This is a genomic window from Mesorhizobium sp. 1B3 (genome assembly GCF_050958605.1).
Classification (GTDB): Bacteria; Pseudomonadota; Alphaproteobacteria; order Rhizobiales; family Rhizobiaceae.
Genome location: NZ_JBJHDO010000016.1, coordinates 56,029 through 112,969 on the forward strand (window position 1 = coordinate 56,029; position 56,941 = coordinate 112,969).

At 61.7% G+C, this 56,941-nt stretch carries 51 protein-coding genes and 2 tRNA genes (2 of these 53 running past the window's edge); 27 read left to right on the forward strand and 26 right to left on the reverse strand.

Annotated elements, in window-relative coordinates:
• Positions 1 to 1,830, forward strand: partial view of a methyl-accepting chemotaxis protein gene (locus ACCO56_RS29585; RefSeq protein ID WP_433644530.1) — the 3' portion only. It extends 102 nt beyond the left edge of the window; 1,830 of the gene's 1,932 nt are visible here — the last part of the coding sequence; its start codon lies off the left edge, out of view; it ends in the stop codon at positions 1,828 to 1,830.
• Here the strand turns inward: ACCO56_RS29585 and ACCO56_RS29590 are convergent.
• The 4 genes from ACCO56_RS29590 to obgE form a co-directional block, all read right to left on the reverse strand.
• A complete protein-coding gene (locus ACCO56_RS29590; protein WP_433644593.1) occupies positions 1,797 to 2,444 on the reverse strand; it encodes a nicotinate-nucleotide adenylyltransferase in 648 nt (215 codons plus the stop codon). The two genes, ACCO56_RS29585 and ACCO56_RS29590, sit on opposite strands and share 34 nt — an antisense overlap.
• Before the next feature lie 256 nt (positions 2,445 to 2,700).
• The gene (locus ACCO56_RS29595; protein WP_433644531.1) at positions 2,701 to 3,987 is read right to left on the reverse strand and encodes a glutamate-5-semialdehyde dehydrogenase; all 1,287 of its coding nucleotides are present in this window, start codon (positions 3,985 to 3,987) and stop codon (positions 2,701 to 2,703) included.
• Positions 3,988 to 3,992: 5 nt separating this feature from the next.
• Positions 3,993 to 5,129 carry a glutamate 5-kinase gene (gene proB, locus ACCO56_RS29600; RefSeq protein ID WP_433644532.1) on the reverse strand — a complete coding sequence of 379 codons (1,137 nt, stop codon included), beginning with the start codon at positions 5,127 to 5,129 and terminating at the stop codon, positions 3,993 to 3,995.
• Positions 5,130 to 5,368: 239 nt separating this feature from the next.
• A complete protein-coding gene (gene obgE / locus ACCO56_RS29605; protein WP_433644533.1) occupies positions 5,369 to 6,403 on the reverse strand; it encodes a GTPase ObgE in 1,035 nt (344 codons plus the stop codon).
• 122 nt (positions 6,404 to 6,525) lie between these two features.
• On the opposite strand from obgE, the gene ACCO56_RS29610 reads away from it, so the two are divergent.
• Complete coding sequence (locus ACCO56_RS29610) at positions 6,526 to 7,377, forward strand: endonuclease/exonuclease/phosphatase family protein (RefSeq protein WP_433644534.1); 852 nt, start codon at positions 6,526 to 6,528, stop codon at positions 7,375 to 7,377.
• A 184-nt stretch (positions 7,378 to 7,561) separates the two neighbouring features.
• Here the strand turns inward: ACCO56_RS29610 and ACCO56_RS29615 are convergent, their stop codons facing one another.
• The 4 genes from ACCO56_RS29615 to rplU form a co-directional block, all read right to left on the reverse strand.
• Positions 7,562 to 8,155 (reverse strand): GNAT family N-acetyltransferase, encoded by a 594-nt coding sequence (locus ACCO56_RS29615; RefSeq protein ID WP_433644535.1) that lies wholly within the window; start codon positions 8,153 to 8,155, stop codon positions 7,562 to 7,564.
• Between the two features lie 81 nt (positions 8,156 to 8,236).
• A complete protein-coding gene (locus ACCO56_RS29620) occupies positions 8,237 to 8,782 on the reverse strand; it encodes a GNAT family N-acetyltransferase (RefSeq protein ID WP_433644536.1) in 546 nt (181 codons plus the stop codon).
• A gap of 118 nt (positions 8,783 to 8,900) precedes the next feature.
• On the reverse strand, positions 8,901 to 9,170 hold the full coding sequence (rpmA, locus tag ACCO56_RS29625; RefSeq protein WP_433644537.1) for a 50S ribosomal protein L27: 270 nt from the start codon (positions 9,168 to 9,170) through the stop codon (positions 8,901 to 8,903).
• A 22-nt stretch (positions 9,171 to 9,192) separates the two neighbouring features.
• Positions 9,193 to 9,645 (reverse strand): 50S ribosomal protein L21, encoded by a 453-nt coding sequence (gene rplU / locus ACCO56_RS29630; RefSeq protein WP_433644538.1) that lies wholly within the window; start codon positions 9,643 to 9,645, stop codon positions 9,193 to 9,195.
• A gap of 293 nt (positions 9,646 to 9,938) precedes the next feature.
• On the opposite strand from rplU, the gene ACCO56_RS29635 reads away from it, so the two are divergent.
• Positions 9,939 to 10,028, forward strand: a tRNA-Ser gene (locus ACCO56_RS29635).
• A 124-nt stretch (positions 10,029 to 10,152) separates the two neighbouring features.
• On the opposite strand, the gene ACCO56_RS29640 is transcribed toward ACCO56_RS29635, so the two are convergent.
• Together ACCO56_RS29640 and ACCO56_RS29645 are read right to left on the reverse strand one after the other, a co-directional pair.
• A complete protein-coding gene (locus ACCO56_RS29640; RefSeq protein ID WP_433644539.1) occupies positions 10,153 to 11,004 on the reverse strand; it encodes a haloacid dehalogenase-like hydrolase in 852 nt (283 codons plus the stop codon).
• Between the two features lie 241 nt (positions 11,005 to 11,245).
• A complete protein-coding gene (locus ACCO56_RS29645; RefSeq protein WP_433644594.1) occupies positions 11,246 to 12,361 on the reverse strand; it encodes a PD-(D/E)XK nuclease family protein in 1,116 nt (371 codons plus the stop codon).
• Positions 12,362 to 12,647: 286 nt separating this feature from the next.
• Here ACCO56_RS29645 and ACCO56_RS29650 point away from each other — a divergent pair, with 286 nt between their 5' ends.
• The gene (locus ACCO56_RS29650) at positions 12,648 to 13,640 is read left to right on the forward strand and encodes a site-specific integrase (protein WP_433644540.1); all 993 of its coding nucleotides are present in this window, start codon (positions 12,648 to 12,650) and stop codon (positions 13,638 to 13,640) included.
• A gap of 548 nt (positions 13,641 to 14,188) precedes the next feature.
• Positions 14,189 to 15,223, forward strand: a complete 1,035-nt coding sequence (locus tag ACCO56_RS29655; protein WP_433644541.1) for a hypothetical protein — start codon at positions 14,189 to 14,191, stop codon at positions 15,221 to 15,223.
• Positions 15,224 to 15,512: 289 nt separating this feature from the next.
• Here ACCO56_RS29655 and ACCO56_RS29660 read toward each other — a convergent pair whose 3' ends face one another.
• Positions 15,513 to 16,094, reverse strand: coding sequence for a recombinase family protein (locus ACCO56_RS29660; protein ID WP_433644542.1), 582 nt, complete (start codon positions 16,092 to 16,094; stop codon positions 15,513 to 15,515).
• Between the two features lie 234 nt (positions 16,095 to 16,328).
• Between ACCO56_RS29660 and ACCO56_RS29665 the strand changes: the two genes are divergently transcribed.
• Complete coding sequence (locus ACCO56_RS29665; RefSeq protein ID WP_433644544.1) at positions 16,329 to 16,766, forward strand: hypothetical protein; 438 nt, start codon at positions 16,329 to 16,331, stop codon at positions 16,764 to 16,766.
• 23 nt (positions 16,767 to 16,789) lie between these two features.
• Here ACCO56_RS29665 and ACCO56_RS29670 read toward each other — a convergent pair whose 3' ends face one another.
• From ACCO56_RS29670 to ACCO56_RS29680, 3 genes are all read right to left on the reverse strand, one after another.
• Positions 16,790 to 17,278, reverse strand: a complete 489-nt coding sequence (locus tag ACCO56_RS29670; protein ID WP_433644545.1) for a hypothetical protein — start codon at positions 17,276 to 17,278, stop codon at positions 16,790 to 16,792.
• A 181-nt stretch (positions 17,279 to 17,459) separates the two neighbouring features.
• Positions 17,460 to 20,114 (reverse strand): DEAD/DEAH box helicase, encoded by a 2,655-nt coding sequence (locus ACCO56_RS29675; RefSeq protein WP_433644546.1) that lies wholly within the window; start codon positions 20,112 to 20,114, stop codon positions 17,460 to 17,462.
• Position 20,115: 1 nt separating this feature from the next.
• The gene (locus ACCO56_RS29680) at positions 20,116 to 21,657 is read right to left on the reverse strand and encodes a site-specific DNA-methyltransferase (protein ID WP_433644595.1); all 1,542 of its coding nucleotides are present in this window, start codon (positions 21,655 to 21,657) and stop codon (positions 20,116 to 20,118) included.
• Positions 21,658 to 22,030: 373 nt separating this feature from the next.
• On the opposite strand from ACCO56_RS29680, the gene ACCO56_RS29685 reads away from it, so the two are divergent.
• The 3 genes from ACCO56_RS29685 (at position 22,031) to ACCO56_RS29695 (ending at position 24,031) form a co-directional block, all read left to right on the forward strand.
• On the forward strand, positions 22,031 to 22,990 hold the full coding sequence (locus ACCO56_RS29685; protein WP_433644547.1) for a DUF5655 domain-containing protein: 960 nt from the start codon (positions 22,031 to 22,033) through the stop codon (positions 22,988 to 22,990).
• Complete coding sequence (locus ACCO56_RS29690) at positions 22,987 to 23,811, forward strand: DUF429 domain-containing protein (RefSeq protein WP_433644596.1); 825 nt, start codon at positions 22,987 to 22,989, stop codon at positions 23,809 to 23,811. Before ACCO56_RS29685 ends, ACCO56_RS29690 begins: the two co-directional genes overlap by 4 nt.
• A 131-nt stretch (positions 23,812 to 23,942) precedes the next feature.
• Positions 23,943 to 24,031: transfer RNA gene (locus ACCO56_RS29695), tRNA-Ser, on the forward strand.
• Between the two features lie 17 nt (positions 24,032 to 24,048).
• On the opposite strand, the gene ACCO56_RS29700 is transcribed toward ACCO56_RS29695, so the two are convergent.
• A complete protein-coding gene (locus ACCO56_RS29700) occupies positions 24,049 to 24,966 on the reverse strand; it encodes a hypothetical protein (protein ID WP_433644548.1) in 918 nt (305 codons plus the stop codon).
• A 418-nt stretch (positions 24,967 to 25,384) separates the two neighbouring features.
• Here ACCO56_RS29700 and ACCO56_RS29705 point away from each other — a divergent pair, with 418 nt between their 5' ends.
• Positions 25,385 to 25,900 carry a hypothetical protein gene (locus ACCO56_RS29705; protein WP_433644549.1) on the forward strand — a complete coding sequence of 172 codons (516 nt, stop codon included), beginning with the start codon at positions 25,385 to 25,387 and terminating at the stop codon, positions 25,898 to 25,900.
• A 66-nt stretch (positions 25,901 to 25,966) separates the two neighbouring features.
• Here ACCO56_RS29705 and ACCO56_RS29710 read toward each other — a convergent pair whose 3' ends face one another.
• The 3 genes from ACCO56_RS29710 to ACCO56_RS29720 form a co-directional block, all read right to left on the reverse strand.
• A complete protein-coding gene (locus ACCO56_RS29710; RefSeq protein WP_433644550.1) occupies positions 25,967 to 26,323 on the reverse strand; it encodes a hypothetical protein in 357 nt (118 codons plus the stop codon).
• A 299-nt stretch (positions 26,324 to 26,622) separates the two neighbouring features.
• Positions 26,623 to 27,219, reverse strand: a complete 597-nt coding sequence (locus ACCO56_RS29715; protein ID WP_433644551.1) for an IMPACT family protein — start codon at positions 27,217 to 27,219, stop codon at positions 26,623 to 26,625.
• A 134-nt stretch (positions 27,220 to 27,353) separates the two neighbouring features.
• Positions 27,354 to 27,806 carry a winged helix-turn-helix transcriptional regulator gene (locus ACCO56_RS29720; protein ID WP_433644552.1) on the reverse strand — a complete coding sequence of 151 codons (453 nt, stop codon included), beginning with the start codon at positions 27,804 to 27,806 and terminating at the stop codon, positions 27,354 to 27,356.
• A 112-nt stretch (positions 27,807 to 27,918) separates the two neighbouring features.
• On the opposite strand from ACCO56_RS29720, the gene ACCO56_RS29725 reads away from it, so the two are divergent.
• From ACCO56_RS29725 to ACCO56_RS29735, 3 genes are all read left to right on the forward strand, one after another.
• Entirely contained in the window at positions 27,919 to 29,271 is a 1,353-nt protein-coding gene (locus ACCO56_RS29725) for an MFS transporter (RefSeq protein WP_433644553.1), read from the forward strand.
• A gap of 732 nt (positions 29,272 to 30,003) precedes the next feature.
• Complete coding sequence (locus ACCO56_RS29730; protein WP_433644554.1) at positions 30,004 to 31,101, forward strand: NADH:flavin oxidoreductase/NADH oxidase; 1,098 nt, start codon at positions 30,004 to 30,006, stop codon at positions 31,099 to 31,101.
• Between the two features lie 90 nt (positions 31,102 to 31,191).
• Complete coding sequence (locus ACCO56_RS29735; RefSeq protein ID WP_433644555.1) at positions 31,192 to 33,546, forward strand: penicillin acylase family protein; 2,355 nt, start codon at positions 31,192 to 31,194, stop codon at positions 33,544 to 33,546.
• Positions 33,547 to 33,950: 404 nt separating this feature from the next.
• Here the strand turns inward: ACCO56_RS29735 and ACCO56_RS29740 are convergent, their stop codons facing one another.
• The gene (locus tag ACCO56_RS29740) at positions 33,951 to 34,724 is read right to left on the reverse strand and encodes an IclR family transcriptional regulator (RefSeq protein ID WP_433644556.1); all 774 of its coding nucleotides are present in this window, start codon (positions 34,722 to 34,724) and stop codon (positions 33,951 to 33,953) included.
• Between the two features lie 259 nt (positions 34,725 to 34,983).
• Between ACCO56_RS29740 and ACCO56_RS29745 the strand changes: the two genes are divergently transcribed.
• From ACCO56_RS29745 to ACCO56_RS29775, 7 genes are all read left to right on the forward strand, one after another.
• Positions 34,984 to 35,964: an ABC transporter permease gene (locus ACCO56_RS29745; protein WP_433644557.1), complete on the forward strand. Its 981-nt coding sequence runs from the start codon at positions 34,984 to 34,986 to the stop codon at positions 35,962 to 35,964.
• On the forward strand, positions 35,961 to 36,803 hold the full coding sequence (locus tag ACCO56_RS29750) for an ABC transporter permease (protein WP_433644558.1): 843 nt from the start codon (positions 35,961 to 35,963) through the stop codon (positions 36,801 to 36,803). Before ACCO56_RS29745 ends, ACCO56_RS29750 begins: the two co-directional genes overlap by 4 nt.
• Entirely contained in the window at positions 36,800 to 38,431 is a 1,632-nt protein-coding gene (locus ACCO56_RS29755; RefSeq protein WP_433644559.1) for an ABC transporter ATP-binding protein, read from the forward strand. The genes ACCO56_RS29750 and ACCO56_RS29755 overlap by 4 nt, the downstream gene beginning before the upstream one ends.
• A 30-nt stretch (positions 38,432 to 38,461) precedes the next feature.
• On the forward strand, positions 38,462 to 40,057 hold the full coding sequence (locus ACCO56_RS29760) for an ABC transporter substrate-binding protein (RefSeq protein WP_433644560.1): 1,596 nt from the start codon (positions 38,462 to 38,464) through the stop codon (positions 40,055 to 40,057).
• Between the two features lie 65 nt (positions 40,058 to 40,122).
• Positions 40,123 to 40,932 carry a polysaccharide deacetylase family protein gene (locus ACCO56_RS29765; RefSeq protein ID WP_433644561.1) on the forward strand — a complete coding sequence of 270 codons (810 nt, stop codon included), beginning with the start codon at positions 40,123 to 40,125 and terminating at the stop codon, positions 40,930 to 40,932.
• A gap of 6 nt (positions 40,933 to 40,938) precedes the next feature.
• Positions 40,939 to 41,691: an SDR family NAD(P)-dependent oxidoreductase gene (locus tag ACCO56_RS29770; RefSeq protein WP_433644562.1), complete on the forward strand. Its 753-nt coding sequence runs from the start codon at positions 40,939 to 40,941 to the stop codon at positions 41,689 to 41,691.
• Complete coding sequence (locus tag ACCO56_RS29775; protein WP_433644563.1) at positions 41,688 to 42,431, forward strand: SDR family NAD(P)-dependent oxidoreductase; 744 nt, start codon at positions 41,688 to 41,690, stop codon at positions 42,429 to 42,431. Before ACCO56_RS29770 ends, ACCO56_RS29775 begins: the two co-directional genes overlap by 4 nt.
• Positions 42,432 to 42,437: 6 nt before the next feature.
• Here ACCO56_RS29775 and ACCO56_RS29780 read toward each other — a convergent pair whose 3' ends face one another.
• The 3 genes from ACCO56_RS29780 to ACCO56_RS29790 are packed head-to-tail and all read right to left on the reverse strand — an operon-like array spanning position 42,438 to position 44,505.
• Entirely contained in the window at positions 42,438 to 42,737 is a 300-nt protein-coding gene (locus tag ACCO56_RS29780) for an AzlD family protein (protein ID WP_433644565.1), read from the reverse strand.
• The gene (locus ACCO56_RS29785) at positions 42,734 to 43,495 is read right to left on the reverse strand and encodes an AzlC family ABC transporter permease (RefSeq protein ID WP_433644567.1); all 762 of its coding nucleotides are present in this window, start codon (positions 43,493 to 43,495) and stop codon (positions 42,734 to 42,736) included. The genes ACCO56_RS29780 and ACCO56_RS29785 overlap by 4 nt, the downstream gene beginning before the upstream one ends.
• A 41-nt stretch (positions 43,496 to 43,536) precedes the next feature.
• Positions 43,537 to 44,505 carry an AraC family transcriptional regulator gene (locus ACCO56_RS29790; RefSeq protein WP_433644568.1) on the reverse strand — a complete coding sequence of 323 codons (969 nt, stop codon included), beginning with the start codon at positions 44,503 to 44,505 and terminating at the stop codon, positions 43,537 to 43,539.
• Between the two features lie 171 nt (positions 44,506 to 44,676).
• Between ACCO56_RS29790 and ACCO56_RS29795 the strand changes: the two genes are divergently transcribed.
• Entirely contained in the window at positions 44,677 to 44,907 is a 231-nt protein-coding gene (locus ACCO56_RS29795) for a hypothetical protein (RefSeq protein WP_433644569.1), read from the forward strand.
• A 28-nt stretch (positions 44,908 to 44,935) separates the two neighbouring features.
• On the opposite strand, the gene ACCO56_RS29800 is transcribed toward ACCO56_RS29795, so the two are convergent.
• The gene (locus ACCO56_RS29800; RefSeq protein WP_433644570.1) at positions 44,936 to 45,694 is read right to left on the reverse strand and encodes an SDR family oxidoreductase; all 759 of its coding nucleotides are present in this window, start codon (positions 45,692 to 45,694) and stop codon (positions 44,936 to 44,938) included.
• A 246-nt stretch (positions 45,695 to 45,940) separates the two neighbouring features.
• Between ACCO56_RS29800 and ACCO56_RS29805 the strand changes: the two genes are divergently transcribed.
• Entirely contained in the window at positions 45,941 to 47,176 is a 1,236-nt protein-coding gene (locus tag ACCO56_RS29805; protein ID WP_433644571.1) for an amidohydrolase/deacetylase family metallohydrolase, read from the forward strand.
• Positions 47,177 to 47,234: 58 nt separating this feature from the next.
• Here ACCO56_RS29805 and ACCO56_RS29810 read toward each other — a convergent pair whose 3' ends face one another.
• Both ACCO56_RS29810 and ACCO56_RS29815 read right to left on the reverse strand, forming a co-directional pair.
• Positions 47,235 to 48,881: a urocanate hydratase gene (locus tag ACCO56_RS29810; RefSeq protein ID WP_433644572.1), complete on the reverse strand. Its 1,647-nt coding sequence runs from the start codon at positions 48,879 to 48,881 to the stop codon at positions 47,235 to 47,237.
• Positions 48,874 to 50,202 (reverse strand): amidohydrolase family protein, encoded by a 1,329-nt coding sequence (locus tag ACCO56_RS29815; RefSeq protein WP_433644574.1) that lies wholly within the window; start codon positions 50,200 to 50,202, stop codon positions 48,874 to 48,876. The genes ACCO56_RS29810 and ACCO56_RS29815 overlap by 8 nt, the downstream gene beginning before the upstream one ends.
• 114 nt (positions 50,203 to 50,316) lie before the next feature.
• Between ACCO56_RS29815 and ACCO56_RS29820 the strand changes: the two genes are divergently transcribed.
• The 5 genes from ACCO56_RS29820 (at position 50,317) to ACCO56_RS29840 (ending at position 55,386) form a co-directional block, all read left to right on the forward strand.
• Entirely contained in the window at positions 50,317 to 51,015 is a 699-nt protein-coding gene (locus tag ACCO56_RS29820; RefSeq protein WP_433644575.1) for an IclR family transcriptional regulator, read from the forward strand.
• Positions 51,003 to 51,944 (forward strand): arginase family protein, encoded by a 942-nt coding sequence (locus tag ACCO56_RS29825; RefSeq protein ID WP_433644576.1) that lies wholly within the window; start codon positions 51,003 to 51,005, stop codon positions 51,942 to 51,944. The genes ACCO56_RS29820 and ACCO56_RS29825 overlap by 13 nt, the downstream gene beginning before the upstream one ends.
• A gap of 13 nt (positions 51,945 to 51,957) precedes the next feature.
• Complete coding sequence (locus ACCO56_RS29830; protein WP_433644577.1) at positions 51,958 to 52,254, forward strand: Dabb family protein; 297 nt, start codon at positions 51,958 to 51,960, stop codon at positions 52,252 to 52,254.
• 80 nt (positions 52,255 to 52,334) lie between these two features.
• Positions 52,335 to 53,660: a YjiH family protein gene (locus ACCO56_RS29835; RefSeq protein ID WP_433644578.1), complete on the forward strand. Its 1,326-nt coding sequence runs from the start codon at positions 52,335 to 52,337 to the stop codon at positions 53,658 to 53,660.
• 67 nt (positions 53,661 to 53,727) lie between these two features.
• Complete coding sequence (locus ACCO56_RS29840; protein ID WP_433644579.1) at positions 53,728 to 55,386, forward strand: HAL/PAL/TAL family ammonia-lyase; 1,659 nt, start codon at positions 53,728 to 53,730, stop codon at positions 55,384 to 55,386.
• A gap of 154 nt (positions 55,387 to 55,540) precedes the next feature.
• Here the strand turns inward: ACCO56_RS29840 and ACCO56_RS29845 are convergent, their stop codons facing one another.
• Positions 55,541 to 56,941: the 3' portion of an NAD(P)-binding domain-containing protein gene (locus ACCO56_RS29845; protein ID WP_433644580.1), read on the reverse strand. The gene runs 366 nt beyond the window's last position; the window shows 1,401 of its 1,767 coding nt (coding positions 367-1,767); the start codon falls outside the window, past its right edge; it ends in the stop codon at positions 55,541 to 55,543.

Below are 56,941 nucleotides of genomic sequence, written 5' to 3' on the forward strand. Positions count from 1 at the left end.
ACGCGGATCGGCGACGCCCAACGCGACGCAGAGAAATCAGAGCGCGTGACCCTCGTAGCCTTGCAGGCGCGCATGGCGATCACCCGGGTCGAGAACTCCTTCCGGGGCTGGTTGCTTTCGAACAACGACTACTATCTCGGCCGAATCGACAAGCATGAAGGAACCCTCAGGCAAAGCCTGGCGGAGCTAAAAGAGCTCGAGGCCGACAATCCGACAGCAGTCGAGCTGATTGACCAGGCCGAGAAGGCGGCCACCATATGGCGCAAGGACGTGGTTGAGGAGGGCAAGAAGCTGGCCTCCGACCCGCTCACCAAGCCCTATGCGCTCGCAATGGTCGCTCCCGACGGGACAGCCGACAGGTTGATCGCGCCGATCGAAGACGCGCTTGAAAGCCTGATTGCCGACGAGGCAAAGAAAAGCCAGGCGCTGACGGCCGCCCTCCAAGGGAATATAGGCGAAGCGAGGGCAGCCCTCGTCACCGGTCTCGGCATCGCCATGCTCATTTCGGTCGCGCTCGGCTTCATGCTGACGCGGATGATCGCCAAGCCGATCGACAGGCTGACCGCCGCCATGGGCCGCCTTGCTTCGGGCGACAACGAAACGGAAATCCCTGCGATCGGCCGGCGTGACGAGATCGGCCAGATGGCCGCAGCCGTGCAGGTTTTCAAGGAAGCCCAGATCGCAAAGGTACGGCTCGAGGCGGAGGCCGTCGATTCGCGTACCGCCACCGAAGCCGAACGCGCGCGGACGCAGGCCGAGAAGGAGCGTGAGGCCGCAGAGGACCGTATCGCCGTGGCCGCGATCGCTACAGGTCTGGCCCGCCTTGCCGAAGGCGATCTGACCTATCGCATCGCGGAAGACTTTCCGCCCAAGGCTGAACAGCTCAAGACCGACTTCAACAGGGCTATGGTCGAATTGCAGGCGGCGATGACGACGATCCATGGCTCCGTCGGCGCGATCGGCACGGGAACGGGAGAGATCACCCAGGCCGCGGACGACCTGTCACGCCGTACCGAGCAACAGGCCGCGAGCCTGGAGCAGACCGCCGCCGCGCTCACCGAAGTGTCGGAAACGGTTCGCCAGACTGCCGACGGTGCTCGCCAGGCGGCGCGCGTTACGGGAGAAGCCCGCGCAGGTGCGGAAAAATCCAGCGAGGTCGTGCGCGAGGCCATTACCGCCATGGCCGAAATCGAGAGGTCGTCCGAGCAGATTTCCCAGATCATCGGCGTCATCGACGAGATCGCCTTCCAAACCAACCTTCTGGCGCTCAATGCAGGCGTCGAGGCGGCGCGCGCCGGCGAAGCCGGCAAGGGTTTCGCCGTGGTAGCCTCGGAGGTGCGTGCCCTCGCCCAGCGGTCGGCAGAAGCCGCAAAGGAGATCAAGTCATTGATTTCGATGTCGACCCAGCAGGTCGAACAGGGCGTCGACCTCGTCGGCCAGACCGGCTCGGTGCTGGAACAGATCGCCTCGCAGGTGACGGAAATGAGCACGCTGGTCGGCGAAATCGCAGCGTCGGCCCAGGAGCAATCGACAGCGCTCGGCGAGGTCACGGTCGCGATCAACCAGATGGATCAGGTGACCCAGCAGAACGCCGCGATGGTCGAACAGAGCACGGCGGCCAGCCATTCGCTGGCCGGCGAGGCAGACCAGCTCGCCAGGCTGGTAGCGAAGTTCAGGCTAGGCATCGAAGCCGCGCCGGCAGCTTCCCGCCCGCTTGCCCGGCCGCAGCAAGCTCAAAGGACCGTCACCGCGCTCAAGACCATGCCGACAGGGTACGGGTCGGCCGCACTCGCCGCTCAGTCCGCTCCCGACGATTGGGAAGAGTTCTGAGACGAGCCTGAAACTTTCGAGGCGGCCCGGTCGGCCGCCTCGTTTCTTATGGCGGTGGATGACAGCGACGATCGCGGGCCGTGGATGAATGTCCAGGCCGGCGCGGCCATGCGGGCGAGCCGCGGCGCGTCGGTCTCGTCACGTCGCGCATGATCGAAGGTCTTGGCCACCACGGAAGACAGGAATGACAGTGTCGAGCCCGGGCGATCAATGACGGCGATCGGGAAGGTCATGACGATCTCGCGCCAGCGCTGCCACAGATGGAAATCGCGCAGGCTGTCCGCCCCCATGATCCAGACGAAATCGACCCCGGGGTTGCGCGCCTTGACCAGCGCCAGCGTGTCGGCCGTATAGCGGACATGGTGCGCCGCCTCGAAGGCGGTGACCTTGATGCGCGGATCCCTGGCGATCGCCTGCGAAAGCCGGATGCGCTCGGCGAGCGGGATGAGTTCCCTGCCGCTCTTCAGCGGATTGCCGGGCGTCACCATCCACCACAACTGGTCGAGCCGAAGGCGCCGAAGCGCGATCTCGGCCACAAGCGAGTGGCCGGCATGCGGAGGGTTGAAGGACCCGCCGAAGAGACCGACCGCAAGGCCGCGCGGCGCATGCGGCATCTTCAGATACCGCTGCTCGACACCTGGGAAGACCGATGCGCCGTCGCTCAAGGCAGGTCTGCCCCCTCACCCGGCCTCCGCTTCGCTCGGCCGACCTCTCCCCCAGGGGAGAGGGAGTTTTGGCTCGTCATCGCCAAGCTGGAAGTTAAGACAAGGCGCGAACGTTGCAGACCCCCTCTCCCCTGGGGGAGAGGTCGGCCGAGCGAAGCGGAGTCCGGGTGAGGGGGGCTCACGCTGGATGTGCTATCCAAGAAGCTCACGGCCTTGTCTGACCCGAGCCGCGGACGCGATATTTGAAAGAGGTGAGCTGCTCGACCCCGACGGGCCCGCGCGCATGCATCTTGCCGGTCGCGATGCCGATCTCCGCCCCCATGCCGAATTCGCCGCCATCGGCGAATTGCGTGGAAGCGTTGTGCAGCAGGATCGCTGAATCGATTTCGTTGAAGAAACGCTCGGCCGCGCCCGCATCCTCGGCCACGATCGCCTCGGTATGGTGCGAGGAATGCGTCTCGATATGGTCGATCGCCTCGCCAACGCCATCCACCAGCTTCACCGAGATGATGGCGTCGAGATATTCCGTGGTCCAATCGGCCTCGTCTGCCGGCTTTGCCGCCGGGAACAGGTCCCTTACCTCCTCGGTGCCGCGGATCTCGCAGCCCGCCTTGGCGAGCGCCTCGAGAATGGACACCAGATGGGTGCCGGCGACAGCGCGATCCACCAGCAGCGTCTCGGCCGCGCCGCATATGCCGGTCCGACGCATCTTGGCGTTGAGGGCGATCGGCACGGCCATGTCGAGCTTGGCGGAGCCGTCAATATAGAGATGACAGATGCCTTCGAGGTGGGCGAAGACCGGCACGCGCGCTTCGTCCTGGACCCGGGCTACGAGGCTCTTGCCGCCACGCGGCACGATCACGTCGATGTTGCCGCCGAGCCCTTTCAGCATCTCACCAACCGCTGCGCGGTCGGTGACCGGCACGAGCTGGATCGCCTCTTCGGGCAGTCCTGCCGCCTTCAATCCCGCGACGAGGCAGGCGTGGATGGCCGTCGAGGAATTGAGCGAATCCGAGCCGCCGCGCAGGATGACGGCGTTGCCCGCCTTCAGGCAGAGCGCGCCGGCGTCGGCCGTCACGTTGGGGCGGCTTTCATAGATGACGCCGATGACGCCGAGCGGCGTGCGGACACGCTCGATATGAAGGCCGTTCGGCCGGTCCCAGGCCGCGATGACCGCCCCCACGGGGTCTTCAAGCGCCGCGATGGCGCGCACCCCCTCGGCGATGTCCCGGATGCGGGCCGGCGTCAGCTTCAGCCTGTCCATGACGGCGGCGCTCAGGCCCGCCTCTTCGCCATTCCTCATGTCGATCGCGTTGGCCGCCAGGATTGCCGCTTCCTCGCGCAGAATGGCATCAGCCATGGCGAGCAAGGCGGCGTTCTTGATTTCCTCCGATGCGGTGGCGAGCGGTCGCGCCGCTTCCCGCGCCTTGCGACCGATATCGGCCATCAGGAGAACCGTGTCGCTGCCCGACCTTTCATGCCGCTTCAGCATGCCTGTCACTCCACCCTCACCGGCGCGGCCTGGCGGCTCACCACGAGATCGTCGCGATGGACCATGGCCGAACGCGCCTCGTAGCCGAGCACGCTTTCGATCTCGGCCGTCTTCAGCCCGGCAATCCTTACGGCATCCGTGCTGTCATACGCAACCAACCCGCGCGCGATCTCGCGGCCTTCGGGACCGATGATCGCAACCGTGTCGCCGCGCGAGAAACTGCCGCTGACCAGCGTCACGCCAGCCGGCAGCAGCGACTTGCCGGAAAGCAGCGCATCCACCGCGCCGGCATCGACCGAGAGCCGGCCGGCCGGCTCGAGCTGGCCGGCGATCCAGCTCTTGTAACCTTTCACCGGATTGGCGCTCGGTCGGAAGAAGGTGGCGCGCTCGCCGCGATCGATGGCCGAAAGCGGATTCGGCCGGTTGCCGAGCGTGATGATCATGGCAGTCCCCGCGGCGGTCGCGATCTTGCCGGCGTCGAGCTTGGTGCGCATGCCGCCGCGCGAGAGTTCCGACGCCGCCCCGCCCGCCATGGCCTCGATCTCCGGCGTGATGCGGTCGACCACCGGCAGGAATTTCGCTTGGCTGTCGAGTGCCGGCGGCGCCGTATAGAGCCCGTCTATGTCGGATAGCAGCACGAGGAGATCGGCACCCATCATGGTGGCGACGCGCGCGGCGAGCCGGTCATTGTCGCCGTAGCGGATTTCGGTCGTGGCGACGGTGTCGTTCTCGTTGATGACAGGAACCGCCTTCATCTTGAGCAGAGTCGAGATCGTCGCGCGGGCGTTGAGATAACGTCGCCGCTCCTCCGTGTCGCCGAGCGTCACCAGGACCTGGCCGGAGGTCAGGCCTTTGCGGCCGAGCTCTTCCGACCATGCGCCGGCAAGCGCGATCTGCCCGACGGCCGCCGCCGCCTGGCTCTCTTCCAATTTGAGCGCACGCTTGCCGAGGCCGAGGATCGTGCGGCCGAGCGCGATGGCGCCGGAGGAGACGACCAGCACGTCCGATCCTCCTGCGGCGAGCGCGGCGACATCCTCCACCAGCGAGGCCAGCCAATCGCGCTTCAGGCCGGAGGTACGGTCGACCAGCAAGGCGGAGCCGATCTTCACCGTGATGCGACGGTATTGCTTGAGAGACGTCATTGGCGCGTTCCGCGTGCATGGCCTACGGGAACCGGAAATGTTCCGGCCTCTCGACACCCCCCTCTGCCCTGCCGGGCATCTCCCCCACAAGGGGGGAGATCGGCTGTCGTTTGCGATGGCGCCCTTCCTGCGACGCCGGCGATTGGCGAAAGCGGACCTGAAGGCCAATCTCCCCCCTTGTGGGGGAGATGCCCGGCAGGGCAGAGGGGGGTGTCGTGAAGCACAGCCATCGAGCTCGCCTACACCTGCCACCGCTCATCCGGTTCAACCGGCTGCTCCGCCTCGCGGGCATCGTGGATCTCCGCGGCGAGCGCGCGCAGCGCCGCCTCGACGCCTTCGCCGGTGACGGCCGATAGCAGGACCGGCGCCTGGCCGGCCGCCCGTTTCAGCGAAGCGGCTCTTTTCTTACGCGCATCGGCATCGAGCGTATCGACCTGGCTGAGCGCGACAATCTCCGGTTTTTCCGCCAGACCGTGGCCATAGGCCTCGAGCTCGCCACGTATGATCTTGTACGCCTTCCCAGGGTTTTCCTCCTGTGCGGAGACGAGATGGAGCAGGACGCGGGTGCGCTCGACATGGCCGAGGAAACGGTCGCCTATGCCCACGCCCTGATGCGCGCCCTCGATCAGACCGGGAATGTCGGCGAGCACGAATTCGCGGGCATCGATGCGGGCGACGCCGAGGCCGGGATGAAGCGTGGTGAAGGGATAGTCGGCGATCTTCGGCTTGGCGGCCGTCACCGCGGCGAGGAAGGTCGACTTGCCGGCATTGGGCAGGCCGACGAGGCCGGCGTCGGCGATCAGCTTGAGGCGCAGCCAGATGGTGCGCTCTTCGCCGGGAAGACCCGGATTGGCCCGTCGCGGCGCCTGGTTCGTCGATGTCTTGAAATGCTGGTTGCCGAAGCCGCCATTGCCGCCTGCTGCGAGACGGAAGCGCTGGCCCACCTCCGTCAGGTCGCAGATCAGCGTCTCGTTGTCTTCCTCGTAGATCTGGGTGCCGACCGGCACCTTCAGCGTGACGTCGGCACCCTTGGCGCCGGTCCTGTTGCGGCCCATGCCGTGCACGCCGGTCTTCGCCCGGAAATGCTGCTGGTAGCGATAGTCGATCAGCGTGTTGAGCCCGTCGACGGCTTCGGCCCAGACATCGCCCCCGCGACCGCCGTCGCCGCCGTCCGGCCCGCCGAACTCGATGAACTTCTCACGGCGAAACGACACCGAACCGGCGCCTCCGTCGCCGGAGCGGATATAGACTTTGGCCTGGTCGAGAAACTTCATCGTCTTGCGGTCTTTCTGGAACGGACTTCCTCTAGCATTTTCCGATTCGCATTGAACAGGTTCGGTGATCGTGGTTTGAGCCGATATCTGCGCGGACCAACTGCCGGGGAGGAGAGGTTTCCATGCGTCTGGTAAGCTATAATATCCAGTACGGCATAGGCCGCGACGGCAAATTCGACATGGCGCGCATCGCGGACTCCGTTCGAGAAGCCGACATCATCGCGCTGCAGGAAGTGACGCGCGGCCTCGATCGGAACGGCGGAGCCGATCTCGTGGCATTGCTCACCGACCTCCTGCCTATGCACTTTCCGGTCTTCGCCGCTGGCCTCGATGTCGATGCGGGCTCCGAGATAACCGGTGGGCGCGTGGTCACACGCCGCCTCCAGTTCGGCAACATGATTCTCAGCCGCTGGCCGATCCTTGCCACACGCAACCTTCTGCTACCGCGCACGCGCAGTTTCGATCGCGGCAATCTGCAGCGTTCGGCGCTCGAAGCCCTGATCGTCACGCCGCTCGGACCGCTTCGCATCTACAGCATTCATCTCGACCATCTCCATCATGAGGAGCGCCTGCGCCAGATCCGCCACCTGAAGGAGCGGATCCTCGCCTATCCGCTTGAAGGCGGCGCCATCACCGGGGCCGTCGAATACGGCTCCCCCGAGCCCCCGCATCCGGAGGATTTCGTGTTGCTCGGCGACTTCAACATGACGCCGGATTCACCCGAATACGAGCTCATGGCCGGCGGCATCGACTATGCCGAGGGCCGCCTGACCGTCGCCCACCATCCCGTCGACGCGTCCCGGATCGACGACGGCGAGACGGTGAGCTGGATCGACACCGAGCGCCCGGAAAGGCGCAGCCGCCTCGACTATTGCTTCGTCTCGGCCGGCCTTGCTTCACGCGTCCACAAGTCCTGGATCGACAGCGACGCCGCCGGTTCGGATCATATGCCGGTGTGGGTGGAGATGGAGTAGCGCCCCCTCACTGTCCTGCCGGACATCTCTCCCCGACGGGGAGAGAGAGGCCGGCCGCTCGATTTCCGCGAAAAACAAGCATTGGCGATTGGCGAAAGCGGTAGTCGAGAGCGACCTTCTCCCCGCCGGGGAGAAGTGGCCGGCAGGCCGATGAGGGGCATTTTCGCCGACTGTATCATCGGCATCACAACCTTCCCCAACTCCTCAAACTCACCCACGTCTTCCTGTCCAGCCTATAGCGTTCGACCGGCACCTGCCCCGCCACCAGCGAATTCAGCATGCCCTGTCCGGCATATTGGAAGCCGCATTTGTGGATCACCCGGCGCGAGGCTGGATTGATGACGCGGCAGGAGACATGCAACTCGCCAATGTTCGTGGCACGGAAGGCAAGGTCCACCAGGGCGTGCGCGGCCTCGGTCGCATAGCCCCGGTTCCAGTAGGGTTCGCCGACCCAGTAGCCGACCTCGAGCCCGCGATCGGTGCTGTTGAGCCCGGCGCAGCCGACGAAGGCGCCGGTCTCGGCAAGCGTGAGTGCATAGGAGCATCCGGCCCGACGCTTCTCCGCCGCCATGGCGATGAAGGCGCGCGCCTCCGCCTCGCCATAGGGATGCGGCATGCGCGACAACATTTCCGCGACCCGTCGGTTGTTGGCGAGCACGGCCAGGTCCGGAATGTCCTGCTCGTGCGGTGGCCGCATCACGAGCCGCTCGGTGACGAGCACCGGACAGTCTAGCGCCGTACTTTCGTCCTCGAAGTCGTCTTCCGTTTCCCTGATCATCGCAATCTCCTCGTGTTGCGTGTCTGGAGCAAACAATCCCGCTGCATCGGAACGTGGTGGGCCGATGCAGCGGCGTGAGATTCAAGCGGCATGGGCCGCGGGGAGCGCGGACTCCACCCCTTCGAAGGCTGCCCTGGTAAGCCGCGTCTTGATATGGCCGACCATCTCGTTGCGCGGCATCGACCAGATCGTTCCACCGCCACAGATTTCGAAACCGAGCTTCTGCTGGACGCGCTGCGAGACCGGATTGTCGGCGAAGACCGACGAGCGGATGGTCGTTATGCCCCGCGTCGCGAAGGCATGGGCAATCAGCGCCCGGGCGGCTTCCGTCATGAAGCCTCGGCCGTGCCAGGGTTCGGCGAGCCAATAGCCGAGCTCGGGCTCCGGCCCTTCACCTTCGATCGAGACGACACCGATCAGCCGCTCGCGATGGACGGTGTAGACCATCGCGTCGGGGTCGTCGCGCAGGCTGACGATCCAGTCTTCGGCGTCGGTCTGGACATAAGGGAAAGGCACGCGGGCGAGCATGCGCGCCACGGCCCAATTCGAGAGCCACAGTGCGATGTCTTCGGCATCGAGCGTGATGGGCTGCCGCAATGTCAGCCGCCGCGTGACCAGAATATGCATTGCCGTTCCTCCGAACGAGAAAAAGGGGAGATGGTCACCCATCTCCCCTGTTCCTTTTCCGGATTCTGCCCGGACACCGGTCCCCGAGATGGGTGCCGGTGTTGTGGTGCGGTACCGGCTACTCCGCTGCTTCCGTAATCGGGTTTACCGTTACGTAGGTTCGGCCGTTGGCTTTCTTGCGAAATGCCACCGCGCCGGCTTCGAGTGCAAAAAGGGTATGGTCTTTGCCCATGCCGACATTGGTGCCGGGGTGCCACTTGGTGCCGCGTTGACGTACGAGGATGTTGCCGGCGAGAACCTTCTCGCCGCCGAACTTCTTCACGCCAAGACGCTTGGATTCCGAATCGCGACCGTTGCGCGACGAACCGCCAGCTTTCTTATGTGCCATCGGTGTACTCCTTCAGGCCTTCTTACTCTGATTCCGCCGGGGCTGCAGCCTTTTTCGGCGCTGCCTTCTTGGCGGGCTTCTTCTCGGCGTCCGGAGCGGTCTCCGTCTTGGCCTCGGAAGCGGCTTCCGTCTTCGCCGCGGCAGCCTTGCTCGGCTTCGCACCACCGGTCAGGATCTCGGAGATCCGGATGGTGGTGAGCAGCTGGCGATGGCCGCGGGTACGGCGCGAATTCTGGCGGCGGCGCTTCTTGAACGCCAGAACCGTCGGCGCCTTGCCCTGCTCGACGACCTCGGCGGTGACGACGGCGCCGGCCACGAAGGGCGCGCCGATCTCTGCCTTGTCGCCTTCGCCGACGGCGAGAACTTCCGCGAATTCCACGATGTCACCGGCATTGCCGGCGACCTTCTCGACCTTCAGGAGGTCGTTGGCGGCGACGCGATACTGCTTCCCGCCCGTTTTGATGACTGCGAACATTTCTTGCCTTTCGCTGTTCGGTCGGCCTTGATGATCCGCCGGGAGCGGACCGGACCGTCTTTTTGTCAGTCGGTTTCGGTTATCCGGACCGATTCTTGGTCAAAGAACAAGTTCCGGGATCAAAGAACAACCGGCGCAGGGAGAGACCCCACGCCGGATGCTGGAGGTCCCTAACGCAGCCCTGCCCTCAAGTCAAGGCAAAGGCGGTGAAAAAGGCGGTCGAAGCCCCTTGCGGCGCGACCGCCCACCCGTTATCTAGTGCGCCGCGCCGGCAACGGCGAACCACGCCCCGCGGAGAGGTGGCAGAGTGGTTGAATGCACCGCACTCGAAATGCGGCATACTCGCAAGGGTATCGGGGGTTCGAATCCCCCCCTCTCCGCCAGCGATCTTTCGTTGCTCGGCAAGGCTCCGGTGCGTTTTTATGATCGTGACCAATCCAAATGGATGCTAGGGCTTCCAGTCGGGGTCGTTATCGGGGCCACACTGTCGGCACGTGAATACCCAAATCAGCCAGCTTTGACTGCCTCGGGCCGATAACCGACCTCACGTGCGATCCGACCCAGGACACCTCGAACGGTAACATCGAGTTGTTCGCCTTCAGAATAGTCTGCCGGAACGACATAATTTGCCCGGTCTTCAGCGATGAGACGCCCGATCTTATTCTGGGTTGCCTCCTTCTGCCACTCGCTCGGATCGAACACAGCAATCGCACAGCCTCCCTGGTGGCGCACCATCTTCATCGACGGTATGTCCGTGTCCCCATCCCCGATGAAAATCATTCTCTCAAATGGGATCGCACGTTCCGCCATTGGGACCCACTGATTTATGGCCGCGTTATCCCAGGCGTTGTCGATGCCCTTGTTAATAGGGAAGAGAAACTGGGTCTTGTTTGTGTAATTCACCGCGACAGACGGCCACACCGCCTTTCCAAACTCATCGTAGGCGAAACCTGAGGCAAAGACCCTCGTGAATTCGCTCCGGATTGAGCATCCGTCAATCATCTCACGCAACCCGGATGAAACGACGTAGTGTTCGAGTTGAATCTTTCGCTCTTTTGCGAACCGATTCATACGATCGAACCAGTGTGACACACCATTAAACAATGGCAGTCCCGCTCCATGAAAGCGAAGCCGCTCTCGCGTGACAGGATCACGCGACTTGTTGATCATCATCTGCATGTAGACGAGAATTTCGTCTGCGTCCTGACTGCGGGTTTCAGATTTTACTTCGTTCCAAAAATCTACTGGATTATCGTATCCAATCTCCGGAAGATAAGAGTGCTGCTGCATCGACCCAGGTGAAAGTGTCCCATCGAAGTCGTAAACAATAGCAGCTTTTGTAATTGCGTTGACGTTCATGGCCATCCCCCAATCAGACGCCCGCCCCAGGGGCAATCCCTGGGTTCTTTCCGATCAGTTTCTATACATTGATACATTGTTGGAGAAGCGAAAGAGCATTGCATTGGCAGCGGTTACCATCCACAAAGCATGCAACATGATCGTGCCGGGATAATCCTTGTCTCCCCTCCGAGGGCATCCTACACGAGACCATCCACATACATTCGGAGTCTCATATGTTCGCGAGCCTAGTTGGGCTGCGCTAGCCGATGATCTCTGCGGCGGTTAAGGAGCCGAGCACAGGATCAAAGTGATCAAAAATTTTCCAAGCAAAGAGCTGGAGTGATTTTGTCACAATCTCGATTGATGTCTCTACGTCGGTGTCATCATCGATCTGATCGCCAAGCATCTCCGACTTAGCCAAGCACATCCAGTCTCTCCCGACGCGCTGGTTGGGCCGGTGCAGTCTCTTCTTCTCCAGCAAGGAGACGTATCTTGCCCGGTTTTCTTCCTCACCAGGTCCGAGGTAGAGATAGGCGTTAATCTTTGAGCGTTCCCGCTTCAGTTCCAAGAGGATGAATCGTTTCGAGTCCGTCCAGTCGGCCTGCCTGAAGCCAGGCAGGTTGTCCCATTTCGCGTATGCAAAGCGCAGGATGGTCCCCTTGTCAGCGTCTGGAAGCACCTGAAGGTCGGGACCACAAAGGGATTTCGCAAGTTCGACCTTGCGATCCTTTAGTGCGTCGAAAAGATTGCCGATCGCGTCGGGCCTTCTATCGGCGAGGAAGTCGAGGGCTTCTCTGTGTCGCGACCATAGCTTTCGCGCAATTTCTTCGAGGCGTTCGTCTTCCAAGTGGTGTCTCCTCAGCATCCTCAGATATGCCCTCAGGCTTTCGCTAGCGGCGCTAGTGACTGCGGTCTCTGCGATCGGTTCGAATTCGTTAACAAGGTCACGGATTCTGAGGGGCTGCCAGTGATCAGGGTCCAGTGGCGGTTCGTCATGTTTAGTGAGAAAAACATTCAGGTGCTTCCATCCATCGGCGGTTTGCCACTCGCTTTCTACGATCCTCCGATATCTTTGAAGTTGGTCGGTGCCTTGTGTCGAATCGATCTTTAATTCGACCGGGATAACGATCTTCTCCGAGCGTAGGACAATCAGGAGATCGATGTTGCGCCATTCGCGTCGAACGTCAGCTTGCTCGATATCCATCAGGTGAACGTCAAGAGGCCTCAGGGGATTACCGCCGCCTCCTGGGTGCAAGGTGTTTCGAGAGATTGCCAGGAGAAGTGCTCGAAGCACGTCGCTATGAAACCCATGCGGACGGCTAGGATTCAAGAGGTAAGCAAGGAAGTTGCCATGCCGGACCTCGGAACGGACCATGCCAAGGGCTTCGAACGGGCAGAACTGGTCGAACTCCCCCTCGAGCGCGAGGAAATCGTTGTCCTCAACAACCAGTCTCTCGAGGTTCTGTTCTAGATGAGATGATTCAGCGCGCAAGTGATCCTCGGTTCTGCAAGCCTTGTAGGCGCGGTAGCGCCACCGGTTCAGAGACTTGCGCTGATTCGGTATATATGCCTAGTGCCTTCAACTTCGGCTTGCCGGGATAATCCTTGGCACCCTCCAGGGGGCATCCTACGCGTGATCTTCACTATCGATTGGAGACCGCATGGCAACGATCCGGAAGCTCAGAGGACGATGGCAGGCGCAAGTCCGTCGGCGTGGCATGAAGCCACGCGCCAAGAGCTTTGACAGCAAACTCGAAGCCGAGAAGTGGGCGCGCGATCTAGAGGCCCAGGTCGATCGCTTCGGCTCAGCTCCGGACACAAAGATTCTGGAGAGCACTACCCTCGGCGACCTGCTAGAACGTTATCAACGCGAAGTGTCGCCGACAAAGCGTGGCGCTGTCCAAGAAGTTCAACGGATTGACGTGCTCCGCCGTCATGAGCTTGCTTACCGGACGATGATCGGGTTGAGCCAGCAGGACATTGCGTCGTTCCGGGATGAGCGCCTCCGGTTGGTAGCTCCATCTACCGCCGTGCGTGAGCTTGCGATTCTTAGCCACGTCGTTGAGGTCTCGATCCGAGACTGGGGACTACCGCTCGCGAAGAACGTCGTGAAGCTCGTTCGTCGCCCGATCATTCAGAACGAGCGTAGCCGACGTCTGACCGGTGACGAGGAACAGCGCCTTCTTGACGGTTGTGACAGCGGCAAGATCCCTTATTTTCGGACACTGCTGATCGTCGCAATCGAGACCGGGATGCGCCGAGGGGAGATTCTGGGGCTGAGGTGGTCGGATATCTCGCACAATCGCCGCGTGGTCAGCTTGACGATGACCAAAAACGGAACCAATCGCGACGTGCCACTGTCTCAACGCGCCTTCGGCGCGCTTATGGACTGGAGGGCTCGCGCAGACGTAGATCAATCTACTATCTTTCCAATGACTGCCGGTGGGTTGGAGCAAGCGTGGTATCGTCTTCTCAAGCGCGTCGACATTAACGGACTGCGCTTTCATGATCTGCGCCACGAAGGCGTCAGCCGTCTATTCGAGCGGGGTTTGAACGTGATCGAGGTCAGCAGCATCAGCGGACACAAGGAGATGCGGACGCTGCGCCGATACACCCACCTTAGTGCTGACGATCTCGTCGCTCGCCTGGGATAGATTGATCTACACAAATGTTCAGCCTAGCGATCCTATAGCTCTTGGTCGTTTAGCAAAGTCCTAGAAGCGACCCTGTCATCGAAGGGGATGCTTCGGGTCGCCACCGACGCTCCGGCATCGTAGCCACCGCTCCCGGCATCCGATACTTTCCATTCTGCAAACTTCTGCGGTTACTCGACGCAGAAACCGAGCCGGCAAGGGCGCATCATGACGATGGCTAATACGTGCACTTCTTATCCAAGATAAGAAGATCCTTGTCGCTATCTTTCCCGTAAGTTGACACGAATGAGCGGATTTTCATGTTTTCGGCGAGAAACACGGCTTTATCATATCTCACGGACGAAAACTATTTGGTATCGTGTGAGATCGCTTCATTCGTTCTGTTCGGCTCTGAAGAAATCCCTGCTCGCCACCCGTCGAAATTATCTTTGAAAATTGTCCAGCAAGCCTCCGCGATTTCGCTATATCATTATGAGTAACGGCCCAGCGCCTTACACCCCTACAATTCATCCCGAATAACGCGCCTTTCCCGCACGAAGGATTTAGCTATGTCTGAAACTCCCAAATCGCCAGAACATCGCAGGATCGATACGCTTATCGAAACGGTTCAGCAGCATCCGACCGATTTCCTAAAGGACGAGCGGCGTCTGACGGCCGTGAAGTGGTTCGAATATCGCTTTTTGTCTCCGAGGGCAGCAAACAGGCTTTTCATGCGAACCTATCAGGAGACCTTTCGTCGGAAGTTCGCCCAGGAAGTCGACCACGAACGCGCGTCCACGGTCAATGGTGTTAGCGCCATGGCGGTAAAAAGGGATGCTCGACAAAGAAGTCAACTGGCTGCGGCCCGTCAGCGCGCGGACAGGTTGGGGATCAGTTATCCTTGCTATATTGAAGCCGCATTTGACTTCGCTTTGCGGCGAGGAGACAAGCGAAAATTCCTCCCCCTCCCGAGCGAACTGCATGGCAATCCGAGGGCAGCTCCATTGTTTGCGCAGTATGTTAAGCAGCGGTGGCAGGAGCAGGTTTCGAATGGTCTCGTTCGCGTCGAGCATCCTGCCTATCTGATCGAAAACTATCGAGGGATGGCAGCTCAGGACGACTTCAGACGCTTCATTCTCGACCATGTGGAGCAGGCCAGCATACCCCTTCATCGCGCTATCCTGAAGTTCACATATGAAAGGAAGCAAATCCCGGCCGAGCTGTTCAAGTCCATTGTGCCGCAAGAGCGTTTCGAGCAAGCACTGGCGATCGTGGCTAGCGATTTGCAACACCAGCCAATTGATGATGCCTCGGAGCCGCGCTCTCCGACGCGGCTCTGGCCGACATGCTTCGGCATGCACTACACGCATGAGCCGTCATCGGCTGAGTGCTCCGCCTGCCCGCAGGTCCTTGGTTGCAAGAAAGTTGGCGATCTGGTCCTGAGAAAAGCCGCCGCGCAAGCTGGAGTGCCTGACCCTGCTGGAGATTATAAACGGAGAATGGATCGGGAGCGGCAGCAACGGTGCCGGAACCGGAAGCGGGAGGAAAAGGACGCTGCCCGTTTCAGTACGCGCCCCAACACTTCAACTTCTCTTCATCCCTAACCGGAGGAATTGAGAAAGAGAACCGGAGGTGTCACGCTACCAAGTATTCTTATATCTCTTAATATGAGGAATTATTAAGAGAATTGGCAGCGTGACACCCCAGCCTAAGAAACGCTCCGGCTCGTAAAAGGCTTGTCTCTGCGCCGAAGGAACATAACTCGTCTACAGGCATCGCAGGTTTGCGCGCGTCTACCGCTCGACGCTTATTAGGACTCCCTGGCGCGCGTTAGTGCTGGGACGCACAATTCCTCATCTGACGCGTCGGAGCCAGCCAGTGAGCCTCTGTGTGTCACCTAGCGGCCTCCTGGCCGGCGACGTCGACCTTGAGAACGCGGAGTAGAGTGCGAGGATGGATACCGTGCTTCTCGGCGATCGTCTCGACTGATGCAGAGCCGTTTGCAAGAGCCAGACGAGCTTCCCGGCGCTGCTCCCCTGTCAAAGCTGGTCGTCTTCCGATCTGCCTCCCACGAGCACGAGCAGCAGCCATTCCGGCGCGGGTTCGTTCGCTGATTAGTGATCGCTCAAATTCTGCCATGGCCGCCAGAAGATGGAACAGCAGGCGCCCGCCAGATGACGACGTGTCGATCGCTTCACTCAGAGATCGAAACTCGATTCGACGCTCTCCTAGCTCGGAGATCAGCTTGATGAGATCCACCAGGGAGCGGCCTAACCGGTCGAGCCGCCACACCACGAACGTGTCGCCTGGCCGGAGCTCATCGAGCACGGCAGCCAGTCCAGGGCGCTCGAAGTTCGCGCCAGATATTCCTTCATCGGTGTAGATTCTTACGCATCCCGCTGCTCGCAATGCTATCTGCTGTAAATCCAGATTTTGATCGGTTGTGGAAACGCGGGCGTATCCGACTTGTCTCATGCGCAGTTATCCGGTCTGTAAGAAATTCACTGGCGTTTTCAATGAGATAATACCCGTTCCCACCTTGACGAAAAGGAACCTTTTTGTGCAGCCTGGCTTTCCTGTTGGCCACTGAATGCCATGCCAGAGAAATCAACTGGTTCCGTCTCCGGCGGATCAGCAGCAGGTCAATAGGGCAAGGGTTCCCTTTCGTGCGGATGAAATGGGTCGAAGCACGCCGGAGGGGTGATGTGCATGCGGGTTAACGACAACCTTCTCTTCTCGGGCGTTTTCAAAGGCGCTTTGGCCTCGCTACGCTACGTCGCCCTAGGCTCGGCGCTGCTCGGCAGCGCGCCAGCCTTCGCAGGTGGCCTGGACACTGCCTACAGCAACGCGATGATGCCCTATGTGGTTCTCAAGCGGGGGACAATAGAGTGTGGCAAGCCAGCGGGGGAACACATCGCTTACAAGGCTCGAATGCTCGGCATTCTCGGTCGGATCCCTAATGTTGACCGGGTTGGTGCAGACCGGGAAATCGAACGTGCGTTCGAGCGGGAAACGTTGGGCTCTAGCAACCCGACCTGCTCGGATGCGCTTTTGGAGCGATACCAGTATACGCTGGAGAACAGCGCAGAAATGGCGCTTCAGTATCTCGCGGAAGAGGTTCAGAGCCGGCAGCGCAATAATTGGTAGACCTATCTACAGGTGGCCGAGAGTTACACGGAGGAATTGGCCGTTAGCCACTTCTCAAGAGCGGCTATCACGGAAAGACGAAGTCCGTAGCCTTTCGAGAGGGCAAGGCCGAGTGATGGATCCAGCTTTGTAAATCCCATCTCGTCCATAATCTCTCCCGCGCTAATACCGCGTTTGGCCTTGATGTGATTGATACGGGCTACCGTTGCCGGGAGAAGATAGCGACCCGTAGATATAGATGTGGCTGTTGCCCCAGCGCTCGACGAGCCTGTCGGCAGGACCCCTGTCGTGGTCAACCAGGCCAAGAAATCCTTTCGCTCTGAGTTGGTAGACTTGCTCCAGGCGTTCTTGAGCTCCTGCAGCCGTGTCCTGGGTTTCTTCAGGCCCGAAGCCTTTGTCGCTTCAGTGACTGTCCGGTATTTCCCGTCTACCAGATCAGCGTAGATCGTCGGATAATCCCGTATAAGTCGCTCCTCATAATACGCGTTGCCGCGCTTCTGCTTCTTCGTCATTTCGATGTCCGGTCAAGCACTATCGCCCCAATCGACCAGTGGAGACTCGCCGGTGCGTTTGGCATGTCGGACGCTAGATGCAATGTCAGAACATGCGGCGTCAGCCGGTGAGCATGCTTGAGTGAATGGTGCGATCCTGATGGGTCGCAATGCCCTTGTGTCTTCTCTGAATTGGAAGAGCTTACCCTATCGTCTTATCGATCAAGCTAAAGTTCCGGTTCGTCGGCATGCAGAATAAGCAATGGCCGCCGCTGGCCTCGGCCCAAACCGAGCCGATCTGTCGCTTGACAGCCTCGCTTTCGTAAAGGTGCGCGCCCTTGTATTCGACCACAAGGATGCGCCCGTCCGTCAACATTGCGACAAAGTCGGGATAGAACTTATCGTGCGGGAGTTGGAGCCAGAAGGACGACTTTTTCCGATCGATGTTCCTGATCCAGTAGCGAACCTTATCGTGTCGGTCGAGGTGCAGCGCGCAATCGAACTCTTCTCCGCTGCTTCCCAGGTCGCCGACGAGCCGGGTGTAGTGTTTGATGAACTTAGTCGCTCCGGCGTAGGGCTGGTTGGGAGCGTAAGTCTGTTCGTCAAAGATAATGGAAAGGTCGGAGCTGACTGCGAAGTCTGCGGCATTCGCAGCGAAAAGGGCGTTGTATTGTTCGACCTCGCGCTGGCCCCGCAGTTCGTTGATCATAGCGGCCATAGCTTTCCGCAGGTCATATTTATAGCGAGCAAGAACCTGAAGCTCGATACCGGATGCCATTAGAACTTCAATCGCCCGTGTGATGAATACAATGGCGCTAGGCTTGGTGATATCGGGGTGGGCGATCCCCAAATCGATCCAGTGCGCAAGGCGCGCAAGGCTCCAAGTCGGCTCCTGAATTACGCCAGCAAGATCTCCCTGAACCTTCTTGGCGAAGGCAATTTCGATCTTGCCTTTGTCGCCAACGTCGATCTGACCGGTCTGGCTGTTGTCGGCTACGCGGAAACGCGTGGCTATGGGCGATGGGGCACACTGGTCAAGTCGCCACGGCAGGTCAAGGAAATGCTCCTGCGAGAAGAGTTGAAGCTCCCCTTGCTTCCGAAAGCCCAGCATGGGCACTACAAAGGGCGGCTTGTCATCCTCCTCGGCGGCGGAAGTCTGAAAGTTGTTTGTTTTGGCATACAGACGATCGATGGCTTTCCCGACTTTGGGCACCGCTGCAAGGGCCAGGTGGAGCAGGTTGCGATTCTCCCGCGTCATGGGACCGGTGTAAGTCAACATACTGCTCTCGGAATCGAAAGTGATTCGCGATTTCACGGACGCCGGCAGGCGCGCAAGTGCCGCTGCGACTACCGGTGCAGCGTCCTCAGGCAGCGGGTCGGATTTGTAGGGCGCGCTAGCGTCGGCCTCGGCAAATCCAAGGTTCTGCTGCGGCGCGATAATTTGCGCCGCTTCCATCGCATTGAATCCTGCGCCCTCAACGAGTCCGTCGCGCAACTGCTGCGCCGTGGTATCGAAACTGCGCGAGACGATAAAAGCGTAAGACTGGTTCAGCGCATCGCGCCGCTTGCGTTTCGCGCGCGGCATCCGCAGGACGCGGCCAAGAATCTGCTCAACTGCGACAGGTGAGACCTGATCCGCGACCGAGCAAAGCACATATGCGAAGGGACAATCCCAGCCCTCTTTCAGCTTCGACACTGTGATGATGTAGCGGACGGGGCACTTATCGCTGCGGATGTCGCCGATCGCGTCGAGGTCTTTGCGCGGTCCGGTGTGGACCGCGATTTGCTCCTTGGGGATACGCTGATCATCCACAAGGTATGTTTCGATCTTTTCCCAAGTGTGGCGCGTGGGATCATCCTTCGACGCACTTTGCGCCTGAAACAGGATAATGGGACGGATGTATTCGCCTGTTTCGGCCTGTTCCGCCTTCGCGGCCTCTTCCAGCGCCTTCTGACAATCCAGCGCCGCGCCGATGGTCTTGACCCAATCGGCATCGGTAGTCAGTCGGATCGGCATTTTGATCATCTCCTCGGCCTTCAACTCGGCGGCAGAGACGGAATAGAGGATGTTCGATGCATGCTTCTCGCGAGCCGGATCATGTTCCGTCTGCGGGGTGGCAGTCAGTTCTAGGATCAAGGACGGATTGAAGCGCGCCAAGGTTCGGAAGGACAGTTCCGTGCGACCGTTGTGGGCTTCGTCCACGATCACCATGGGGCGATGAAGCTTTAGTAGGTTCGCCAGCGAATAGACTGGACGGGAGCCGCCCTCCACGAGGTCAAGCGGAATAATCTGGTCCTGGGTCAGGTTGGCAAAGTGATCCATCAGAACGCCGGCGTCCTCGTAGACTTTTAAGCCTTCGGGGTTTTCCTTACCGCTGTCATCCTCGCGGCGGAAGGATTGTATGGTCGAAACGATCACCACAGCTCCGCCGGTCGCGTCTGCCTTGGACATGGCAAGCGCCTCAGCTTTCGTCATCACCGTGAAGTTGCGGTTGAAAGCCTGAAGCAAAGCCGCGCGATAGGGATGGGTCTCATCTCTCAATGCCGCTACGGTCTGCTCGAAGATCGGGGTTGAAGGGACAAGCCACAATACTGTCGGGTTCGTGGTTTGTAGAAAGTCCCTTGCGGCGATGCCGATGGAGTGAGCCGCGATCAGCGTCTTGCCGCCGCCGGTCGGAACTCTAAGGCAGATGTAGGGCGTGCCCTCTGCAACCGTTGGCGCGTTGCGAAAGGGCAAGTTAGTGGCCTTGTAGAAGGCAATGCTCGCGCCCATCGCGGCCGTGTCCCTGAGGAAGGTGGAAAAGCGGTCAAGCGCTAGCCGCTGATACTCTTTCAGATCGAAGTTGTTCGCAGTCATATCAAACCCCCGCGATCTGGTAGGGGATCTGCTTGAACACGACGCCTTCGGCTTTCAGGCGGTCGGCACTTACTGTCGTGCCTTCGGCATATACGACGCGGTTGCCTTCAAAGCCTTCTGGCGGCGGTGGCAAGGCAGTCAGCGCATCGGGCGTCAACACATTGCCAAGCGCCTCGCGTGGCATGCCCTCTTGCCCTGCCGCAAACAGCAGATAGACGGCCTTCTCCCGGTTCTTGCCGAGGTAGGGGTTCCCTTCTGTTGTCTTCGACGGCAATGGCGTCCCAGTTTCCACAAAGAAAACATGGGCAGCCAGATCGGGAAAAGACACGGCCCCGTCAATGTCGCCGAACTCGTTGAAGAGCGGAACGCCAAGGCGGCAGTAGCGGAAACCACCGCCGAGTCCGTCGACTGGTTTCGTCGGATCTCCGCCCTTCCCATACCCTGTAATGACACGGCGGAGACGTTCGGCCGTCGTCTCCACTGACGTCTTCTTGTCCATTTCAATGAGGATAAAATTGCGCTTTCTGCCGTCATGCCGGTTCATCTGCATGATAGCTTGGCCCGTTGTTCCAGAGCCAGCGAAAGAATCCAAAATTATATCGTCCGACTTGCTAACATAGGAAAGCAAGTGACTTACAAATTCCACAGATTTGGGATTCTTGAAGATGTCACGCCTTCCAAAAATAGATTCAAGATCATTCGATCCTTTTCGGGAATCAATGTTAAAGACGCTTCGGAAGGGGAAGCCAACTTCTTTTAGATAAGCTTTTAACTCTGGAATCTTGCTTTCATCTTTGCCAAAGATGATCCTATCCTCTGCAAGCAGTTCCTTCATTCGATCTTCGGGAAAGCGCCAACCCCAAAGTGGTTTTGCACAATTCTTCTTAGTTCGTGGATGCTCGATTTCGTATTGATATCCGTTTTTCCCAGGGTTCTCTAGATTTCTTCGGGCGACATATACTCCGCGCTCATCGACAAGTTTATACCGAGCAAGGTCTCCAAGAGACTTAGAATTTTTCTTTACAAACTTCGAAAATTCACGCGCTCTTTCTGCAACACTATCATGTTCAGCTTCTATTTTCGCGAACACATCAAGCATTAGTTCTTTTGTTTCGTTCTCCGGCCCGGTCCATTGTTTTGGCAATTTCTCTTTGTTCTTGGAGTAGATTACAACATACTCATGCTCGTTCGCGAGTTGGGTTGGATTATTGTCTGTTGCGTTTTTCCAGATAGCCGTTCCAACATGATTGCGTCTACCGAATAGCTCCGCCAAAAGAAGATGAAGAGTTGATTGCTCGTTGTCGTCGCAACTAACGAAGATAAGTCCATCTTCCTTCAAGAAGTCCCGAAGTAGCCTTATGCGTGGATACATCATACATACCCACTTGTCGTGGCGACATAGGTCTTCGCTTTCTTTTCCAACCGCCCGCCCAAGCCATTCCGCTATTTCGGGTGAGTCAACTCTATCACTGTATGACCAATCCGACTTACCGGTATTATAGGGAGGGTCGATATAATATGCACTTAACCTGTCCAGCGTAATAGGGAAGTAGCGCTTTCAAAGCTTCCAGATTGTCGCCCTGAACCAGAAGATTTCCCGCGTCAGTATCTCCCGCAGACAACGCAGCATCGCAATGAACCAACCGATAGGGCACTTCCTTGTGGTGGTGTTCGACCGCCTCTTTCCCGATCCAGTTCAACGATGGCATGTGCAATCCTTCTGTCGGACAAAATCACGTTGTTCTTAATAGGTGATTCTTCGCTATCGCGACGTAGCTACTAGGGATGCTGCAGAGAAGTCCACAATCGCGAGATGGCGGTGCAAAAATTCGAAAGGACACGCCGGCCACTAGCCTGGACAAGTGGGTGCAGGCAGCTAGAAGTTGCGAAGATCTAATTGATGCATGAGGTGCGACGTGAGCGACATCAAGCTGTTTCATTTCGGCGAAGGAGGCGTTGCGGAATTGCCGGGATCTGCCGTCCAGGTGGAGAAGTCGCTCCAAGGCATGTTTGAGGCGAACCTGGAGGCTCTGCTTGGGGTGCGATTTCTAGCCAGCGAACATTCAACCGGACCTGTCCACGGCGGCCGAATCGATACGCTAGGTCTGGATGAGGATAATTCGCCCATCATCATCGAATACAAGCGTTCGGTGAACGAGAACGTGATCAACCAGGGACTCTTTTACCTCGACTGGTTGCTCGACCATCGCAAGGAGTTTCAGTGGCTAGTAATGGAGCGCCTCGGACCGGAGGCTGCGAAGGGAGTTGATTGGTCCGCACCCCGACTTCTTTGCGTGGCAGGCGACTTCACCCGCTACGACGAGCACGCGGTCAAGCAGATCGCACGGAATATCGAGCTCATCCGCTACCGGCGGTTTGGCGATGACCTGCTGATGATGGAATTGGTGCATGCCTCAAGGGCGAATCGTTCGGGCGGTTCGAAAGTCTCGGCAGATTCGAGGCAGCTCAGCACCTCTGAACAGACCGCCGATGGCGCCCAGGAGAACGATCCATATCTCAGCCAGCGGATGAGCTATCGGCTTTCCCAGTCCCCGACAGAGCTTCGCGACATCTATGACGCGGTCTATCAATTCCTGGCAGGCCTAGGTGATGACGTCCAGGTGAAAGAACTGAAGCTTTATACGGCGTTCAAGAGGCTCAAAAATTTCGTATGCATGGAGATCTACCCGCAAGCCCGCACGGTGACGCTCTACCTAAAGGTCGATCCAAGCACCGTGGCGCTCGACAATGGTTTCACGCGAGATGTCAGCAACGTTGGGCACTTCGGCACCGGCGATCTGCAGGTAACGCTCAAGTCAATGGCTGACTTCGAGAGAGCGCAGCCCTTGCTGCGTCAGGCTTACGAAGGGGGATAGGTTTGCACGCTAGATTCACCTCAATTGTCGGCTTCGATTCGGCCTGGACTGACAATCCAAGAGCTCCCGGAGCAATATGTGTCATTCGCCTGGATGGTGACGGCGCGCATCTGCATCTCGCCCCTCGGCTCGCCTCGTTTGCTGAGGCCCTGGATATCATTCAAAGAGAGAACAACGACGCGCAGAAGTGTGTGGTGGCCCTGGATCAGCCGACAATCGTCCCCAATCTCACTGGCTCGCGTCCGGTCGACAAGGTAGCCGGCTCGCTGATTTCCTGGATCGGGGGCGGCGTTCAGCCCGCCAGTCGGTCCAAAAAGGGCATGTTCGACGATGCTGCGCCAATTTGGCAGTTCAAGCAGGCACTGGGAGCAGCGGAAGAACCGGAGTTCGCACGAACGGCAACCAGCGGCCTCTTTCTGCTCGAAGTCTTCCCCGCTCTGGCACTGGCTGCCATTGAGAGCGCGTTCTGTTCAAGGCTTGCAGCTCCGAAATACAACCCTTCCAACCGGAAGCGGTTCAAGATCAGCGACTGGCAGGCAGTCGCTGAGGCCGTAAGGCGTTTCGGCACGCTGAACTCGCTGCGACACTTAGACGAATGGTGTTCGGTGGTCGCGAGTTCCGAGGCGCCGAGAAAGGCCGACCAGGACAAGCTGGATGCCATGATCTGCGGACTGATCGGGTTGCATTGGCTGGTCGCTCCGCGCGACCAATCGGTGATGATCGGCGATCTCGAGAGTGGCTACATGATCGCGCCGGCGATCAGAGGCGTGCATGAGAGGTTGCAAGGTGCGGCGCGACAGAGGGATGTGCCGATCGCGTGAGACGAGGCAACAGGCACAGGCCGGCCACTCCCGTTGCTGGAGAATAGCCAAGCTTGAGCAGCGGATTTTGCAGTCGGTCTACGACGCCGTTATCTAGTGCGCCGCGCCGGCAACGGCGAACCACGCCCCGCGGAGAGGTGGCAGAGTGGTTGAATGCACCGCACTCGAAATGCGGCATACTCGCAAGGGTATCGGGGGTTCGAATCCCCCCTCTCCGCCAAGCAGCTTAGTGTCCCATTACTCGTAAGCCAGCTTCATCCATCTTTCGGAGATGGATGCTCCGGCATCAGCGATCTCTGAGTCCAGCTTGGCTTCATCCGCGATCTGACTTTGCATCGAACTCAAAAGCCGATTGTATTCATCAACGTCCGCTTGATCTCGGAACAGGAGTTGGCCCAGCTCATTCGTTGAGAATGTTCCTTCTCTTGAGAGCAAAAAGGCCGTTACCGAGGCCATCGATTGAAAAAGGCGGTCGTAAAGATTAGTTCGGCGCTCGACGAAGGCGCGCTCCGTCGCTCTTTTGTCCATGAACCCAGACGCGATTCTTTTGCGGGTCATCTCGGGCAGCCGAGCAGCGATATCGCTCACTCGGCGCTTCTCTTCCCCTAACAATTCGTCCACCCGTGGCATGATCCGAGCTACCAGGGCGCGTTTTTCTTTTGCCGCGGCATTGGCCGCCAGCAATGATTCTCGACTGGCAACCTGCTTTGTCGAAAAGATCTCGTCTAAGGCGGGGTCTGTCAGTTCATCGAACAGCCGCTGGACCTTGAAATTTGTATCCAAGGCAATTTGCTGAACGGATCTCATGGCTGCCCCGATGCCGGTGGTCGATCCCTGAATTGCGCTAGCAAGATTGCCAGGACCGGCGGCGCGAACCTCCGCCTGAAATTTCTTGGCGTCATAAGTTGCAGCGATTTCTTCGTGGTTGATGAATATCAGGAGGAGTGCCGCCAGCCCGAGAACAACATCGTAGCGCGCTGGCCTCCCGGACCTTTTGGCACTCAAGGCCGCTATTGGCATGCCAATGAGAGGGACTAGAAATGACTGACCGAAAAGGTATGCAAAACCGTCCGCCGTGCCGCCGTAAACATAGAACCCAAGACCTACCAGCACGGCAGAAAATGTTATGAACGCGATCGCGTTTCGAAGTCCCATGGAGCCCCCAAGCTTTCTGGCCCTTATACCATGACTTTCTCCTTTACTACTATTCGACGATACACTCGTGCCCCAACAACCCTCCATCCTCGCCCCATCGTCGCACCGCCTGTATTCGTCCTAGGGGGTGACCTCACAAATTGGGGGCGTCGGCAACCAGCTGTTCGACGTGCTTCATCTCACTTTGCTTCGCCGCGACCCGGAGTTCCGCTCCCGCCGCGGTGAAACTCTAGCCCCTCGCCCTAGTGCAGCGTGCTGACAAGGTTGCGGATCCTTCGACCCCTGCCGGGATTATCCTTGGCTTCCTTCGTTCTTAGAGCGGCTAAGTCCCGCCGGTGGAACGGTTCATGTCTCCAACCGTTGATCTGCCCGAATTGCTTATTTCATGTCTATGTCTGTTCTTTTCACGGAGGAGTAGATGCGAGCCATTCTTGCGCTAGCGAGTTTCACCCTTCTCATCCATCCGGCGCTCGCCCAACAGCCGGCTGACGGTCAGAAGGTGATGGTTGGACCGTGGGCGATTGAGACCACCTACAAAGGGGAACAATTCGAGCACTGCACCATGACCAGATCGACGCCCGATTTTGATGTGGTGTTTCTCCGCAATGGGGATGGCACCGTGCTTGTTCTCAAATCGCCCAACTGGCGGCTTGAACGTGGCAAGGCTTACGACGTGCGTTTGTCGGCAGGGTCGCAATCCATCGACGCCACGGCGCTGGCGGAATCGTCCTCGGTCACCATCGCGCTTCCAGACCAGCCGTTCAACAAAAGGCTCCGGATGGCGAACCGGCTCAACGTGCAGGGCGAGGGCGCCGTCATGACCGTTCCACTGGACGGAAGCAAGGCTGGCCTCGAGCGGCTGGATCAGTGCTTTGAAAAGAACAGCCAAGGAGCGGCGAGCAATCCCTTTGTCGCTCCCGAGCGGCGGCCCTAGCCTCCTGGGCGGTATTCTCGCCAACGCCGAAGGTGGAAACGCCAAATTGCGGCGCCGCCCCATCCGTCAAGCCGGAGTATCCGTGTCCCGGATTTGCAGGTTCCTGGGAAGCGGCAGGCTCGAACATCGCATATGCAGGTCGCGGGCGAAGAGCTTCCGTTCCTTTTCCTGTTGCTCCCTGCCGGCGGCCGCTATCCCAAGTCCATAGGGGCCGAGCAGCAGAGCGACTCCCATGTTCAATGGCTTCGTTTTGCCATCCTCGTAGGTCAAGGCCGCCTCGCGGATTTGTTCGCATTCCGGCGATCGCCATTTCGGGTCTTCAGCCGAGAGCGTGGCCGCATATTCGGCGGGCGGCGTGGTACACCCCGCAACCGCCACCGCCAGCAGCAAAGCTGCTCCCGTCGATACTCGATCCATCGCCATGTGTCGTTTAGGCTCCATCTGTCAGGCTGGTCGCGCAGCAATCCTTACGACATGGATTCGACCAGCGGCTCGGCCCATCGTCGCTCTTCCCAACAATCCCCAGACCCGGCCGACCATTGCCGGGTCGGAATCGAGTCTGCAAGCCGGAATTGCTTCCGGCGCCGGCGTGCCGGCTTCTCTTCCTCGGTTTCGCCCTTCGGGCTCGGCGTCCGAGAATGACAAGGCGGGGGCGTTGCCCGCAAGCCGGCAACGTTGGCGCCTGGCGAGACCACGGCACGCCTGGCCACGTCACCTCTGCTCTAGGTGTCCGGGGAAAAACCGGCTCGACCGCTGGTGATATCCGCAACCAGCTGCTCGACCTCGGGCATCTCGGCCTTGTGAACCGCAACACGCAATTCGGCACCTGTCGCCGTGAAGCTCTGGTCGAGCAGTTGAACCGTCGGCAACGCGGCGAGGCGAGCCTGCACGATTGCCAGATCGCCGAACGGACAGGTGACGGTCACTTCCACTTTGTCCACAATCGGAACCTTCTCGGCAGCGCGCAGGCACAGAGCGGCGGTGCCGCCATAGGCGCGGATCAGGCCGCCACTGCCGAGCAGCACGCCGCCGAACCATCGCGTGACGACGACGGCTACACCGTCCAGCCCTTGCCCGTCGATGGCCTGCAGGATGGGTTTCCCCGCGGTGCCGCTCGGTTCGCCATCGTCGCTGAAGCGATAATTCTGCCCGATGCGCCAGGCCCAGCAATTGTGATTGGCGGATGGATCGGAGTGCCCGACGATGAACTCTTTCGCTGCCACCTCTCCGGCAACCGGGCCTGCAATGGCCACGAACCGGCTCTTCTTGATCTCCTGGCGAGCGGTCTCGGTGGCGGTGAGTGTGCTGAGATTAGCCATGGGCACCCTCTAGCATGCGGATCGCCGCAACCAATCTCGGAATGTGCAACGATCGCCCTCTGCCCTGGCAGCACGTTCTCTTGTGGTGAGTGCGCCAAACCTCGTCGATGACCGACCGGTCCGCGCGGCAAGCGTCACTCCTGCTCCGGAACTTTCAGGATCACCGTATCCTCGGCCCGAATCCTTCGGCCGTCCTGGGTGCGGACATCCAGCCTGACCGGCAAGCCGGTTTCACGCTCCACCAGCTGCGAATGTCGTTCGTCGGCCTCGAAGAGATGGCGTTCCCCGAATTGCCGAAGCGCAACCATCACCGGAAATAGGTCCCGGCCAATCTCCGTCAGGCGATACTGCATGCGGCTGCCGCCATCCTCGGCGGGAACGAGCTCGAGGATTCCACGGGAAACGAGCGTCCGAAGGCGCTCCGAGAGGATGTTCTTGGCAATACCGAGGCTCTTCTGGAATTCGCCGAAGCGCGTCAGGCCATCGAAGGCGTCGCGCACGATCAGCAGCGACCACCAGTCGCCGATCACATCCAGCGAACGAGCGCTGGGGCAATAGTCTCCTTTCAAGCTTTTCCGCCCGACCACCGAATGACTCCAACTTCCGCGCACACTCCAAAAGGCAGTTGCATCATAAAACCGGATGGGATAACGATTCAAATGGTTTCATAATAAAACCTATTTTTGCCGGAGACCACCCATGAATTCCTTACAAGACGCGGTGCCTACCGCCGCCGCGAAGGATTGCGCGCGCGCCCAAGATACCCGGGCGAGAAGCAGCGGGCCTGCAACCGGCGAGCCACCGCCGACGCCACTGAGCGGGTCGGTCACGGTACTTTTTGCCGTTGCGAGCGGACTTGCCGTCGCCAACGCCTATTTCGCTCATCCCATGCTCGACGTCATGGCGGACGATCTCCGGCTCTCCCGGACAATCGCCGGGCTGATCGTCGGAGCTACCCAGGTCGGATATGGGCTGGGCCTGATTTTGCTCGTGCCGCTCGGCGATCTCGTCGACCGGCGCAAGCTCATTGTCGGCCAGTCGCTGCTATCGGTCCTGGCGCTGGCATGCGTGGGCTTGTCGTCGACAGGCGCTGCGCTACTCGCTTCGATGGCTGCGGTCGGACTTCTGGCCGTCGTCACGCAAGCGCTGGTCGCCTATGCCGCAAGCCTGGCGCGGCCCTCTGAGCGTGGGCAGGTGGTCGGCGTCGTCACGAGCGGCATCGTTCTCGGCATCCTTCTTGCTCGGGCGGTGGCCGGCATGCTGACCGACCTTTTCCATTGGCGGGCGGTCTACTTCGTTTCCGCTGCCTTGACTCTCGTCATCGCCGTCCTTCTCAGTAAGGCGCTTCCGCGACAGGAGAGATCCCGCCCGACGATTTCCTATCGACGCCTGATCGGTTCCATGCTGACGCTCTTTCTCGACGAACCGGTCCTTCGCATCCGCGCCGTCATCGCCATGTTGATCTTCGCCAACGTCACGACGCTGCTTGCACCGCTGGTGCTGCCGCTGAGCGCGCCTCCTTTTTCGCTCTCCCACACCGAGATCGGCCTCTTCGGCCTTGCAGGCGCCGCCGGCGCGCTCGGCGCGGCGAGAGCCGGGCGCTGGGCGGATCGCGGCCATGGCCAGCGCACGACCGGCATCGCGCTCGCCCTCATGCTGTTCGCCTGGCTGCCGATCTCGCTGTTGCCGCACTCGATCATGTGGCTGATCGCCGGCGTATTCGTCATCGATTTCGGCCTGCAGGCGACCCATGTCACCAATCAGGGCATGATTTACCGCGTGAGGCCCGACGCCCAGAACCGCCTGACCGCCACCTACATGGTGTTCTATTCCATCGGCAGCGCGATCGGCTCGTCATTCTCTACATTCGTCTATGTCCACGCTGGCTGGAATGGCGTCTGCCTCGTTGGCGCTGGCATCGGCGCCCTGACGCTTGTCTTCTGGGCTCTGACCTTGCGGGCAACGCCCGCCGCCGCCACGCAGCGGGCGGCCCATGACAAAAGTCATGACGCCCCGGGGCTGCCTGTAGGCCGAGCCGAAACGCGGCGGTGATCGGACCGGCAGCCCCATCCAACCTGTGCCCTGGCTCTACCACCCAACCCAGACACGCCTGCGATAGCAGCGGTAGCGCACGCGGCCACGATGCCAGTAGCGCCTGCAAACGCGACGCCATCTCCACCGCCCGCGGTGGTGCCCATATCGCCTGCCACGGGGCCTATGCCGCCGACCATGGCCGCGGCCACCCCATGGCTCGCCGCGCCAATCCCTGCGGTACTGGGCCGGCAACGCGTCCTGGAATTGCTGCTCGGAGCCTCCGTCGGGGGGATCGTTCAGCTCGTCAAGGATGCCGGCGCCGGTGTGCGGAACACCCGCCGGAGCGCCGGTCGGGCGTGCAAGAACCGCCACGGCGGTTGCTCCGGCAACCCCCACCAATCCAGTCAGAAACGATCGCCTGTCCATCGAAATTCTTCCAGTTGTCTTGAACCGATGGATCAACTTCTCGTTCGCGACGATGGTTCCGGCCTCGTTCTAGCCGAGCGAACAATCCGCGTTGCACTTCGTAAGAATGTGATGGGCCTGCGGTCACGCGGCCCCCCCGGGGCCTCGCATTAAGCCACCCCACACCGTCCTTCGCCTTAATATTTTCCCGGGACAACGAGCAGCGGGAATCGCTTAGTTTGGCTTAAAAAGCAATCCGATCGTATTGCATATCGATCCATGCTGGTTGTAGGGTGCCCGCCGATCGAGTGTCGTTGCGCAGCCCACCGACAAAGGGAACTTGTCTTGTCGATTTTGTTTTCCGCCTTTCAGTGCGGTCCGCTGGAATTCAACAACCGGATCGTGGTGTCTCCGATGTGTCAGTACTCCGCCGTCGACGGCTCGGCGAGCGACTGGCATCTTCAGCATCTCATGAATCTCGCGATGTCGGGTGCGGGGCTTATAACCGTCGAAGCGACCGCGGTGGAGCCGGAGGGCCGGATCACGCATGGCGATCTTTCGCTATGTTCCGACGCTAATGAGGAGGCGCTTGCGCGTGTCCTGAAGGCCGCCCGTTCGGTGGCACCTTCGGGAACGAAATTCGCCATCCAACTCGGTCATGCCGGCCGGAAAGCTTCGTCGCAACGACCATGGGAAGGTGGGGGTGCGCTCTCGAAAAACGAGGGCGCCTGGACGACGGTAGCGCCTTCGGCGGTTGCCTTCGCCGAAGGCTGGCACACCCCCGAAGCACTCGACGAGGCCGGGCTGGACCGAGTGCGGGCAGCTTTCGTCGATTCGGCGCGGCGCGCGGCGCGGCTGGGTTTTGAGGTCATCGACCTCCACCTGGCGCATGGCTACCTGCTGCACCAGTTCCATTCGCCGCTGTCGAACCACCGGACCGATCAGTGGGGCGGCGACCAGGACAGACGCCGCGCCTATCCGCTTTCGATTGCTCGTGCGATGCGCGCAGCCCTGCCCGCCCACGTACTCCTTTCCGCCCGCATCACCGGATCCGACTGGACCGCGGATGGTATAGGACCCGACGAGGCGGTCGCCATGGCCAAGGCCCTGAAGGACGAAGGCGTGGGCATGGTATGCCTGACGTCCGGCGGGCTCGTCTCCAATGCGCAGATCAAGGCCGGCCCTGGCTACCAGGTGCCCTTCGCGGAAACCGTGCGGCGTGAGACCGGGCTCGCCACGCAGGCCGTCGGCCTGATTTCGGGCATCGATCAGGCGGAGAGCATCGTCAGCGATGGCAGGGCGGACTTCGTGGCTTTGGCCCGCGCTCTGCTCGACGATCCGCGCTGGCCCTGGCAGGCTGCACGCAGGCTCGGCGCCGACATCGAAACACCTGTCCAGTACCGCCGGGCGGTGCCGCCGGCATGGCCGGGTCGCGCCGCATAGAGCATGTTTTTATGCATGTCCTCGGCCCAAAACCGCGGCACACTTTTGGGCGACATGCATCAGGTTCGAACGACTCGCAGGCAGGTTTTCATGGACGTGTTCAAGACGATTTCGTCGGAGGTCGCGGGTCTCGAGGAGGCGGTCGAGATCGCCTTCGACCGCTGGGGTATTCCCCACATCAGGGCAAAGAACCTGCACGATCTTTTCTTCGCGCAGGGTTACACCGTTGCGCGAGACCGCCTTTGGCAGATCGATCTCTGGCGCAAGCGAGGCCTTGGGTTGCTCGCCGCCGATTTCGGCCCCGGCTACCTGGCCCAGGATCGTGCTTCGCGACTTTTCCTCTACCGCGGCGAGATGGCGGCGGAATGGAGTGCCTATGGCGAGGACGCCGAGGTGATCTGCGCCGCCTTCGCCGAGGGGATCAACGCCTATGTCGACCGGGTCGAGAAGGGCGAGGAGAGACTTCCCAAGGAATTCAGGCTGCTCGGCACACGTCCATCTCGATGGAAAGCGGAAGACGTGGTGCGCATCCGCAGCCATTGCCTGACGCGCAACGCGATATCCGAGATCCTGCGCGCCAACGTTCTCGCGCGGGCCGGCGCCAAGGCGGAGGCCTTGCGCAAGCAGCTGGAGCCCGACGTCGCGCCTTTCGCCGACCCGTCCGTTCCGCTTGCCGAGATTCCGCTCGCAGCCATCGACGTCTTCAAGCTCGCCACCGCTTCCGTGAGCTTCTCCCGCGAGCGACTGTCGGCGACGCTGTCTGAATCAGGGCGCTGGACCCACGTCAACGCGCTGGGCGACGTGGTGATGGAAAGCGAATCCCAAGGCTCCAACAACTGGGTGGTCGCGCCGCAACGCACGGCGACCGGCCGGCCGATCATGGCCAGCGATCCGCATCGCACGCATACCGTTCCGTCGGTGCGCTACCTGGTGCATCTCACCATGCCTGGCTTCGATGCGATCGGCGCGGGCGAGCCCTGCGTTCCCGGCATCACGATCGGTCACAATGAGCGGATCGCCTTCTCGGTGACGATCTCGGGCGCCGATCAGGAAGACATCTATTTCTATGAGACGCGGCCCGACAACAGATGTTCCTATCGTTACGCCGACGGCTGGGAAGACATGACCGTCGTCGACGAGACTTTCGAGGTGAAGGGGCACTCTCCGCAGGTTCTGCCGCTCTTTTTCACGCGCCATGGTCCGGTGCTCTTCGAGGACGCCGAGAACAATCGCGCCTATGCCATTCGCACTGTGTGGTCCGAGCCAGGCTCGGCGCCGTACATGTCGAGCCTGAAGGTGATGCGGGCGCATTCCTACGATGGATATTGCCAAGCCCTCCGCGATTGGGGCACGCCCTCCATGAACCACCTCTATGCCGACGTCGACGGGAACATCGGCTGGCATGCCGTCGGGAAGGCACCGATCCGCCCGAACTGGAACGGGCTGCTCCCGGTACCCGGCGACGGGCGCTACGAGTGGGACGGGTTCATCGCGTCGGAGGATATGCCGAGCTCTGGAAACCCGGAGCGCGGTTTCCTCGCCACCGCCAACGAGATGAATATTCCGGAGGAATGGAGCACGACGAAGCCGGCGATCGGCTACGAATGGGTCGACGCCAGCCGCTCCCAGCGAATCCATCGCGTGCTGGACGACCAGCGGGCTCACGCTTTGGCAGATTCATGCCGCCTCCAGAACGACCTCCATACGATTGCCGGCGAGCGGGCCAAGGAGGCGCTGAAGCGCATGTCGTTCGGCAGCGAAACGGCGAGCCGGGCAGCGGGTCTGATCCTCGGTTGGGATTGCCTCGCGGGGCCTCGATCCTCGGCCGCCGCGCTCTTCGAGATCTGGGTCACGGCGCACCTCAAGCCGGCTCTCTATGCCCGGTTCGCGGAGGACCCGAAGATACGCCCTCTGCTGCAGCCCGGCGACATACAGTCGGTGCTTGCCGTGCTCGAACGCCCTCAGGAATGGTTGGGCGGCGACGCTATCGAAACCTGCCGGCAAATCGCGGAATCAACCCTGGACGCAGCCTGGCGCGATTGCCAGGGCCGGCTCGGAGACGATCATACAGAATGGCAATGGGGCAAGGTCCATCGCCTGAGGCTCGATCACGCGGTGGCCGCCGCCTTTCCGGAGATGTCGGCCGAATTCGATATCCAGCCAATCGAGGTGGGCGGCACCGGTTCCACGCCGATGTACGGATCCTATCGTCCCGGCGACTTCGTCAACATCACCGGCCCCTCGGTCCGCCTTGTCATGGATGTCGGAGGCTGGGACAACAGCCTCTTCGTCAACCTCCCTGGCCAGTCCGGCGATCCGGAGTCTCCGCACTACCGCGACCTGACGGGGGCGTGGGTCAACGGCGAATACATGCAGCTCGCCTACTCCGCGCGGGCCGTCGAGGCCGTCACCGCGTCGCGCATGCTGCTCGTCCCGGGCAAATAGAGCGCGTGGCGGCGCTCCTCTCCCTCGGTTCGGCCACTTCGTTCCGGCTCGTTGGGTGGGTTGCCCACACGTAACGGAATGGATCCACGGGTCACGTCGCCTTCGCTTCGCTCGGCGCCGGCCCGAGGATGACGAAGCTTCTATGGCGATGCCAATCGCCAATGTTGGAGATTTGGGGCAGGCCTTCAACGCAATCGTCATCCGGACGGGAGCCCGCGCCAGCGGGCGAGCTGATCCGAGGATCCATTCCGTTACGGTTGAGCAACCCACCCAACGGTGCAGAACGAACGAAATGACCGAATCGACACCGGCACCATCCCGCTCTTTGAGCTTTCCATGGGTTGCACGATGTATTTCACCATCCAAGGTGTCCTCCCAAGATGTGTGAATGCGACAGGGTGCCGTCAGACGGAGAGGGCGCGCGCGGCTTCGATGGCGAGCGGCGCGAAGCGGCGGCGGAAATCCTGCTCGCCCCACTCGCTAAGTGAACCGGCGACATGGATCGCTCCCACGGGCGTTCCGCCGTTGCGGGTGACTGCGGCGCCGACCACGACCTCGCCGATCATCGTTTCCTCGACCGCGCAGGCATAACCGTCGTCACGCGCCTTGGCGACCTTCTTCATGATCGCGTCGGGATCGGTGAGCGTCTTGGACGTGCGAGGCTCGCGGTCCGTGCGCATGATGATGTCGCGCGCCACCTTTTCGTCCAGGCAGCTCAAGCAGGAGCGGCCGCCGGCCGAGAGGAATGTCGGGATGCGGCGCCCGGCGAGCGTTGCGAAGAAGGTCTCGCGCTTGCTCTGAAGGCGCAGCGCGTAAACGATGCTGGTCCGGTCGAAAAGGCTGAGATCGACTCGCTCTCCGGTCGCCTCTCTCAAGGACAGAAGCACCGGCGTGGCGCGCTCGACGAGTGGATTCGTACGCAAATAGTCGAACGAACGATCGAGCAGCTTCTTGCCCGGCAGCAGTCCGGCGTCGTTGGCGGCTTTTTCCAGGTAGCCCAGGGTGAGCAGGGTCTGGGCAATCCGCTGGGCCGCGCTCTTGTCGATGCCCGCGGCCTGAGCCATGTCGCGCAAAGACAGGGGATGAGGGTGCTCGCCGAAGACTTCGAGCACCTGGAGCGCGCGCGCAACCGAGCGCAGGAACAACCGCTCGTCGACCTGTCCCTTTTCCTGGTCCATTCACCGTCCTCTTCCACTCGATTGGGTCGCATTATCCGTCGTTGACGCCGCTTTGTCGGCGTCCTATGGTATTATCAAAACGATCGTATTGGCAATCAATACGACAGAATAGAGTTCACGATCAAATCCTCCCAGAGAGCTGGATCTATGCAGGTGAACGCATGACAGTGCCACATGTATTCGCACGGCGGGAGATCAGCCGCCGACGGCACTCTGCCGCTTTCCCCGGAAGCTGTTGCCCGGAGGAGGGACAGAGGCGATGAATCCGGCCCTGCGCGCCACCCTCTCGCGGCTTGTGAAGGCGGTCGCGGTCATCCTCGCGATCGTTGTCCTCAACTTCCTGCTTATCAGGATGGCGCCGGGCGATCCCGCCGCCGTCATGGCCGGTGAAGCCGGCGCCGCAGACCAGGTTTTCATGGATCAGCTGCGCGAGCAGTTCGGATTGGACCGGCCCGTCTACGAACAGGCGCTGATCTACCTGTCGAACATCGTCCAGGGGGATCTCGGCTTCTCCTACCGTCAGAACACGCCCGTGGTCGACCTCATCGCCGAACGGCTGCCCGCCACGCTGCTGCTTACCGTCTCGGCTTTCGTCTTCGCCATCCTTGCGGGCGTGGCCCTCGGAGCGATGTCCGCGATGCGGGTGGGACACCCGCTCGACTTCGCCATCTCCATCGTGGCGCTGGTCTTCTACGCGACGCCGCTGTTCTGGATCGGCCTGATGTCGATCCTGCTCTTCTCGGTCTATCTCGGCTGGCTGCCGGCGGTCGGCATGGAGACGATTGGCGCCAGCTATACCGGCTGGGCGCGCGCCGCCGATGTCGCCTGGCATCTGGTGCTGCCCGCAACGACGCTCGGCCTCTTCTACATGGCGGTCTACACACGCATGACGCGGGCCTCCATGCTTGAAGTGCGGGACATGGATTTCGTGCGCACGGCCAAGGCGAAGGGCCTCAAAGCCGGCGTCATCGTGCGCCGCCACATCCTTCGCAACGCCATACTGCCGATCATCACGCTTGCCGGCATCCAGGCCGGCCAGCTCGTCGGCGGCGCGATCCTCACGGAGACCGTCTTCGGCTGGCCCGGCATCGGTCGCCTCGCTTTCGACGCGCTGCTGCAGCGCGACTACCCCGTCCTGCTCGGCGTCTTTCTCATCACCTCCATCATGGTGGTGATCTTCAACATCGTCACCGATCTCGTCTATCGCGTCGTTGACCCACGCATAAGGGCTTCGGCATGAGCGCGACCATCCGCCGTTTTGTCGCCAACCCCAAGGCCTTGTTCGGCCTGACCATCCTGGCGATCGTCGTCCTGGCCGCGCTGTTCGCGCCGCTTCTTTTCCCGCGCGACCCCTGGCAAATGGCGACCCGTCCCTTTCTGCCGCCGTTCCAGGATGTCAATTTCTGGCTCGGCACCGACATGCTGGGCCGCGATATCCTCGCCGGGCTGGTTTACGGCGCGCAGGTCTCGCTGATCGTCGGCCTCGTCTCGACGCTGGTGGCAGTCGGCGTCGGAATTCTTTTCGGCGCGCTCGCCGGCTATTATGGCGGCATCATCGACGACGCACTGATGCGGATCACGGAGTTCTTCCAGACCATCCCGACCTTCGTTTTCGCCCTGGTTCTGGTTGCGATCCTCAGCCCGTCCGTCGCCTCCATCATCCTTGCGATCGGCATCGTGAGCTGGCCGCCGGTCGCCCGGCTCGTGAGGGGCGAGTTCGCCAGTCTCCGGAGCCGCGAATATGTGAAGGCCGCCATGGTCCTGGGCCAGTCCGACAGGCAGATCATCCTTACGCAAATCCTGCCCAACACCATGTCGCCGGTCATCGCCATGTCTTCGCTGATGGTCGCGTCGGCGATCCTGACCGAAGCCGCCATCAGTTTCCTCGGGCTCGGCGACCCTAACATGATGAGCTGGGGCTACATGATCGGCGCCTCCCGCACCGTGATCCGCCAAGCCTGGTGGATGAGCTTCTTTCCCGGGATCGTGATCTTGCTGGTGGTGCTCGCCCTCAACCTCGTCGGCGATGCGCTGAACGATGTCCTGAACCCCCGTCTTTCGCAAAAGGGCCGGCAATGAACGGGCCGCTTCTGAGCATCGAGAACCTGACTGTCGCCCTGCCCTCGGCGGGAGAGCGAAGCCATGCCGTCTCTGGCGTGAACCTTTCGCTCGAAGCCGGAGAGATCCTGTGCATCGTCGGCGAGTCGGGCTCCGGCAAATCGATCACCGCCTCGGCCGTGATGGGCTTGCTGCCGAGCGACCTGCTCAAAGTCGAATCGGGAGCGATCCGCTACGCCGGCCGAGACCTTCTGCGCCTTGGGGAGAACGAGATGCGCCGCCTGCGCGGCGCCAGGATCGGCATGATCTTCCAGGAGCCGATGACCTCCCTCAATCCGGTCATGAAAATCGGGCGACAGATCGAGGAAGTGCTGGAGGCGCACGACGTTCCAAAGGCGGAACGGTCGGCGCGCGCCCTTGCGCTTCTCGACGCCGTCGGTCTCCCCGATCCGGCAGGCATCGCCGAACGCTATCCGTTCCGTCTCTCCGGTGGCCAGCGCCAGCGTGTCATGATCGCCATGGCGATCGCGCTCGAGCCCGACATATTGATCGCCGACGAGCCGACCACCGCGCTCGACGTCACCACTCAGGCGCAGATCTTGAAGCTCATCCGTGATCTGCAGCGTGAACGCGGCATGGGCGTGCTGTTCATCACGCATGATTTCGGCGTGGTTGCCGACATCGCCGACCGGGTCGCCGTCATGCAGAAGGGCAGGCTGGTCGAACTCGGCAAGGCCGACGAGATCCTGGTCAACCCGACGCATCTTTACACGCGCTCATTGATCGAGGCCGTCCCGCGCTTCCGCAGCGAGGCGGAACAGGCTCCCGACGCCAGCCAGGAAGTCCTCGCCGTGAAGGGCCTCACGAAGGTCTATCACACCGGTGGAGGCTTCTTCGGCGCAGCCCGCGAAATGAAAGCCGTCGACGACGTGTCCTTCTCCATCTCGCGCGGCGAAACTCTCGGGCTGGTCGGCGAAAGCGGTTCCGGAAAATCCACCATCGGCCAGTGCATCATGCGACTGCACAGCATCGACGGCGGGACCGTCCTCTTCAACGGCATCAATGTCGCCGAAGCCAGGGGCGCGACGCTCCACGCCTACCGTGCCAAGGCGCAGATGATCTTCCAGGATCCATTTGCTTCTCTCAATCCACGCCACAAGGTCGGCCGCTCGATCATGGCCGGGCCGCTCGCGCATGGCGTCGAAAAAGCGACCGCGGTGAGACGCATGGAACGGCTGCTGGAACGCGTGGGGCTGAAAGCCTCGGCCGCCGACCGTTACCCGCACGAATTTTCAGGCGGCCAGCGCCAGCGCATCGGGATCGCGCGTGCCCTCGCCGTCGAGCCGGACCTGCTCGTGGCGGACGAGGCGGTGTCGGCGCTGGACGTCTCGGTGCAGGCACAGGTGTTGGACCTGCTGCGCGAGATCCGCGACGAGTTCCGGCTGGCCATGCTGTTCATCACCCACGACCTGCGTGTCGCCTCGCAGATCTGCGACCGCGTGATCGTCCTGCACAAGGGCCGCATCGTCGAGGAGGGCGAAGTGACCAGCGTCTTCCAGTCACCGCGCGATCCCTACACCCAAAGGCTGCTGGCCGCGGTTCCCGGCAAGAACTGGCACGGGACGATCGAAGAATCCCAGCCGACGTAAAGGCGTGAAAGAAATCCAGAGGAGACAGACATGAACGACATGACGATCAACAGGCGCACGATGCTGATGGCGGCATCGAGCTCGCTGCTCGCCGGCTTGATGCCGCAATTCGCGCTGGCGCAGGCGAGTGACCCCGCCCGCATGAATATCATCGCCTTTCCCGAACCGCCGACGCTGTTCATCGGCCTCGACCAGAACGGTTCCACCCAGACGGTCGCGGGCAAGATGTATGAAAGCCTGCTGACGTTCGATTTCGATTTTACCCCGCGGCCGAGCCTCGCCGAATCCTGGGAGATCTCGGACGACAAGCTGACCTACACCTTCAAGCTGGTGAAGAACGCCAAGTGGCATGACGGCAAGCCCTTCACCGCCGAAGACGTCGTCTTCACCACCAAGGAGTTCCTGACGGAGGTCCATCCGCGTGCACGCGCGATTTTCTCCAATTGCGAGACGATCGAGGCGCTCGACGAGCACACCGTCCGCTTCGTGCTCAAGAAGCCGTTCGCGCCCTTCCTGATGGGCTTCGAAATGTCGACGGCTCCGATGATCCCGGCGCATCTTTACCGAGGGACCGACTTCCGCGCCAATCCGAACAACAACAACCCCATCGGAACCGGCCCCTTCAAGCTGGCCGAATGGAAGCGCGGTTCCTTCATCCGCCTCGTCAAGAATCCCGACTATCACGGCGAGGGCGAGCCACATCTGGAAGAGATCATCTTCCCGATCCTGCCCGACGCCAGCGCCCGCGCGGTCGCGATCGAGCAGGGCCAGGTCCAGCAGGGCCAGTTCTTCGATGTCGAGATGTTCGACGTGCAGCGGCTCGCGTCGCTACCGCATATCCAGCTGATCACCAAGGGCTACGAGTTTTACGCCCCCGTCGCGCGCATCGAATTCAACACGCGCGTGGAGCCTTTCAACGACAAGCGGTTCCGCCAGGCGATCTGCTACGCGCTCGACAAGCAGATGTTCACGGACACCATCTTCTTCGGCCTCGGCAAGCCGGCAGTCAGTCCGTTCAGCTACCGCACGCGCTTCTATGACGACAAGGTCAAGACCTACGAATACGATATCGAAAAGGCCAAGGCGCTGCTCGACGAGATGGGCCTGAAGCCTGACGCGAGCGGCGTCCGCACCCGCGTCACCTTCCTGCGCCTGCCCTGGGGCGAGACGTGGTCGCGCTTCGCCGAGATGGTCAAGCAGTCGCTCGCGCTGATCGGCATCGAAGTCGAGATCGAGGCATCCGACCCTGCCTCCTGGACCCAGCGCTATGCCAACTGGGATTTCCAGATGACGTCGAGCTATCCCTACCAATTCGGCGACCCGGCGCTCGGTGTCTCGCGTTTCTTCGTTTCCAGCAATATCCGCAAGGGTGTCGCCTATTCGAACTGCACTGGCTATTCCAATCCGGAGGTGGACGCGCTCTTCGAGAAGGGTGCGTCCGCCACGTCCGACGAGGAGCGCCAGGCGGCGTACTCCGAGGTGCAGAAGATCCTGACCGAGGATGTGCCGATGGCCTGGCTTGTCGAGGTCGAGTTGCCGACTCTCCTCGACAAGAAATATGAGGACGTCGTGGTTTCGGCGATTGGCGTCAATGAAAGCTATCGCAAGGCCAGGAAAGCATCCTGACGAAACATCGGGCGGCGGCCGCGGGAGAACCGGGGCCGCCCTTTTCCATTTGGGAGTATCCGACAATGAAGTGGCCGAACAATGCGCGCTGCGCGGTGATGCTGACTGCGGATTTCGACGCCGAGACCTTGTGGCTCTCGCGCGATCCGGCCAATGTCAAGCGGCCGGGCGTGCTGTCTCAGGGAATCTATGGGGGCGTTCGCGGGGTACCCGAGATCCTCAAGGTGTTCCGCAGCTACGACCTGCCGGCAACATTCTACATCCCGGGATGGACCGCCGAGAAATACGCCGATCGGGTCGAGGCGATCCTCGCTGACGGGCATGAGATCGGTCACCATGGCTACCTTCACGAATGGACCGATCCCGATAAGCCGGATGTAGAGCGCGCAACATTCGAAAAAGGGCTGGAGGCGCTCGACCGCGTGGCGGGCATACGCCCGACGGGCTATCGCTCCCCCGCCGGCGAGACCAGTCCCAACCTGATCGGCCTCTTGAAGGAATACGGCTTCCTCTACGATTCATCGCTGATGACCGACGTGTTTCCCTATCGGCACGTGATGCCGGACGGGACGCCCGGACCGGTCGAACTGCCTTGGCACTGGTCCAACGACGATGCCCCCTTCATGATGTTCGCCGTCCAGACGCCGCGCCCCCTCTTCACCAACGACCATATCTTCCAGGTCTGGCGCGATGAATTCGATGCGATCTACGAATGGGGTGGGCTCTACAACCTCGTCATGCATCCCCAATTCTCCGGGAGGCCTTCGCGCACCATGCTTTTGCGGCGCATGATCGAGCACATACTCAGCAAGCCCGACGTGTGGATCGCCAGGGGGCGCGAGGTGGCTGCCGCCTGGGCTGCCGAGAACGAGTAACCCCCGGTGGCAGTCTTTTCCGGCAAAACCGTCGTCGTGACCGGGGCTTCTTCCGGCCTCGGTCTCGCGACGGCCCAACTCCTGGCGGAGCGCGGGGCCGCGCTCGAACTTCTGGACATCTCGGCCGGCCGCCTCGAAGCGGCGCGCGACGATCTGCGCAAGCGTGGCGCAGAGGTGGAAATTCACCGCGTCGACGTAACGGACGGCGCTGCCGTTGCCGCGGCTTTCGCCGCGATCGCCCGTTGCGATGCGCTGGTCAACAGCGCCGGAATGGAAGGTCCCGCCGGCCCGCTCGAGACATGTGATCTCGATGCCGTCGACCGCGTGCTGGCAGTCAACCTCCGCGGCAGCCTCGCCTGCGCGCAGCAGGCCATTTTTCGCATGAAGGGCGCCGGCCTGGGAGGCGCGATCGTCAATGTCGCGTCGACGGCAGGGCTGCTCGGCTCGCGCCGTCTCGGAGCCTACGCCCTTTCCAAGGCGGCAGTGATATCGATGACGCGCTCGCTCGCGCTCAGCCTCGCCGGAGACGGGATCCGCGTCAATGCGGTCTGTCCTGGCTCGATCGACAGCGAGATGTTCGACCGCACGTTGGCCTCGGCCGACCCGGAGGCCGAGCGTCGCGCCATGATCGCGCTGCATCCGCTCGGCCGGCTTGGCAAGCCGGTGGAAGTGGCGGAAGCGATCGCCTTCCTGGCTTCGCCCGCCGCGGCTTACATCACCGGTGTGAGCCTGCCCGTCGACGGAGGGCGCCTCGCATGAAGCCTCGCGTTGCAATCGTCACGGGCGCGGCCGCGGGCATCGGGACAGCGATCGCGGCGCGCTTCCTCGCTGACGGCTATGCGGTGATGGCCGTCGATCGCGCAACCCGGCCTGAAGATTTTCGCGTCGAGCCCGGGTGTAGCGCTTTTCTGCAGGCGGATCTTGCGGACAAGGCGGTGGCCGGTGAGATCGCCGCCGCCGCCAGCGCGCTCGGTACTGTCGATGCGTTGATCAACAATGCCGGCATAGGCGGATCACGACCGGTGGCGCAGACCGACGACGACAGCTGGGAAAAGATCCTCGACGTCAATCTTGGCGCCGCGTTCCGGCTTTCCCGCGCCGTACTTCCCGGGATGATCGAGCGCGGCAAGGGCAGCATCGTCCACATCGCGTCGATCTTCGGAGAGGTCGGCTATCGCGGGACAGCGGCCTATGCCGCGTCCAAGGCGGCCCTTGCCGGGCTCACGCGGCAGATGGCGGCCGATTATGGTCCAGCCGGCATCCGCGTCAATGCCGTCGCGCCGGGTCTCATCGAAACCGCCATGACGGCGAAGCTTCTCCAGGACCCGACCTATCGGGACCTCATGCTCAACAGTACGCCCGTGGGCCGCACCGGAAAGCCGCGGGAAGTGGCGGGCGTCGTCGCATTCCTCTGCTCCGACGACGCGTCCTTCGTCAACGGAGAGACCATCGCCGTCGACGGTGGCTGGCGCGCGACCCGTATGAAGGTTTCGGGGTAGCTTCTGTTATTGGCCCGCCAACCCTCTGAAAACGGCCGCCGCCAGGATACCGGTGACGATCACCACGATCAGGGGAAGCCGCCAGGCGGCAAGCACGACGAGGACGGCCGCTACCGTTTCCGGCCAGCCGGTCGCAAGCACCGTCGGAGCGATGATCGCCCCCAGCACCGCGACGGGCATGGCTTCGAACGCCGCCTTCAGCCGGCCGCGCCGGGCAAATCCTTCAGGGACGAAGAACCCGGCCAGACGCGTCGCGACGGTGGCGGCAGCCATGGCGACGATGGTGGCGAGCACGTCCGGGTTCACGCGCGGTCCTTTCCGATGCCGGCATCATCGCGGCTCGGATCGGCGGCAATGGCCGCTGCGGCGATACCGGCCAGCGCGCCGGCGGCGATCGACAGAGGTCCGGGATAAACCAGGTGGACCGCGGTCGCGGCAGCCGCGCTCGCCAGGATGGTGACGACAAAACCCGATCGCTGACGGAACCCCATGATGAGGCCGATGAAGATGGCGATAAAGGCGAAGTCGAAACCCCAGGCCTTGGGCTCGGTGATCAGCCGGCCGGCGAGACTTCCGACCACCGTCGCGATCACCCAGTTCGCGTAGAAGAAAACGACGAGCCCGGCATAGAAAGCCGGCGTCAGCCTTTGCCGCGCGGCGCGCGCCTCGGCGAAGGCCCATATTTCGTCGGCCAGGAAGAACATGGCGGCGGCGCGCAACCGGCGCGGAAAGCCGCCCATATGCCTGAGGACCGAAGCGCTCATGAAGGCATGCCGAAGATTGACCACCAGCGTGCCGATCCCGATCGCCAGCCAGGCGGGCGGCGACTGCCATGTGTCGAGCGCGATGAACTGGGCGCTGCCGGCGAAGACCAGGGCGGACATCAGCCCCGTCTCCAGCGTGCTCAGGCCTCGATCCGCGGCCAGCGCGCCGAGAAGGACCGCAAAGGGCGCGGCCGCGGCAATCGCGGGAAGGCTGATGGTTACGGCCTCCCGAAACTCGGCAAGAGGCTTGGGGGAAGCGTAGGTCGGGTTCGAGGCGGCTTTGTCTGGTGCGTAATCCATCGCGGCAGGTCGTTTCGAATGGCCGTATCTTGCGGCCTTCGTTAAGCGACTTGCCGGGCTTCGGCTTGGACAAAAGTGACGGATTTCGGCTTCGCCCGCATGGCCAGGCGGAATATTCCCGGCGACACGCCGATGCGCGCCTTGAAGGCGCGGTTGAGGTGGCTCTGGTCGTAGAAGCCGCAGGCGACCGCCACTTCGGCAGGCGACCCGCCGTCGACGAGCATCCGACGGGCTGCACGAATGCGACGATCGGTCAGCCAGGCATGGGGCGTGAGGCCAGTCTCCCGGCGCATGGCGCGGATGAGCCGGGTGCGCGGTATCCCGGCAACATCGGAAAGGGTCGCAAGATTGACCGTTTCGGAATAGCGCGCGTCCAGATAGTCGATCGCCCGCGCGACCGGACCGCCTTCCCTGGGAGGGGGCCGCTCCGATGCCGCCAGAATGGGATTTGCGGTGCTGCCATGGCGCGCAAGCAGACGGACGAAAAATCCTAGCAGCCTTTCATCAAGTTCGAGCGCATCCCCACCGGCCTCGGCAAAGCGATGGACGGCGGCGAGCATGTTCGCCAGCTCCGCGTCGGCAACGATGGGCCCGGCGAAGTGGGGCTGCCCGACAGGAGGCCGTTCGCTCGCGTCGGCCGCCGCCTCCAGCAGCAGCTCCGCGGAGGGATAGCTGATCCGATAGGCGAAGCCGTCGCCCGCCGGCTCGCCGTCATGGACGACACCGGGATCGATCAGGACGAGATCGCCGGGGCGAGCATAGTGGCGGCAGCCCCCGATCGTGAATGTCTCGCATCCCGCTACGATCGTTCCGACCACGAAAGACTCATGCGTATGCGGCGAATAGGCATGGCTCCGGAACCGCGCCGCAAGGCATTCGAGCGCGTGTGCTCGGGGAATGCTGAAGAAACGCGCGGTCTCTTCAACGGCAAGCGGGTTCAAATGATACGACTGGTCCGGCGACATCGCGGGAGCGTCAATCCTTGCGGCGATCGGGCGTCGTGCCTGCACGCCTCCTGAAGGCGTAAGGCAGCATTCTTTCGGACAATGTGGCGTCGTAAACACCGGGTGCCAAGGTGTTATGGAAGTGTGAATGGTTTTTGCCGCAATTCGATGCTCAAAACAGGACAGGCGCCGCGATTCTATCGGGCAAGCCGTATTGGGGAAATCTGCAGGGCAGGCATGGCGAAGGCGAAGATCAACCCACCTGGACATCCTATCGACGACAGCAGATACCAACCAGAGTGCCAGTTCGCTCTCGAGCCCTCGGTGACCAAGCTCCTGCAGATGGCCGAGCAGGCCGGGTGGGATCCCCGCCAGGCCGCCTACGCCGTGATGATGCTGGCTGCCCAGGCCGTGACCGAGTCGGGGCCCGTCGAAGCCGGCCCCGGCATCGCCGAGACCTTGTCATAAAGCGCCGCGGCCCTCCGGAGGGACGCGGTCAATTCGATATCTGTTCGAGGAACGGCAGATTGCCGGCCATGAGACCGGCGTCGACATTTAACGTCACGCCCGTGATACCGCTCGCTGCGGACGACGCAAGGAATGCGGCCGCGCGCGCCACTTCCGCCGGCTCCACCAGTCTCCCCAGCGGATAGAGCCGGCTGACGGCAGCAAGGATACCGGGTTTTTCGGCGATGCGATGATCCCAGGCGCCGGTGCGAATGGAGCCGGGCACGACCACATTCGCCCTGACACCGTTCTTCCCCTCTTCCGTCGCGATTGCGCGCATCCAGGCGTTGAGCGCCGCCTTGGCCGCTGAATAGGCGGGGTTGCCGCAATGAGCCAACGCATTCACGGAGGAGATGAAGACGAATGCCGCGCCCGATGGGCGATTGCGCATGGATGGAAGCAACGCCTTCGACAGCAGCGCTGCGCTGCGGAAGTTGAGGTCCATCTCACGATCGAGCGCCTCTGTCGTCACTTCGGCCAGCGTCTCGGCGCGCGTCCAGCCCGCATTGGAAATGACTGCCGCCGGAGCTCCGGCCCGGATAATCCGCTCGGCCGCTGCGGCGACCGCGGCGTCGTCGAGCAGGTCGAAATGATGGCTCTCGGCAATTCCGTCCGCCGTGAGGTCCATGTCCTCCCGGTCGCACGCGACGACTTTTGCGCCGCCTGCGGACAGGACCTTCACCATGGCGCTTCCGACGCCGCCGGCCGCACCGGTGAGCACGACCCTGCCCCCTGCGAAATCGATCATGATCTCCTCCCTCGAGCCGGCCAATTCGCTGCCGACCCTCCATCGAATCCCCCGCCTTTGACGTCAGGGAGATGTCGAGAGGGAAAGATGCTGGCGGTCTTGTAATAAAGCAACATGATTCCGAGAAAAATGTTGCTTTCCAACACGGACTGAATCACCATGCCGGTAAAGGGACAGGGCGGGCTCGCGACGCCGTCGCCGCCAGAGCGGCGGCGTCGCGATGGAACACCTCGTGAGGGAACCAGGATGCAATTCGATCTCCTCCTTCGGGGCGGACGGCTCGTCGACCCGGCTTCGGGTCTCGATGCGCGTCGCGACGTCGCCATCGCCGGGAACCGCATCGCGGCAATCGACCAGGACATTCCGGCGGAACGCGCAGCGAAAATCGTCGAGGCCACGGATCGCATCGTCACGCCGGGCCTCGTCGATCTGCATAGCCATGTCTATTGGGGAGGCACGTCGCTCGGCGTGGACGCCGACCGGCTCGCGGCGAAAAGCGGCACGACCACCTTCATCGACGCGGGAAGCGCCGGCGCGGGCAATTTCCTCGGCTTCCGCCGGCACGTGATGGAGCGGTCGCGGGTCCGTATCCTCGCTTATATGAATATTTCCTTCGCCGGCATTTTCGGCTTCTCGCACACGGTCATGGTTGGCGAATGCGCGGATCTCAGGCTTTGCGACCCGCGCGAGGTCGTGGCGGCCGTGCGCGAACACCGCGACGTCGTCGTCGGGGTGAAGGTGCGCTCGGGTCGTATCGCCGGTGGCACAAGCGGCATCGCGCCGGTCGACCTCGCGCTGGAGGCGGCCGACCAGGTCGGTCTGCCGCTGATGGCCCATATCGACGAGCCGCCGCCCGGCCGGTCGGAAGTCCTGCCGCGTCTGCGCCGTGGCGACATTCTCACCCACTGCTTCCGCCCCTTTCCCAATGCCCCGGTCTTCGCGTCGGGCGCGGTGCGGCCGGACATGTTCCTGGCGCGCGAGCGCGGCGTCATCTTCGACATCGGCCACGGCATGGGCTCGTTCGATTTCGACGTCGCCCGCGCCATGTTGCGCGAAGGGCTGGCGCCCGACGTGATCAGCAGCGACGTCCATCTCTACTGCGTCGATGGCCCGGCGTTCGACATCCTCGTCTGCATGTCCAAGCTGCTCGCGCTCGGCATGCCCTTTATGGATATCCTCCGCGCGGCGACACAGAATCCGGCCGATGCGATCGGCCGAACGGATCTCGGCAGGCTAGCCGTCGACGCTCCGGCCGACATCGCGGTATTGAAGCTGCAGCCGGGCCGCTTCACCTTCGTCGATGCGACCGGCACCGAGCTGGTGGCAGGGGAAAGGCTGGTTTCCGAAGGCATCGTCGCCGGCGGTGTGTGGTGGCCGAACGACCTCTCCGTCAACCACGACGAGACCGAGCGTTTCCACCCCCACGCCCACCACACACATGTGGACGTCGCCTCCCGGCATTTCAGGTGCACGCCGGCCTAAAATTCAGCAGTCGCGGAACATCGCAGCGTCGGTATCGCCTATCGGAGTTCCAGCGCCATCAAGCAAATCTCGTCTTGATCCGCGACTGATAGGACGGGTTCAGCATCGACTCGATGGCCTTGTCGTATCCGGCATCGGCATGTCGCGCGATGCCGAGACCGGGATCCGAGTCCAGAACTGCTTGCAGCCGCTTGTCCGTCTGGGCCTGGCCATCTGCAATGATCGTGACCCCTGCGCAGCGTGCCCAGTCATCCATTTCGTGCAGGGCAACCAGATCGGCGCCGGCGCAGGCGTTCATCAGCGCATTCAGAAGCGGCCAGTCGGCGACGGCATCGGATCCGTCGGCCATGCTGTCGGTTTCGCGGAACGGCAGCGCTGCCGAGCCGGAATCGAGGTGATCGCGGGTGAAGCAGACCGGCGCCGATATGCGGCCGTCGGCCACCGCCACGTTGACAAGCCGCGCCAGACGCGAGCGCTCGCCAAAGCCCAGCCAGCCTATCCGGGCCGGCAGTCCGGTAAATTGTACGTTCTCTCGCGCGACGCGAATCCATTCGACGATGCGCGAATCCGACGCGAAATTTTCCAGGATAATGTCGTCGATGGTCTCGATGTCGGCAGGGTCGCCCGAGGCCGCGATCCAGCGGAATGGGCCGATCCCTTCACAGAAGAGCGGGCGGATATAGGCCTTGACGAAGGAATCAATCTCGAAAGCCCGCTCTTCACCCAGCTCCGACATGGTGCTTCGGAAGTTGTTGCCATACTCGAATACAACAGCACCCCGGTCCCTGAAGGTCAGAAGCGCCCGAAAATGCTTCAGCATCGAGGCCTCGGCTGCCGCGGCAACCCGCTCAGGATCGGATTTGCGCAGCTTATCCCATTCGGCGTGGGTCATCCCCTCAGGCACATAGGCCCGATGCGCGTCGGGTTCGGTCTGATCCGTCACCACGTCGGGGACGATGTCGCGCTCAAGCATCATTGGGAGGACCGTGGCGGCATTTGCGCAAAGGCCCACGGAGGCGCCGGTACGTTCGGCCCTCTTCTCGCGGCACAGGCGTTCGGCAGTGTCGAAATCGTCGACGATAATGTCGAGATATCCGGTGCGGTGGCGCCGTTCGAGCGCCTCCCGATTGACGTCGATCACCAGGGTCACCGCACCGGCCAGTTTGCCTGCAAGCGGCTGCGCGCCCCCCATACCGCCGCAGCCGGCGGTCACGATCCAGCGGCCGGAAAGGTCGCCGCCAAAATGCCGGCGCCCAACCGAGCGGAATGTCTCGTAAGTGCCCTGTAAAATTCCCTGCGAGCCGATGTACTGCCACGCCGCCGCGGTCATGCCGGGAAAGATCGTCAGTCCCTTCTCTTCAAGCGGCTTGCGCTTCGAGAGCGCGGTCCAACGCCCCACGAGGTTGCCGTTGGCCATGATGACGATCGGGGTGGTGTCCTGCGACGGAAACAGCCCGACAGGCTTGCCCGACTGCATGACCAGCGTCTGGTCGGTCTCAAGCGCCTGTAGGGCTGCGCGGGTGCGATCGAAGGCCTCCCAATCTCGCATGACCTTGGCACGCGACATGTAGATGACCAGATCCTCGGCACGCTCGGCATTCTCAAGGTTGTTTTCCAGCAGACGCAGCAGCGCTTCCTGCCGCCAGCCCTTGCACCGCAGCGTCAGGCCTCGCGCCGCTTTGATGTTTCTTGCTTGATCAGCCATTACGCCCCCGTTGATTTGCCGCTTGCGGGTCCGTCAGCTTGCCGTCGGCGACGACGCGCCGTCCGCCAAGCCAAACATCCCGGATGTGGTTCATACCAAATCGTTCGACCACCAGCCCGTGGCGCGGTACGCGCCAGACGGCTATGTCGGCGGCCTTGCCCGGCTGGAGGCTGCCGGTTCTTTCGCCATGGCCGAGAGATGCCGCGGCGTTCAGCGTCGCCATGTACCAGGCCGCCGAAGCGCCCAGCCGGAACAGGCGCGGCAAAAGCTGCATCATCATCTGCATCGACACACTGGGCGAGGATCCGGGGTTGTAATTTGTCGCCACCGCCGGGACGCAGCCCGACTGCAGAATGTGCGCGCCCAAAACCGGCAGGTGCGGTTTCGCCGCAGGAGCGAGCGCATTGTCTATGACCGCGCCCGTCATCTCGAGCATGTGAAAATTCGACCCCGGCAGCAGGGTGACGACCGTCCCGCTTTTCGCGAGTGCGCTCAGGTCGTCGGGCGTAGCGTAGTCCGCGTGATCGGCGCTGGCCGCGCGCCATTTCGCGGCCAGTTCCAAACCCCGCCATGGTCCCGCCTGATCGGCGTGGATGCGCAGTCGAATGCCGTGCTGGACTGCCGCCGCTGCGATGCGGTCGGATTCCTCGAAGTCGAAACACACCGGATCGCAGGCGATATCGCAAAAGCCGGAAAGTTTCGCTGCTTGGGGGATCGCCGCAATCACCGCATCGACAAAGGCGGCGCGATCGCTTTTCGGCGGAATATGAGCGCCAAGGAACGTCGGCACGACCTTTACGCCGTTGCGGCCATCGAGGCTGCGCGTGAGCTTCAGCAAGTGGAGTTCCGTTTCCACACTGTCGCCATAGCCGGTCTTCGCTTCGACGAGGCCCGTTCCGTGCAGAAGCATGTCGTCGAGTGCCGCTTCGGCCTTGGCGAGAAGCTCCACGTCCCGCGCCGACGAGGTCTTCCGCACTGTCTCGGCTATCCCGCCCGTCGAGATGCCGCCCGCCAGCCGATTGGTTGCGCGCGCGTCGAACTCCTGTTCGCGCTCACCCGCGTGGACCAGATGCGTGTGCGGATCGACCAGCGATGGCGACACCAGGCATCCTGAGACGTCATATATGTCGGCTGCGCGAAAACGATCGAGGATCTGCGCGGTGGAGCCGACCTCCACGATCCTGCCTCCGGCCACCGCCACGGCGCCGTTCGTGATCGGTTCGAGCGACAGTAGATCGCTCCCTCCCACGCCTGCGGACGGCCCGTCGCACGTGATCAACTCGCTTGCGTTCGCAATGACGAGATCGACGTCATGTTTCAACTTGGATCGCCCTTCTACTCCGCCAGGCGGAATTAATCTTCGTATTGCGGAATTGCTAGGGTTCGTATATCGACATGGCGGAAAAATTGTCAACCTCCGTGGATGGGAGAACACATGACGACAGATCAGGACGATGCGCGTGGTCGAGACAGTGTACGCTCGGCGTTACGGGCTTTTTCCATCGTCAGCTTGTTCTCGTCACAGCGGCCGCAGCTGACGATGAAGGAAATCTCGGAGGGTGCCGAACTGCCCTCGAGCACGACGGCGCGGTTGATTCAGACGCTCGCCGGCGAAGGTTACCTGCGCAAATGCGACAACGGCGCCTATGCGCCGGGCCCCCGCCTGATAGAGATGGCCGCCTCGATCTCGGGTGCGGCCAGCCTGACCGAAATCGTGCGGCCGCATCTCGAGACGCTTCGCGCCGAAACGGGAGAAACCGTGTGCTTCGCCATCAAGGCAAGCGAGACTGAGGCCGTGTATCTCGATCAGTGCGACAGCCCGCAATCGGTTCGTCACGTACGTTGGGTCGGTGAGCGTGTACCCCTGGCGAACACCGCGATCGGCGCGGCCCTGACCGGGGGGTGCGCACCGGGCGAAGCAAAGATAGCGCTAAAGACCTATGAAAAAGACGTCTCGGCTGTTGCCGCACCGATCCGCAACGGTTCGGGCAAGATCGTGGGCGCTATCAATGTCACCGGGCCCAGCTACCGGCTGACCGAGGCCAAGTTGCAGCAGATGGGCGAGGCGCTTCTGCGTGAAATTTCAAAGATCGAAGGATCGTCCGACCAGAGGAGCAATTCATGGGCAATTTGACGCCCCCCATTGATGGGCGCAGCTTCATGGGCGCGCGGCAGGGCTGTGTCGAGGATGTCTGCAAGGGCGGCTTCGCGGTGATCGGAGCGCCATTTGGCACACCTTACGACCTGCGTGGCATCGCATCGGGCGCAGCGGATGCACCTGCCGCGATACGGGCGGCGTCGTACCGGTATCGAGCCTTTGCAGGTCGCTACGATTTCGACATCGGCGCGCCCCTCTTCGACCCCGGGCAGATCGACCTGCATGATCTTGGCGACTGCGCAGGAGATCCCGCCGATCCTGGCACAGCGGTTGCTGCAATCGAAACCACCGTGCGCGCCGTCAGCGCACGCGGGGCGCTGCCCATTGTGCTCGGTGGCGACGACTCCACGCCCATTCCGATCTGCGCCGGCCTCGACGGGCACAGCGACATTCACGTCCTTCAGATCGATGCACATCTGGATTACCGCGACGAGGTTCGGGGGCAACGCTATGGCTATTCCAGCCCTATGCGGCGCGTCCGGGAAATGCCCCATGTCGGCAAGATCGTCCATGTCGGCACGCGCGGGATCGGCAGCGCACACTTGCAGGACATGGAGGATACGCTGGCCGCCGGCAACACGATCGTCACCGCGCGGGATATCGCCCGATCGGGCACTGGCGCGGCTCTTTCGCAGTTACCGGACGGAGCGAACGTCTATGTGACCATCGATTGCGACGGGCTGGACCCTTCGGTGATGCCGGGCACGAGCGTGCCCCTGCCGGGCGGGCTTGCCTTCTATGACGTCGTCGACATGGTGCTCGACCTCATCCGCCGGTGCCATCTTCGCGGCATCGGTTTCGCCGAGCACTACCCCGAGTTCGACATCAACCGCCACACCGCGATCGCCATCACGCGCATCATCAGCAACGCGATCGGTATGTCCCTGCGGAAGCAAAGCGCCTGAGAGGAGAGCGACGATGTTGCGTCATTTGGTAATGTTCAAGCTCAAACCGGGTGTGGCTCGCGACGACCCGCGTGTTGTGAAGGCTGTCCGTTCGATCGAACGGATGCCCCAAGATATCGACGAGGTCGAATCCGCCGAACTTGGGTGGGATTTGTCGGGAAAGCCGCATGCGTTCGACTATGCCACGCTGTGGCTCTTCCGCGACCGGGCGGCCCTGGAGCGATACGCCGCTCACCCGGCCCACCAGAAGGTGCTTGGCGAAACGAAGGACATCTTTGATGCGATGATCGCCGATTTCGAAACACCCTGAACGGGGGGCACCCGTCACCCAATTTTCTTTCAGAAACGAACAACCCAACCGGAACAGCCCCGGATGGGAAGGGAGGGTTCATGCAAACTGAAAATCAAGCTCTAACGGAAGATGCCGGCCGCGGTGCAGCGCTGGCGAAGATGATTGTCCTCAGCATTCTCGGCATCGTCATCTTCTTCGTTGAAATCCCGTTCTTCGGCACCAACGCGATCTTGCCGGTGCATATCTCCGATTTCATTGTAAAGGGGGCACGGCCGGTAGCGATTGCTTTCGTGCTGATCCTGATCGCCTACGGTGCGCTGGAACCGTTTTACAGCGGCGGTTGGAAACGCTCGGTGGGAACCGCAATATTCACCGGGTTCAAGGTATTGGGCTTTTTGCTGACCGTCCTCTACTTGGCCGGGCTCGCGCCGTCTTTCATCGCCACGCCTGGCATGATGCCTTTCCTGTTCGAGAAACTCGTGCTGAATCTCGGGCTGATTGTGCCGCTCGGTGCTTTGGGTCTGAGCTTTCTGATCGCCTACGGACTCGTCGAGTTCTGCGCCGTATTCCTTGAGCCAGTCATGCGTCGGGTCTGGCGAACGCCCGGTTATTCGGCCGTGGACGCAGTGGCGTCGTTCGTGGGCAGCTATTCGATCGGCATCCTGATCACCAATCAGATGTTTCTGAACAAGTCCTACTCGTTCCGCCAGGCGGCCATTATCGCGACAGGCTTCTCCACTGTTTCAACGACTTTCATGGTCGTCGTCGCCAAGGTTCTGGGTCTGCTCGAGATGTGGAGCTTCTATTTCTGGTCCACCCTGGTCATCACATTCGTCGTGACCGCGATTACGGCGAGGATCCCCCCGATCTCGCGCTACGACGACACGGAACCAAGGGATGTCACTGCCATTCCGAGTGACGCACAAGGCGGCCTTCTGGCCCGAGCGATTTCCGCGGGCGTCGAGCGGGTCCAACAGAACCCTGCTTTCCTGACGGTGTTGAAAGCGACCCTTCGCGACGGGCTGAAGATGACCTCGGTGATCTTGCCGACAGGTGTGTCCATCGGTCTTCTTGGCCTGCTTCTGGCCGCCTATACCCCGCTCTTCGACTGGCTCGGCCTGCTCTTTTATCCGCTCCTCGCGCTTCTGCAGGTGCCCGAAGCGATGTTGACGGCGAAGGCCATCGCCGCGACGCTTGCAGAGATGTTCTTCCCGACGGGAATGTTGCAGGAGGCGCCACTCCTGTCGAAATACATCTTTGCCGTGGTTTCCGTGTCAGGGATCCTGTTCTTCGCAGGCTCGATCCCCTGCATTCTGGCAACGAAGATTCCTCTCAAGGTTCTTGACCTTATGATCATCTGGCTGTTGCGGGTGTTTCTGAGCATCCCCCTGGCCGTGCTTTCCGCCCGTCTGTTCCTGGGCTGACGAATACGATGCGGGACGCATTATCGCCCCGCGCCCCACTCCAAGGTGACAAGTACGGGAGATCATCATGCGCATAGGAAGCGCTTGGAAATTTCTGCTCGTGACGGCCGTGACAATTCTCGGTTGCTCCGCCACATCCGCCGAAACGTTGATACTTGATGGCGCGTCGCTGACCGCGGCCCGGGTCGCCAAAGCCGCGCGGGATACCGAAACCGTCATCGAGATCGATGCGGCGGCCGCGCAACGCCTGGCAGCAGGATTCGATCTGGTGATGGAAGCCGCCACGCAGGGCAGTCCCGTCTATGGTCTGACCGTGGGCGTCGGCTGGAACAAGGATCGCCCGGCCTTCGAAATTGCGGATGGCAAGCGCGTCGTGAGCGACGAACTGCTCCGATTATCGCGCGAGTTCAACCGTGGCCAGTTGCGAGCCCATGGCGGAGGCTTCGGCGAGTCCTTGCCCATCGAGGTCGTGCGCGCAAGCATGGTCATCCGGCTCAACCAGATGCTGACTGGCATGGCAGGGGTCCAGCCCGCCGTCGCCGACATGTATCGCAACTTTTTGAACGAGGGCATCACACCGGTGGTGCCGGCGCGCGGCTCGATCGGCCAGGCCGACATCACGCTGGCCTCTCATGTCGGTCTTGCCATGGTCGGCGAATGGTACGTGGATTATCAAGGCAAGCGCATGCCTTCGGCCGAAGCGCTAGCGGCTGCCGGGATTTCGCCAATCTCACCCGTCGGCAAGGATTTTCTGTCGATCATCAGTTCGAACTCGCTCTCGGCGGGGCGCGCGGCGCTGCTTTCGCAAGATGCCGACCGGTTCCTGCAGCAATCGATCGTCGCCTTCGGGCTGGCGCTTGAGGGCTATAACGGCAATGTTGCCCCGTTCCTGCCCGAGACGACCGGTATCCGGCCCTTTGCGGGGATGAACAAAGCCGCCTCGATGATCACGGATGCCCTTGAGGGCAGCTATCTGTGGTCGATGTCCGATACTCGCGGTCTTCAGGACCCGCTATCCTTCCGGACCATGGCATATGCGATAGGAGCGGCTCTGGAAGCTTCCGAGGCGTTGACGACCGCGCTCGAAATCCACATCAACCACACTGACGACAACCCCGCGACAATCACCGGCAATCCATACGCCGGGCAGTCCGGCCAAGTGCAAAGCTATGGGGTCGCGGGTGATTCCCCGGGTGCGATTTACCCGACCGCGAATTTCGAGATGCTCCCCGTGACTGACAAGGTCGAACAGCTGAACGTCGCACTTACGCGCATGGCGCGGTCGGTTGTGATGCAGACGATACGTTATGAGAATCCGGCTTTGACCCAGTTGCCGCGATTCCTTGCGGCCCCCGGCAACAGGGGATTGGCCTTCGGGGCTATGCAGGTTCCCCTCACATCGCTCTATGCCGAGCTTCGAATGCTTGCGATGCCAGTGTCGCTCGACAGCTTCGGAACCTCGGCGGGAATCGAGGACGTGGCAAACAATTCACTCCTTGCCTTCGCCAACCTGGATCGGATCCTCGAGCTTAACTACCAGATCGCTTCAATGCAGCTTCTGCACGCCACGCAAGCCGTCGATCTGCGTGGCGTCGAGGATCTTGGCGGCAAGACAAGGCGGCTCTATCACGCCTATCGCGCGGCGGTTCCCTTCGTCGATGCTGACCGCGCCTATACTGAAGACCTCGCGAAGGGCATCGAAGTGCTGAAGGCGTTTCAGCCTTGACCGCAAGCCCGAGGACTGGCTCCGCGGTCGGATGAGGGCTTGTCAGAGTATTTTGCAGCCGAGTGAAATCACTTGGCACCGCACAAATACGGCTAAAACAAACGGATAGAGGGCGTTGCGTCCATTCGGACGCAACGCCCTCTAGGCAAACGCCTCAATACACCGGCGTCGGAATGCCCTCCATGCGTGCCTTGATCTGCAGGGCGACGAACTTCGAATAGAATCGTGACAGCGCCAGGTTGCCGCCGTGGAACCAAAGAGCTTCCTGCGCGGTCGGCTTCCACATGTTGCGGGGCTCGCCCTGCCATGGGCCGGGGTCGTTCCTCACACCGGAGCCCAGGCCCCAGCAAGGGCCGACCTTGTCGGCCACCTCGCGGGACACGACGACCGCCACCGTTTCGTGCATCGACTGGTAACCGGTGGATGTGATGATCACGTCTGCCTCGAGTTCCGAACCGTCGTCGAAAAGGATCCCTTTCGGCGTGAGCCTTTCGATCGACACGCCGCTGCGGATTCCGATCTCGCCATTGATGATGAGATCCGAGGCGCCGACATCGATGTAATAGCCGGACCCGGTGCGGTAGGCCTTCATCATCAGGCCGGTCTCGTCATGGCCGAAATCGATGGCGAAGCCGGAGCCCGCGAGCCGTTCGTAGAAGGCCGCATCGCGTTCCCTGATGCGGTCATAGAGGGCTTTCTGGCCCTCGGGCATCAACGCGAAGGGCATCGAGGCGACGATCAGGTCGGCTTTCTCGGTGGTGATGCCCCCGGCGAGCGCGTCTTCGGAATAGATCTCGAAAGCCAGCTCCGTCAGCGTGTCCGACTTCACCACCGTCGTCGGCGACCGCTGGACCATCGTGACGTCGGCGCCGCTTTCCCAGAGATCGACGCTGACGTCGTGACCGGAACTCGCCGCGCCGATCACCGCGCAGGTCTTGCCCTTGAAGCGCCTGCCATCCGCATACTGGCTGGAGTGCAGGATCTCGCCCTCGAAGACATCGGCGCCGGGAAGATCGATGAGCTTAGGCGGCCCGTAGGCTCCGGTGGCGAAGACAAGTTGCCTGGGCTTCAGCACGACACGTTCGCCGGCCCGGTCGACTTCCACCGTCCAGATCTTCTCGTGCTCGTCGTAGGAAGCGGCCACGCAGGCCGCGGAAGTCCAGTAGTTCAGCTCCATCACCCGCGCGTACATTTCCAGCCAGTCGCCCATCTTGTCCTTGGGGGTAAAGACCGGCCAGTTCTCGGGGAACGGCATATAAGGCAGATGATCGTACCAGACCGGATCATGCAGGACGAGCGAACGGTAGCGGTTGCGCCAGGAATCGCCGGCCCGCGCGTTCTTCTCCAGGATGATGGTGGGCACGCCGAGCTGGCGCAGCCTCGCGCCGAGCGCCATACCGCCCTGTCCCCCGCCGACAATCACGCAATAGGGTTGCTCGCTGGTGCCGAGCGCCGCCTCCTCGCGACGCCGGGTCTCCGACCAGGTTTCGCGGCTGCGCTCGGCCTTGTGCCGCACGCCGAGGGGCCGGCTGGGGCCCTTCTTTTCCTCGAATCC

Coding starts and splice junctions, on each gene's coding strand:
- ACCO56_RS29590 (WP_433644593.1), bottom strand. CDS start 2,444: ATGCCGCATGCGCCGCGCGGCCTTGCGGTCGGTCTCTTCGGCGGGTCC.
- ACCO56_RS29595 (WP_433644531.1), bottom strand. CDS start 3,987: ATGCTGAAGCGGCATGAAAGGTCGGGCAGCGACACGGTTCTCCTGATG.
- proB (WP_433644532.1), bottom strand. CDS start 5,129: ATGACGTCTCTCAAGCAATACCGTCGCATCACGGTGAAGATCGGCTCC.
- obgE (WP_433644533.1), bottom strand. CDS start 6,403: ATGAAGTTTCTCGACCAGGCCAAAGTCTATATCCGCTCCGGCGACGGA.
- ACCO56_RS29610 (WP_433644534.1), top strand. CDS start 6,526: ATGCGTCTGGTAAGCTATAATATCCAGTACGGCATAGGCCGCGACGGC.
- ACCO56_RS29615 (WP_433644535.1), bottom strand. CDS start 8,155: ATGATCAGGGAAACGGAAGACGACTTCGAGGACGAAAGTACGGCGCTA.
- ACCO56_RS29620 (WP_433644536.1), bottom strand. CDS start 8,782: ATGCATATTCTGGTCACGCGGCGGCTGACATTGCGGCAGCCCATCACG.
- rpmA (WP_433644537.1), bottom strand. CDS start 9,170: ATGGCACATAAGAAAGCTGGCGGTTCGTCGCGCAACGGTCGCGATTCG.
- rplU (WP_433644538.1), bottom strand. CDS start 9,645: ATGTTCGCAGTCATCAAAACGGGCGGGAAGCAGTATCGCGTCGCCGCC.
- ACCO56_RS29640 (WP_433644539.1), bottom strand. CDS start 11,004: ATGAACGTCAACGCAATTACAAAAGCTGCTATTGTTTACGACTTCGAT.
- ACCO56_RS29645 (WP_433644594.1), bottom strand. CDS start 12,361: ATGGTCCGTTCCGAGGTCCGGCATGGCAACTTCCTTGCTTACCTCTTG.
- ACCO56_RS29650 (WP_433644540.1), top strand. CDS start 12,648: ATGGCAACGATCCGGAAGCTCAGAGGACGATGGCAGGCGCAAGTCCGT.
- ACCO56_RS29655 (WP_433644541.1), top strand. CDS start 14,189: ATGTCTGAAACTCCCAAATCGCCAGAACATCGCAGGATCGATACGCTT.
- ACCO56_RS29660 (WP_433644542.1), bottom strand. CDS start 16,094: ATGAGACAAGTCGGATACGCCCGCGTTTCCACAACCGATCAAAATCTG.
- ACCO56_RS29665 (WP_433644544.1), top strand. CDS start 16,329: ATGCGGGTTAACGACAACCTTCTCTTCTCGGGCGTTTTCAAAGGCGCT.
- ACCO56_RS29670 (WP_433644545.1), bottom strand. CDS start 17,278: ATGACGAAGAAGCAGAAGCGCGGCAACGCGTATTATGAGGAGCGACTT.
- ACCO56_RS29675 (WP_433644546.1), bottom strand. CDS start 20,114: ATGACTGCGAACAACTTCGATCTGAAAGAGTATCAGCGGCTAGCGCTT.
- ACCO56_RS29700 (WP_433644548.1), bottom strand. CDS start 24,966: ATGGGACTTCGAAACGCGATCGCGTTCATAACATTTTCTGCCGTGCTG.
- ACCO56_RS29705 (WP_433644549.1), top strand. CDS start 25,385: ATGCGAGCCATTCTTGCGCTAGCGAGTTTCACCCTTCTCATCCATCCG.
- ACCO56_RS29710 (WP_433644550.1), bottom strand. CDS start 26,323: ATGGCGATGGATCGAGTATCGACGGGAGCAGCTTTGCTGCTGGCGGTG.
- ACCO56_RS29715 (WP_433644551.1), bottom strand. CDS start 27,219: ATGGCTAATCTCAGCACACTCACCGCCACCGAGACCGCTCGCCAGGAG.
- ACCO56_RS29725 (WP_433644553.1), top strand. CDS start 27,919: ATGAATTCCTTACAAGACGCGGTGCCTACCGCCGCCGCGAAGGATTGC.
- ACCO56_RS29735 (WP_433644555.1), top strand. CDS start 31,192: ATGGACGTGTTCAAGACGATTTCGTCGGAGGTCGCGGGTCTCGAGGAG.
- ACCO56_RS29740 (WP_433644556.1), bottom strand. CDS start 34,724: ATGGACCAGGAAAAGGGACAGGTCGACGAGCGGTTGTTCCTGCGCTCG.
- ACCO56_RS29745 (WP_433644557.1), top strand. CDS start 34,984: ATGAATCCGGCCCTGCGCGCCACCCTCTCGCGGCTTGTGAAGGCGGTC.
- ACCO56_RS29750 (WP_433644558.1), top strand. CDS start 35,961: ATGAGCGCGACCATCCGCCGTTTTGTCGCCAACCCCAAGGCCTTGTTC.
- ACCO56_RS29755 (WP_433644559.1), top strand. CDS start 36,800: ATGAACGGGCCGCTTCTGAGCATCGAGAACCTGACTGTCGCCCTGCCC.
- ACCO56_RS29760 (WP_433644560.1), top strand. CDS start 38,462: ATGAACGACATGACGATCAACAGGCGCACGATGCTGATGGCGGCATCG.
- ACCO56_RS29765 (WP_433644561.1), top strand. CDS start 40,123: ATGAAGTGGCCGAACAATGCGCGCTGCGCGGTGATGCTGACTGCGGAT.
- ACCO56_RS29775 (WP_433644563.1), top strand. CDS start 41,688: ATGAAGCCTCGCGTTGCAATCGTCACGGGCGCGGCCGCGGGCATCGGG.
- ACCO56_RS29785 (WP_433644567.1), bottom strand. CDS start 43,495: ATGGATTACGCACCAGACAAAGCCGCCTCGAACCCGACCTACGCTTCC.
- ACCO56_RS29795 (WP_433644569.1), top strand. CDS start 44,677: ATGGCGAAGGCGAAGATCAACCCACCTGGACATCCTATCGACGACAGC.
- ACCO56_RS29800 (WP_433644570.1), bottom strand. CDS start 45,694: ATGATCGATTTCGCAGGGGGCAGGGTCGTGCTCACCGGTGCGGCCGGC.
- ACCO56_RS29805 (WP_433644571.1), top strand. CDS start 45,941: ATGCAATTCGATCTCCTCCTTCGGGGCGGACGGCTCGTCGACCCGGCT.
- ACCO56_RS29810 (WP_433644572.1), bottom strand. CDS start 48,881: ATGGCTGATCAAGCAAGAAACATCAAAGCGGCGCGAGGCCTGACGCTG.
- ACCO56_RS29820 (WP_433644575.1), top strand. CDS start 50,317: ATGACGACAGATCAGGACGATGCGCGTGGTCGAGACAGTGTACGCTCG.
- ACCO56_RS29825 (WP_433644576.1), top strand. CDS start 51,003: ATGGGCAATTTGACGCCCCCCATTGATGGGCGCAGCTTCATGGGCGCG.
- ACCO56_RS29830 (WP_433644577.1), top strand. CDS start 51,958: ATGTTGCGTCATTTGGTAATGTTCAAGCTCAAACCGGGTGTGGCTCGC.
- ACCO56_RS29835 (WP_433644578.1), top strand. CDS start 52,335: ATGCAAACTGAAAATCAAGCTCTAACGGAAGATGCCGGCCGCGGTGCA.
- ACCO56_RS29840 (WP_433644579.1), top strand. CDS start 53,728: ATGCGCATAGGAAGCGCTTGGAAATTTCTGCTCGTGACGGCCGTGACA.